The 57,671-nt window shown below is 51.9% G+C and carries 40 protein-coding genes and 7 pseudogenes (1 of these 47 running past the window's edge); 45 read left to right on the top strand and 2 right to left on the bottom strand.

Annotated features, from left to right (window positions below; genetic code table 11):
• The 33 genes and pseudogenes from COMA2_RS06250 to COMA2_RS19720 all read left to right on the top strand — a co-directional run.
• Positions 1 to 648, top strand: the 3' portion of a protein-coding gene (locus COMA2_RS06250; protein WP_090895632.1) for a phytanoyl-CoA dioxygenase family protein. Its footprint begins 285 nt before the window's first position; only the last 648 of its 933 coding nucleotides appear in the window; its start codon lies off the left edge, out of view; the stop codon is at positions 646 to 648.
• A 29-nt stretch (positions 649 to 677) separates the two neighbouring features.
• Positions 678 to 1,496 (top strand): glycosyltransferase family protein, encoded by an 819-nt coding sequence (locus COMA2_RS06245; protein ID WP_139077129.1) that lies wholly within the window; start codon positions 678 to 680, stop codon positions 1,494 to 1,496.
• Between the two features lie 35 nt (positions 1,497 to 1,531).
• On the top strand, positions 1,532 to 2,839 hold the full coding sequence (locus COMA2_RS06240) for a glutamate-1-semialdehyde 2,1-aminomutase (RefSeq protein WP_090895730.1): 1,308 nt from the start codon (positions 1,532 to 1,534) through the stop codon (positions 2,837 to 2,839).
• 50 nt (positions 2,840 to 2,889) lie between these two features.
• The gene (locus tag COMA2_RS06235; RefSeq protein WP_090895628.1) at positions 2,890 to 3,609 is read left to right on the top strand and encodes a polysaccharide biosynthesis/export family protein; all 720 of its coding nucleotides are present in this window, start codon (positions 2,890 to 2,892) and stop codon (positions 3,607 to 3,609) included.
• A 69-nt stretch (positions 3,610 to 3,678) separates the two neighbouring features.
• Positions 3,679 to 4,281, top strand: a complete 603-nt coding sequence (locus tag COMA2_RS06230) for a polysaccharide biosynthesis/export family protein (RefSeq protein ID WP_139077127.1) — start codon at positions 3,679 to 3,681, stop codon at positions 4,279 to 4,281.
• Positions 4,282 to 4,636: 355 nt separating this feature from the next.
• Entirely contained in the window at positions 4,637 to 5,701 is a 1,065-nt protein-coding gene (locus tag COMA2_RS06225; protein ID WP_139077125.1) for an outer membrane beta-barrel protein, read from the top strand.
• Between the two features lie 27 nt (positions 5,702 to 5,728).
• Positions 5,729 to 6,580, top strand: a complete 852-nt coding sequence (locus COMA2_RS06220) for an ABC transporter permease (RefSeq protein WP_090895728.1) — start codon at positions 5,729 to 5,731, stop codon at positions 6,578 to 6,580.
• A gap of 97 nt (positions 6,581 to 6,677) precedes the next feature.
• The gene (locus COMA2_RS06215) at positions 6,678 to 7,991 is read left to right on the top strand and encodes an ABC transporter ATP-binding protein (protein WP_090895623.1); all 1,314 of its coding nucleotides are present in this window, start codon (positions 6,678 to 6,680) and stop codon (positions 7,989 to 7,991) included.
• Between the two features lie 220 nt (positions 7,992 to 8,211).
• Positions 8,212 to 8,706 (top strand): acyltransferase, encoded by a 495-nt coding sequence (locus COMA2_RS20895; RefSeq protein WP_281176432.1) that lies wholly within the window; start codon positions 8,212 to 8,214, stop codon positions 8,704 to 8,706.
• 376 nt (positions 8,707 to 9,082) lie between these two features.
• On the top strand, positions 9,083 to 10,603 hold the full coding sequence (locus tag COMA2_RS06205; protein WP_139077123.1) for a class II glutamine amidotransferase domain-containing protein: 1,521 nt from the start codon (positions 9,083 to 9,085) through the stop codon (positions 10,601 to 10,603).
• Between the two features lie 412 nt (positions 10,604 to 11,015).
• A pseudogene (locus tag COMA2_RS06200) lies at positions 11,016 to 12,084 on the top strand (IS3 family transposase).
• Between the two features lie 36 nt (positions 12,085 to 12,120).
• Positions 12,121 to 13,998 (top strand): asparagine synthase (glutamine-hydrolyzing), encoded by a 1,878-nt coding sequence (gene asnB / locus COMA2_RS06195; protein ID WP_090895619.1) that lies wholly within the window; start codon positions 12,121 to 12,123, stop codon positions 13,996 to 13,998.
• A 39-nt stretch (positions 13,999 to 14,037) separates the two neighbouring features.
• The gene (locus COMA2_RS06190) at positions 14,038 to 14,979 is read left to right on the top strand and encodes a glycosyltransferase family 2 protein (RefSeq protein ID WP_090895617.1); all 942 of its coding nucleotides are present in this window, start codon (positions 14,038 to 14,040) and stop codon (positions 14,977 to 14,979) included.
• Between the two features lie 174 nt (positions 14,980 to 15,153).
• Positions 15,154 to 16,386, top strand: a complete 1,233-nt coding sequence (locus tag COMA2_RS06185) for a glycosyltransferase (protein WP_090895615.1) — start codon at positions 15,154 to 15,156, stop codon at positions 16,384 to 16,386.
• A gap of 153 nt (positions 16,387 to 16,539) precedes the next feature.
• Positions 16,540 to 17,778, top strand: a complete 1,239-nt coding sequence (locus COMA2_RS06180; protein WP_175304426.1) for a glycosyltransferase — start codon at positions 16,540 to 16,542, stop codon at positions 17,776 to 17,778.
• Positions 17,779 to 17,871: 93 nt separating this feature from the next.
• Positions 17,872 to 19,212: a glycosyltransferase gene (locus COMA2_RS06175; protein ID WP_281176434.1), complete on the top strand. Its 1,341-nt coding sequence runs from the start codon at positions 17,872 to 17,874 to the stop codon at positions 19,210 to 19,212.
• 102 nt (positions 19,213 to 19,314) lie between these two features.
• Positions 19,315 to 20,574 (top strand): O-antigen ligase family protein, encoded by a 1,260-nt coding sequence (locus COMA2_RS06170; RefSeq protein ID WP_139077119.1) that lies wholly within the window; start codon positions 19,315 to 19,317, stop codon positions 20,572 to 20,574.
• A 375-nt stretch (positions 20,575 to 20,949) separates the two neighbouring features.
• Entirely contained in the window at positions 20,950 to 22,095 is a 1,146-nt protein-coding gene (locus tag COMA2_RS06165; protein ID WP_090895609.1) for a glycosyltransferase family 4 protein, read from the top strand.
• 324 nt (positions 22,096 to 22,419) lie between these two features.
• The gene (locus tag COMA2_RS06160; protein ID WP_139077117.1) at positions 22,420 to 23,661 is read left to right on the top strand and encodes a phenylacetate--CoA ligase family protein; all 1,242 of its coding nucleotides are present in this window, start codon (positions 22,420 to 22,422) and stop codon (positions 23,659 to 23,661) included.
• A 592-nt stretch (positions 23,662 to 24,253) separates the two neighbouring features.
• Positions 24,254 to 25,417, top strand: a complete 1,164-nt coding sequence (locus COMA2_RS06155) for a class I SAM-dependent methyltransferase (RefSeq protein WP_090895606.1) — start codon at positions 24,254 to 24,256, stop codon at positions 25,415 to 25,417.
• 16 nt (positions 25,418 to 25,433) lie between these two features.
• Positions 25,434 to 27,293 carry an asparagine synthase (glutamine-hydrolyzing) gene (gene asnB / locus COMA2_RS06150; protein WP_090895605.1) on the top strand — a complete coding sequence of 620 codons (1,860 nt, stop codon included), beginning with the start codon at positions 25,434 to 25,436 and terminating at the stop codon, positions 27,291 to 27,293.
• Between the two features lie 27 nt (positions 27,294 to 27,320).
• On the top strand, positions 27,321 to 28,343 hold the full coding sequence (locus COMA2_RS06145) for a glycosyltransferase (protein WP_090895604.1): 1,023 nt from the start codon (positions 27,321 to 27,323) through the stop codon (positions 28,341 to 28,343).
• A 142-nt stretch (positions 28,344 to 28,485) separates the two neighbouring features.
• The gene (locus tag COMA2_RS06140; protein WP_139077115.1) at positions 28,486 to 29,544 is read left to right on the top strand and encodes an ATP-grasp domain-containing protein; all 1,059 of its coding nucleotides are present in this window, start codon (positions 28,486 to 28,488) and stop codon (positions 29,542 to 29,544) included.
• Positions 29,545 to 29,757: 213 nt separating this feature from the next.
• Positions 29,758 to 31,017, top strand: a complete 1,260-nt coding sequence (locus tag COMA2_RS06135) for a right-handed parallel beta-helix repeat-containing protein (protein WP_175304423.1) — start codon at positions 29,758 to 29,760, stop codon at positions 31,015 to 31,017.
• 75 nt (positions 31,018 to 31,092) lie between these two features.
• A complete protein-coding gene (locus tag COMA2_RS06130) occupies positions 31,093 to 32,145 on the top strand; it encodes a sugar-transfer associated ATP-grasp domain-containing protein (protein ID WP_090895599.1) in 1,053 nt (350 codons plus the stop codon).
• 138 nt (positions 32,146 to 32,283) lie between these two features.
• Positions 32,284 to 32,542 (top strand): annotated as a pseudogene (locus tag COMA2_RS20690) (integrase core domain-containing protein); the annotation flags it as partial.
• A 171-nt stretch (positions 32,543 to 32,713) separates the two neighbouring features.
• Positions 32,714 to 33,037, top strand: a complete 324-nt coding sequence (locus tag COMA2_RS06125) for a transposase (RefSeq protein ID WP_090895597.1) — start codon at positions 32,714 to 32,716, stop codon at positions 33,035 to 33,037.
• A gap of 206 nt (positions 33,038 to 33,243) precedes the next feature.
• Positions 33,244 to 33,480: a hypothetical protein gene (locus COMA2_RS06120; RefSeq protein ID WP_090895596.1), complete on the top strand. Its 237-nt coding sequence runs from the start codon at positions 33,244 to 33,246 to the stop codon at positions 33,478 to 33,480.
• A pseudogene (locus COMA2_RS06115) lies at positions 33,443 to 33,832 on the top strand (transposase). Before COMA2_RS06120 ends, COMA2_RS06115 begins: the two are co-directional and overlap by 38 nt.
• Before the next feature lie 120 nt (positions 33,833 to 33,952).
• Positions 33,953 to 34,960: a polysaccharide deacetylase family protein gene (locus tag COMA2_RS06105; RefSeq protein WP_139077111.1), complete on the top strand. Its 1,008-nt coding sequence runs from the start codon at positions 33,953 to 33,955 to the stop codon at positions 34,958 to 34,960.
• A 372-nt stretch (positions 34,961 to 35,332) separates the two neighbouring features.
• Positions 35,333 to 35,960: pseudogene (locus COMA2_RS06100) on the top strand (IS5 family transposase); the annotation flags it as partial.
• 87 nt (positions 35,961 to 36,047) lie between these two features.
• Positions 36,048 to 37,067 (top strand): annotated as a pseudogene (locus tag COMA2_RS06095) (IS3 family transposase).
• Positions 37,068 to 37,107: 40 nt separating this feature from the next.
• Positions 37,108 to 37,242 (top strand): annotated as a pseudogene (locus tag COMA2_RS19720) (IS5-like element ISCARN85 family transposase); the annotation flags it as partial.
• 357 nt (positions 37,243 to 37,599) lie between these two features.
• Here COMA2_RS19720 and COMA2_RS20080 read toward each other — a convergent pair.
• Positions 37,600 to 37,752, bottom strand: coding sequence for a hypothetical protein (locus tag COMA2_RS20080; RefSeq protein ID WP_175304422.1), 153 nt, complete (start codon positions 37,750 to 37,752; stop codon positions 37,600 to 37,602).
• A gap of 331 nt (positions 37,753 to 38,083) precedes the next feature.
• On the opposite strand from COMA2_RS20080, the gene COMA2_RS06090 reads away from it, so the two are divergent.
• The gene (locus tag COMA2_RS06090; RefSeq protein WP_090895591.1) at positions 38,084 to 39,355 is read left to right on the top strand and encodes a right-handed parallel beta-helix repeat-containing protein; all 1,272 of its coding nucleotides are present in this window, start codon (positions 38,084 to 38,086) and stop codon (positions 39,353 to 39,355) included.
• A gap of 505 nt (positions 39,356 to 39,860) precedes the next feature.
• On the opposite strand, the gene COMA2_RS06085 is transcribed toward COMA2_RS06090, so the two are convergent.
• Positions 39,861 to 41,105, bottom strand: coding sequence for a right-handed parallel beta-helix repeat-containing protein (locus COMA2_RS06085; RefSeq protein WP_090895590.1), 1,245 nt, complete (start codon positions 41,103 to 41,105; stop codon positions 39,861 to 39,863).
• A gap of 687 nt (positions 41,106 to 41,792) precedes the next feature.
• Between COMA2_RS06085 and COMA2_RS06080 the strand changes: the two genes are divergently transcribed.
• From COMA2_RS06080 to COMA2_RS06030, 11 genes and pseudogenes are all read left to right on the top strand, one after another.
• Entirely contained in the window at positions 41,793 to 42,491 is a 699-nt protein-coding gene (locus COMA2_RS06080; protein ID WP_175304421.1) for a class I SAM-dependent methyltransferase, read from the top strand.
• Positions 42,492 to 42,735: 244 nt separating this feature from the next.
• A pseudogene (locus COMA2_RS06075) lies at positions 42,736 to 43,214 on the top strand (IS30 family transposase); the annotation flags it as partial.
• Between the two features lie 101 nt (positions 43,215 to 43,315).
• Complete coding sequence (locus tag COMA2_RS06070; RefSeq protein ID WP_090895584.1) at positions 43,316 to 44,344, top strand: glycosyltransferase family 2 protein; 1,029 nt, start codon at positions 43,316 to 43,318, stop codon at positions 44,342 to 44,344.
• An 85-nt stretch (positions 44,345 to 44,429) separates the two neighbouring features.
• The gene (locus COMA2_RS20890; RefSeq protein WP_090895582.1) at positions 44,430 to 46,028 is read left to right on the top strand and encodes a Gfo/Idh/MocA family oxidoreductase; all 1,599 of its coding nucleotides are present in this window, start codon (positions 44,430 to 44,432) and stop codon (positions 46,026 to 46,028) included.
• A 14-nt stretch (positions 46,029 to 46,042) separates the two neighbouring features.
• Positions 46,043 to 47,179, top strand: coding sequence for a DegT/DnrJ/EryC1/StrS family aminotransferase (locus COMA2_RS06060; protein ID WP_090895580.1), 1,137 nt, complete (start codon positions 46,043 to 46,045; stop codon positions 47,177 to 47,179).
• Positions 47,180 to 47,743: 564 nt separating this feature from the next.
• Positions 47,744 to 48,232 (top strand): hypothetical protein, encoded by a 489-nt coding sequence (locus tag COMA2_RS19715; protein WP_139077109.1) that lies wholly within the window; start codon positions 47,744 to 47,746, stop codon positions 48,230 to 48,232.
• Positions 48,233 to 48,858: 626 nt separating this feature from the next.
• The gene (locus tag COMA2_RS06050; protein WP_090895577.1) at positions 48,859 to 50,016 is read left to right on the top strand and encodes a DegT/DnrJ/EryC1/StrS family aminotransferase; all 1,158 of its coding nucleotides are present in this window, start codon (positions 48,859 to 48,861) and stop codon (positions 50,014 to 50,016) included.
• Complete coding sequence (locus tag COMA2_RS06045) at positions 50,016 to 52,547, top strand: polysaccharide biosynthesis protein (protein WP_090895575.1); 2,532 nt, start codon at positions 50,016 to 50,018, stop codon at positions 52,545 to 52,547. The genes COMA2_RS06050 and COMA2_RS06045 overlap by 1 nt, the downstream gene beginning before the upstream one ends.
• Before the next feature lie 92 nt (positions 52,548 to 52,639).
• Positions 52,640 to 54,958 carry a GumC family protein gene (locus COMA2_RS06040; protein WP_090895573.1) on the top strand — a complete coding sequence of 773 codons (2,319 nt, stop codon included), beginning with the start codon at positions 52,640 to 52,642 and terminating at the stop codon, positions 54,956 to 54,958.
• Between the two features lie 1,164 nt (positions 54,959 to 56,122).
• Positions 56,123 to 57,193, top strand: a complete 1,071-nt coding sequence (locus COMA2_RS06035) for an ABC transporter transmembrane domain-containing protein (RefSeq protein WP_090895572.1) — start codon at positions 56,123 to 56,125, stop codon at positions 57,191 to 57,193.
• Positions 57,190 to 57,671 (top strand): ATP-binding cassette domain-containing protein (locus COMA2_RS06030; RefSeq protein ID WP_139077107.1); only part of this gene is annotated, 482 nt, incomplete at its 3' end. The genes COMA2_RS06035 and COMA2_RS06030, both read left to right, overlap by 4 nt.

Below are 57,671 nucleotides of genomic sequence, written 5' to 3'. Positions count from 1 at the left end.
GATCTTGACAAGACATATTTTGATGTGCCGAAGATGCGAAGCTCTACCAGCGATAATTATCTCACGACGGGAATTGCTTATGCCTGGCATCCACATCGAGATACGTGGTATTCCGCGCCTCCTTGTCAGATCAATTGGTGGATCCCGATCTATGATATTCAGTCGAACAATGCCATGGCTTTTCATCCCCAGTATTGGAACGCTCCGGTAAAAAATAGCTCCAAGGGGTATAATTACTATGTTTGGAATCAGCAAAATCGCGGAACACATGTCGCCAAGTTCCTCAAAGAAGACCCCAGGCCGCTACCGAAGCCGACTGAATCGCTGGTGCTTGATCCTCAGATCCGCCTCATTGTGCCGGCTGGAGGCATCATTTTGTTTTCGGCAGCCCAAATGCACTCGAGTGTGCCCAATACTTCCGGGAAAACTCGGTTCAGCATCGATTTTCGTGTGGTGAACCTTGATGATGTGGCAGGCAGGAAAGGCGCTCCTCGGATAGATGAAGAGTGCACCGGAACTACCATGAGGGATTATTTGAGAGCGAGCGATCTCTCCCATATCCCCGATGATCTTGTGTCACTCTATGATGACGAAACTGCCGATGCCGGTGTGCTTACCTATCAACATACAGCAGAACACGGCGCATGATGTCTGTGAAGTTTGATTGCAGATGATCAATGAGAGGTAGGATCGCTCAGCAAAAGGAAGTGGTGGCGGTGCTTCCAGCGGCCGGCAGATCTCTTCGATTGGCTCCGCTTCCCTGCAGCAAGGAAGTCTTTCCTGTCGGCTTTGGTTCTATCCCCGGGCTCCAGGGGACGCGTCCCAAGGTGGTGAGTCACTATCTGTTGGAATGCCTCAGGAAATCAGGGGTTCGGAAGGGCTATGTCGTCATTCGGCAAGGGAAATGGGATATTCCGGCATACTGGGGAGATGGGGGAATGCTCGGGATGGACCTTGCCTATGTGGTCATTGAAGGGTCGAGTGGCCCACCTGATACGATCGATCGGGCGTACCCCTTTATCAAGGATAAGGTCGTGGCGTTTGGGTTTCCGGACATTATTTTTCATCCGCACGATGTATTTGCCAAATTACTGACCCGACTCGATCGACCTGGGGTTGATGTCGTGTTAGCGCTGTTTCCGGCACATGATCCCAAGGCGATGGATATGGTCGAGGTTGATGAAGATCTCCGCGTCCGCGCGATTCATCTCAAGCCGAAGACGACACGACTGCGGTATGCCTGGTTATGTGCGGTGTGGACGCCGGTGTTTACGGAATTTTTGCACCAGTTTCTGTCCGGAGTGAAGAGAGGGCACGGCGCAGGAGTCATCGGGAATCGCAAGATTGACCCTCAAGGAGACATTCCCGTGGGCCTTGTGCTGAAGAAAGCGGTGCAGGCCAAACTCACTATTGAAGGCGAGATGTTCCCATTAGGGTCGTACATCGATGTCGGGATCCCTCAGCACCTGGTCAGAGCCGTGAAAACCCACTCATGACTCTGGTGAGGACTGCAGCGCATGAAGGTGAAACGATGAATTTTAAGAAGTCAAAGGCATTGCAACCGCGCGCGCATGCCCTTATCCCAGGCGGTTGCCATACCTATGCTAAAGGTGACGACCAATACCCGGACCAAGCTCCTGGGTTCCTCGTTAAAGGGCGTGGATGCCATGTCTGGGACATCGATGGAAATGAGTTCATTGAATACAACATGGGGCTTCGCTCCGTGACCCTGGGCTATGCGGAGGAACGGATACTCAACGTCGCCCACAAGCATATGTTGGAGGGCAATCATTTCACCAGGCCTTCGCCGATTGAGGTTGAATGCGCGGAGGAAATGCTCAGCATCATTGAGGGCGCTGAAATGGTGAAATTCGGAAAGAATGGGTCCGACGTGACGAGCGCGGCGATTCGACTCTCTCGTGCATACACGGGGCGAGACCTCGTCGCCGTGTGTGCGGACCACCCATTCTTTTCCGTAGACGATTGGTTTATTGGAGCCACGGCGATGCCCGCAGGTATCCCCAAGGCTGTTCAAGAGTTAACGCTCAAGTTCAATTATAATTCCATAGAAAGCATTCAGGCGTTGTTTCGGCAGTATCCGGGCCAGATTGCCTGTCTCATCATGGAACCTGAAAAAGAGACGGCACCGGTCGATGACTTTCTGCATGCAGCTCAGGATCTCTGTAGAGACAACGGCACGGTTTTTATCCTTGACGAAATGATTTGCGGGTTTCGGTGGCACCTTGGCGGCGGGCAACGCTATCATCGGATCGTTCCGGACTTATCGACGTTCGGCAAGGCTCTAGGGAACAGTTTTGCTGTTTCTGCGCTTGTGGGCAAACGAGAGCTTATGAAACGAGGAGGGTTGGACCACGAGGCGGAGCGAGTCTTCTTATTGTCGCTTACGCATGGGGGGGAGACTTTTGCGCTGGCGGCCGCGAAGGAAGTCATTCAGATCTATAAACGGGAACCTGTGATTGAAAGAATGTGGAGTGCGGGCAGGCGTCTGGAGCAAGGACTTCAAAAGTCCATCGACGAGCATCATCTGGGAGAATACTTCAAGGTTGTGGGGAAGCCATGCGCGCTCGTGTACGCAACCTTGGATGCTGAAAAGAGACCATCCCAATCCTTCAGAACGCTCTTTCTCCAGGAGACGATCAAACGAGGGATACTTGCGCCATCATTCGTCGTGAGCTATTGTCATACGGATGCGGATATCGACAGAACAGTCGACGCGGTTCATGATGCGTTACGGATTTATCGCCGAGCCTTAAATGAAGGTATAGACAAGTATCTCATCGGTCGTTCCGTGAAGCCGGCATTCCGACGCTATGCCTAGGTTATAGAAGCAGGATTCGTGGCCGACTTCTCGAGGAAGGAATCAAGGTTATGCAATACATCTTGCGGTTTCTGATCATCTCGCTGGTGTTGGTGGTAAGCTCGGGCTCCGGGTTCTGTGATTCGGGGGTGGTTAAGCCGGATGCCGGTAAATTGCCGGCAGATATTCCCCCTCCATTGCCTGCCACGACAACGCAGACCGAGAAAGCAATCAGTCAAGCGATGATGGATAAGCTATCGAATGCGGTCAGCAGTGAATATGTGATCGGCGCCGAAGATGTACTGGACATTACCGTCTGGAGGAATCCGGATCTGTCAAGACAAGTGCAAGTACGTCCCGATGGACGATTTTCAATGCCGATCATTCGCGACGTGATGGCCGTCGGGAAAACGCCCAATAAATTGGCCGAAGAAATGACGAACAAGCTCAAGGAATATGTCCAAAACCCGGTTGTGGCTGTGACCTTGAAGGAAGTCAATAGTTCCAATATCTTCCTGCTCGGTGAAGTCGCTCATCCCGGCAAGTATCCGCTCAAGAGCAAAACGACGCTGTTGCAAGCGATTACGATTGCAGGCGGATTCAAGGATACTGCGGCAAGAAATCAGATCGTCATTTTTCGGTTTACGGATACGGCCCCCGGCTTGAAGCGGTTCACTGCGAGCTACGACGATATCGTGCTTCGCAGTGGAATCACGGATAATTTCGAACTGAAGCCCGGTGATACCCTTGTAGTGCCAAGTGAGTCAATGGTGGTTTTCCCTGGTCGGTAGGGAAGGCCGGAAAGGATTGCTGTGGACGACTACACGCCATGGACAAGGATACCCGGACGGAATCCTCTTGTGTCAAGGACCCTGTCGATCGGCCTCGTGTTGTGCTCCATTGTGGCTCAAATCGGCTGCCATGGGCCGGTGACATCCAGGGAATACAGGGCATCCGATGTGCCGACAGAGTTTCTGCTCGGCTCTGAGGACCAGATCGAGATCAATGTCTGGAAAAATCCGGATTTGTCCAGGATCACGTTGATACGGCCGGATGGCTATGTCTCTATGCCGATCATAGGCGACGTGCAAGCAGCCGGCCTCACGGCAGAGGCGCTCGCCGCGCAGATTACTGAGCGTCTCAAGGGTTACATCCAGAACCCTTCGGTATCGGTGAACGTCAAGGAACTCAACAGTTATGCCGTGTTTGTGTTGGGTGAGGTTACCAAGCCGGGAAAGTATCAGCTCAAGTCCTACGTAACTGTGCTACAAGCTATTTCGATGGCCGGCGGCTTTACCAACTATGCCAGCAAGAACCGACTACAAGTCGTGCGGGTAATTGAAAGCCCTGGTCACAAACGTCAGGAAATCCACATTCCGCTACGTTATGATGATCTCGTCAGCGGGCGTGGTGAACCAGGCAACATTGTGTTGGCCTCCGGGGACACGCTTGTCGTGCCGTGACGGAATCATGCAGGGTGTCCGACACACTATTGGCTCTGTTTCTTCAAAATCCACACATGTGGTATAAGGCGGGTGGATCGGTTACCGGCTGATCTTCATCCGTTTGTAGCTACTTCTGAAAAGGAGTGTGGTGACTCTATTGTGGTGTTGTAGACGGCTCAAGATCAGACCATTGCTTAGGTTCGCAGTTGCGGCTGTGCTTATCTGGGGGGCGTTGCCCTCAGTGTCAGTTTATGCGGAGACTAAGATCGTTCCCTGGGGTTCGGTGAGGGAACGATATGATAGCAATGTATGGCGCAGACCAAAGGACCTCCTAAGGGACGCCCAGGGGAATGCCCCGCAGCTCCATGATTTTGTGACGACTGTGAACGGTGGGCTAGCCCTGCGGCACGAGAGTCGTGACATTGAAGCTGACCTGCAGGTGGGGGGGAACTATAATAAGTTTGTGACCAATACGGACTTGGACTTTTTTGGCGCGAATCTCAACGGCACTGTTGGCTTGGATCGATGGGTTGATCAGTATGTCAGAGGAGCGCGGTTGGGCGTCACGCAGAACTTGATATATACGCCCGAGCAATCTTTTGGGAGATCGGCGGCGGTTGATGACTTCGAGGGGGGTCTCCTAACCTTTCGGCGGAGCAGGCTTCTGAACACAACAGCCTTCAATGGGAGCTACCCTCTGTCCCGAGATGCTTCTTTGGAAGGTGGGTACACATTCGGCCTTCGGAGGGTGACTCGTGGCACCGACGGCGGGGTTGAAGCCATCGCCACCTTCTTTAACACGATGACTCACACCTGGTTTGGAGGACCCCGATATAACCTCACGCGAAACGACAGCGTGGCCGCCTTGTATCGACAGACCTTTTTTACCCAAGAACGGTCTGAAGGCGGCAGGACATTCAGTGGCAATATCATCACGCTCGAAGGTGACTATACGAAGGTATTCCCGGAGTGGACGTTCACTGTCCGCGGAGGCGTCACCTTTGTTGAACCAGTTGGGCGGACGTTCCCGTCTGGTTCTATCCACGTCACAACCAAACCGGAGCGGGATACTGTCCTCGATCTGACGCTTTCACGGGACGCCAAACCGTCATTCTTTTTACAGGGAGGATCGCGGATCAACAATCGTGCGCAGGCGAGCATCAGACATCGAATTTATGAGCGACTCAGTGTCAGCGGGAGTGGTGGGTATGCCCTTAGTCAATTTTTCCCCAATACAGATGCTCAATTTCAGATTGTCACTGGAGCATCGAGGCTTGAGTATAAGTTGACGAGGAACATCAGCGGAGAGCTCTTTTATATGTTCAACCACGTTTCTACCGAGGGAACGGCACTTGAGTACCAGGTCTCACGCCATCAAGTAGGATTTATGCTGTCGGTAATGTTGGAATCGTTAGGAGAATCGCTCGGATTCGACTAGGTGATGGGAGTTAAGCCACGGATGCATATGGCTCAATCAAAATCGATCATAAATTCACCCACGCAGAAGTTGATTATCGAGAAGCGAAGCGGGCTATTGAGGATCGATTGGGCTGAACTCTGGGAGTACCGGGAGTTGCTGTATACATTGGTTGAACGGGAAATCAAGGTTCGGTATAAGCAAACGGCTATCGGGGTAAGCTGGGTCCTTCTACAGCCCTTAATTGCGATGCTGATTTTTACCGCGATATTCGGACGGATGGCCAAGATGCCGTCCGATGGCATCTGGTATCCTGCGTTCATACTGACCGCTCTGCTTCCTTGGGCGTATTTTTCCCAAGCCATTACTCGCTCAGGGACGAGTCTTGTCACTAGTGCGAATTTGGTCACCAAGGTCTATTTCCCCAGGATGCTGCTGCCTCTTTCAGCGGTTGTTTCACCGTTGATCGACTTTCTGTTGGCGATGGGGTTGTTGTTTGGACTGCTCATGTATGCAGGAATTCCTCTCACCTGGAAAGTCCTCACACTGCCGGCATTCGTCCTGATCGCCATGCTGACGGCCACGGGGGTCGGCCTGTTTGTTTCCGCAACCAACGTCAAGTATCGAGATGTAGGTCATGCCATTCCCTTTGTAGTTCAGATCTGGATGTTTGTCTCACCGATTGTCTATCCTGTCAGCCTCGTGCCGGAGCGCTGGAAGTTGCTCTATGGTCTCAATCCGATGGCTGGGGTCATTGAAGGTTTTCGTTGGGCATTGTTGGGGAAAAGCGCTCCGGATCCATTGATGATGGGGGCAAGTATTATCATGGTAATCGTCGTGCTGATCGGGGGAGTTGTCTATTTTCGACAGATGGAACGAGAATTTGCCGATATCATTTAATGGCCCGCGGTTTTGCGTCTATTCCGGCGATTGTATTGGTTGCGATTCCTCAAGTCATGCTGGGGTAGACCGTCAGAAAAAGTTTGGGAATACTTGAATGAGTGAAATTGCCGTGCAAGTAGACAGCCTCTCCAAGCGCTACATCATCGGAGCGCGGCGAGAGAAGTATGCCACATTGCGCGATCGCCTTGTGTCGGGCGCGAGTCGCTTATTCGGTCGTGGCACAGAGGCGGAAACCGATGCCACCAATGCCATGTGGGCGTTGAAGGACGTCTCCTTTAGTGTCAAACAGGGTGAGGTGGTGGGGATTATCGGCCGCAACGGTGCTGGGAAAAGCACGCTTCTCAAGCTGCTGTCGAGGATCACCTCACCGACTCATGGGCGTATTGAGATCACGGGTCGTGTCTCTTCACTCTTGGAAGTAGGGACTGGCTTTCACGCGGAACTGACTGGGCGCGAGAATGTGTATCTCAACGGAACGATCTTGGGAATGAAGCGCGCCGAGGTCACCCAAAAGTTCGACGAGATCGTGGCGTTTGCCGGAGTGGAACAGTTCATCGATACGCCTGTCAAACGGTATTCCAGCGGGATGTATCTGCGGTTGGCGTTTGCTGTCGCGGCCCACTTGCAACCGGAAATTTTAATCGTCGATGAGGTGCTGGCGGTCGGGGATGCAGACTTTCAGAAGAAGTGCTTAGGCAAAATGGAAGGAGTGGCCGATCAAGGACGGACGATTTTCTTCGTCAGCCACAACATGCAGGCCATTACACGGCTGTGCAAACGGGTGATCTATTTGGAAGATGGGCAACTGCGTCTTGACGGATCCCCACATGACGTCGTGAAAACATACCTCCATTCAGGCCTTGGCACGATGGCGGTGCGAGAATGGTCGGACCCGGTGAAGGCGCCCAGCAGTCGCACCGCCCGGTTATGGGCGGTGCGCGTGCGAAACGAAGAGGGGCAGTACACCGATCAGATCGATATTCGGAAACCTGTCGGAATTGAGATCGAGTATGAGGTTCTCCAACCTGGTCGTAAGTTCAGGGGAGCGATAGATGTCTATAATGAGGAGGCGGTGTTGTTGTTTGTGGCTCATGAAGCGGATCCTGCGTGGAGAGGACGTATTCGACCACCCGGCCGTTACCGGAGTATCGCTTGGATTCCAGGAAATTACCTTGCTGAAGGAACCATGATTGTCAATGTGAGCCTTGACGCGGTAGAGCCGCTCGACTACCTCTTTAAAGTACGTCAGGCTGTCGCCTTTCATGTAGTGGATACGACTGATGGTGACTCGGCACGTGGCAACTATGCAGGGCCATTTCCAGGCTTGGTAAGGCCGCTGTTGAAGTGGAGCAATGAGCAAGATCTCAGTACTACTCAAGGGAAGCAGTCGGTGAGCGGCGTCACTTGAGCGCCCTGTTCCTCTCCATATGCTCAAGGAAAAGTTAAGATGGTATTGGCCGCGTTTGTGGATGAGATTGTCCGGCTTTCCATGTATTGGTCGAATCGTAACTCGCCTTGCTCTGATAGGAATGCCGCCATTCCTCAAACGGACTGCTCTGGCAGGGATGACCCCAAGGGGGTTTATTTCCCCCAGCGCTAGGGTACATGGTTCCACAATCAAATGGGGGATGCATGTATTCATCGATGATCGCGTGCTTATTTACCAAGAACCGGGTTGTGGACCAGTGGAGCTTGGCGATCGCGTGAAGGTGTTTGAAGATACCCATATTATGGTGGGGCCGGAAGGAGGTGTCTCCATCGGCTCCGGCACCAGTATTCACCGGGGATGTCAGATTGATTCCTACAAGGCGCCGATATGGGTCGGCTGCGGAGTAGAAATCGCAGCGCGCTGCGATTTCCAATCCTTCGATCACGGGATCACCCCAAACGTACCAATTGCAAAGCAACCGCTCACAACTAAAGGGCCGATCATTATTGAAGATGGTGCTTGGCTTGGATACGGAGTTATTGTCCTATCTGGTGTTCGTATTGGGAAAGGCGCCGTTATTGGAGCCGGTTCAGTCGTAACGAAGGATGTGCCTGCAGGTTCCGTGGCAGTTGGCGTACCGGCGCGCGTGGTTCGGATGCGCTCAGATACTGAGGAGAGTATAGATGCCGAGTGATTTTCAAGAGCACGGAATGAAGATATGTGCGGATAGCCGGAGAACAAAGATTTGGGGCAAATAACCATGCATGCGGGCTGAGGCACAGTTAGGGAACGTTTGATTTATTCTTCCTACGCTATAGTCAAGGCTGACGCGGCGCAGCAACAAATGTTTGCGGAAGTCACGTTTGAACGGTATCGTAAGTCCACCCGCCGCGAGCGATTCCTCGATGAGAGAAATCGCGTCGTGTCATGGCGAATTGGTCGCCGCAATTGCGCCGTTCTATCTCAAGGCCGGATCGGACTGGACGTCCTCACGCAATTTGAGAGCCTACTGCTGAGTGTCAGAGGGACAAGCATGCGTACATTATCGCTGGAACGGGGTGGAGGGGCAGGTGAATAAGTCTGGGAGAGTCGAGGGAGAAATTCTGCACCCATTGGGGAACGCGCTCTATCGCAATCAGTTCGTACTCGGCCCCTATTTTATCGATGAGTTTCCATACTGGGGGAAAACGAAAATCAGGAATTCGATGTGCCTAACGACGCATCCAGATTTGAATGTGTATCAAGCAACTCATGAGAATAGGACGATAACATTGATAGGGTATATCCTCGATCCGGATAATCCAAGGGCCTATGATAGAGATATAGTCAATGGCTTGATGAGTGAAGTTTCAAATTTCGATAGGTTCCTCGATCGAAGTGATAAATTCGGCGGTCGGTGGATATTGATCGTGGATGATCGAACGCACATAAGACTTTTTCATGATGCGGTTGGACTGCGTCAAGTGTTTTATACAGATGCAGACCACGCTTCAGATCTGTGGTGTGCGTCACAACCAGGAATGATTGCGGAACGATTAAAGTTGGAAATGGATCCGAGCGCGAGTAACTTCATCAACTCATTCAAACAAAGGAACCGAGAGTATTGGTGGCCTGGGGATAGTTGCCCGTATAAAGAAATACGGCATTTGCCGCCCAATCATTATTTGAACCTCGAAACTGGTTCAAGCTGTAGATATTGGCCTAATAGGCCACTAGAAAAGTTGCCGCTTGAAGAGGTTGCAGAGAAAACCGCCAAAACCTTACGAGGATTAATGGAAAGTGCCTCGACTCGATATGAGTTGGCGGTTTCGCTTACGGCTGGATGGGATACTAGAATGCTATTAGCGGCCTCTAAGGATATTCGCGATAAAGTTTCTTATGTCACTGTAAGACAAGTAGGGATGCCTGGCAACCATGCAGATATTATAGTTTCTTCCATCCTTGTATCTAAATTTGGATTGAGGCATGACATTGTGGAGGCTCCTGCCGCGATGGATGCGGAATTCGCCCAGACTTTTAAGAAACATGCGTCTTTTGCCCATGAAAAATGGGGACCGGATGCACAGGCCATTATGAAATATAACTCACAGGGTAGAGTCGCAGTGGGGGGAAGCGCATCAGAAGTTGCAAGATGTTTTTACCGGCCAATATCTGATGGACAGATAACTCCTCAGGTACTCTCATCTCTTGTGATGGGTAATGATGTATTTGCAGTGAGATCTTTTGAAAAATGGTTGAATGGAACCAGTGATATATTCAACTACAACATGTTCGATCTATTTTACTGGGAACAAAGATGTGGTAACTGGCTTGCTATGTCCCAATTGGAATTTGATATCGCGTGGAAAGACATTTTTACCCCTTTTAATTGCAGAGAGTTGTTAGTCAATATGCTAGCCACAGAGGAAAAATATAGGAAGCCACCTAAATATGAGTTATATCGGGAAGTCATGGCACGGCTATGGCCGGAAGTTCTAAGTGTTCCGATCAATCCTCACAAGAGAAAGAGTCTGGGCGGCTTGCTCAAGTCATTTTTGAAGACTCAATTGCGGCGCTATACCCCAGATTTCGTTAAGAGGGCGCTAAGTTAGTCGGAGGTTCTCACCCAGTAAAAGCAGGGGTGCGCGTATCCGGCTCCACTTATATTGAGACTACCTCTAAGACATGGGATCCTCGTTTCGAGAAACGAAGCCAACTACTTGCTCACCCATGTCGACTAGAAGCTCCAATTCTATGGGCAGTTAACTTGTCACGGCTTTAAAGCTGTGACAGAGTCGAGTCACGAATTTAGTGTTCTGATGATTTCTGTTCTAATTTATTCAACTTAGATTATGTAGAGCTGTAGGCAACGATGGATATTAATACTGACCTTCCCCCGGAAAACTAGGCCATTGGCTTGGAGGTTTGCCTGTGCTGAGATGGGCCTCACAGGAGGGGGCCATGACACGGAAACGGCACACGGAGGAACAGATCATCGCGGTGCTCAAGGACGCCTAAGCGGGCATTGGGGTCCCAGAGCTCTGTCGCAAGCACGGTATTTCGGACGCCACGTTTTACAAGTGGCGGACGAAATATGCTGGGCTCGATGTCAGTGATGTGAAAAAGCTCCGCCAGCTGGAAGATGAAAACCGGCGGCTAAAACAGATGGTGGCGGAGCAAGCGTTCGACATCCAAGCGCTGAAAGCGATCAACGCAAAAAACTGGTAGCGCCCAAGGCGAAGCGAGCCGCGGCAGAGTGGATGGCGGCGCGCTTTGGGCTAAGTCAGTGACGCGTGTGCCGGCTCCGGGCCGTAGCTCGCCAGACGCTCCGGTATCGGAGTCGTCGTCACGAGGATGAGGCGCTGCGGACCCGGATTCGGGAGATCGCCGAGCACAAACGGCGGTATGGCTGTCCTCGAATTTATGTGCGCCTACGACGCGAAGGCTGGCACGTGAACCATAAGAAAGTGGAGCGGATTTATTATCGGGACGAAGGGCTGTCGTTACGACGTCGGCGGCGAAAGAAGCTGGCAGCCGTCCCCCGCGTCGCGCTGCCGCGTCCCACGCAGCCAGGGCGCTGGTACGCCTTGGATTTTGTGCATGACCGATTGGTGACCGGGCGGCGGTACAAGTATTTGACGATGACCGATCCGTGTTCCAAGGAGGTGCCGGTGATTGAGGTGGACGTGTCCATTGGCGGGGAACGGGTGTGCCGGATCCTCGATCGGTTGTTTCTGACTCGCCCGCTGCCCGAGACACTGATCCTCTGGATAACGGCCCCGAATTCGCCGGGACGGCGCTGGATGCGTGGGCGGCTCAGCACGGCGTCTCTCCGCATTTCATCCAGCCGGGGAAGCCGGTGCAGAACGCCTTTATCGAGAGCTTCAACGGCAAGTTCCGAGATGAGTGTTTAAACGAGCACTGGTTTGTCACGCTGCAGGAAGCCCAGCTCGTGATTGAAGCGTGGCGGCGTGAATACAGCGAAGAACGGACCCACAGCGCGATTGGGGATGTGACACCCCAGGAGTTCATTACTCACTATCAAACCAGGGCCCAGCCGACACAGGAGTTAACTTCCTCAGCTTTGGGTTAATAAACGGGGGAAGGTCAATGGGTATGGATTAGGTATATGTGCGGAATAGCTGGAGAATTAAGATTCAGGGAGAAAGAGCCCGTAGGTGCCGATTGGGACAGAATTAGTTCCATGATGTCCCGCCGGGGACCGGATGACAGCGGATTCTGGTCTGAGGATGGGGTTTGCACGTTGGCGTTTCGCAGGCTGTCCATTATTGATTTGAGTTCCGGAGGCCATCAGCCCATGACTGCCGGTAAAGGCCGGTATGTCCTCGTGTTTAACGGCGAAGTCTATAACTTTGTAGAGCTCAGGGAGCAATTGCGGCAGCGCGGGGTGGAATTCCGTTCAACGAGCGATAGCGAGGTCGTATTGCATGCCTTAATAGAATGGAATGTTGCGGCACTGGATAAGTTTAACGGGATGTTCGCATTAGCCTTCTATGACAGCGTTGAGAAGAAGCTGATTTTGGCGCGCGATCATGCCGGCATGAAACCACTCTATTATTTGACGTCCGATCGGGGGATTGTATTCGGTTCACAGTATGATCAATTACTGGCGCATCCATGGAGTTATGGCCTCGGGGTGTCAGGGGAAGCGCTAGGGCTGTATTTGCGGTTGGCGCATATTCCGGCTCCTTTTGCCATGATAGAGAACACCCACATGCTTGAACCGGGTACGTGGATGGAAATCACAGCCAATGGACAAAGCCGACAGGATCGCTTCTTTATTTTGCCCCAGTATGCCGAGCCTTCGTTGAGAGGGGAGGCAGCTTTAGAGGCGGTGGATGAAGCGATCACACGAGCTGTGAGACGGCATTTGGTCAGCGACGTTCCTGTGGGAGCATTTTTATCGGGCGGCATCGACTCGCCTTTGGTCGTGGCGAAGATGCGGTCTGTCAGCGCAAACCCTATCCGGACATTTACGATCGGCACCGGTGAGAAGAAAACCGATGAATCTCTGGATGCGCAAGCCTATGCGAAAGAGATCGGGGTCGAGCATAAGATCGAATATGTCCGAACGGAGCAGGTGCTGGACCTCGTTGCAGACGTTATCGACGCCTGTGGGGAGCCGTTTGGCGACTACTCGATATTCCCTACCTTGCTGGCTGCAAGATTGGCCAGCCGCGACCATAAAGTCGTGCTGTCGGGAGACGGCGGTGACGAATTGTTTTGGGGCTATCCCAGTCGTTTTTCCACGCTGATCAGGCTTGCGGTGGATTTCAGGATGCCGCTCTGGCTGAGAAGGGTGCGATGGGGAGTCAAACGCGCTTCCTTAAGAGGCAATGATAGGTGTTTGCTCATGGACTCAGTGGGTGACTCCCATCGTGCGATGCATACCCGCTTCCCTGAAGCATTGCTGCAAGAAATATTTCCTTCATTGCCGGTCTGGCCGCCGGGATGCAATGTATATGCATACGACGGCCGTGATCCCGATCAGATCGCCCAGGTGTCGCGATGGAATGAATTTGTGTACCACTTGACTATGGTATTGCTGAAGGTAGACCGGGCCAGTATGTACAATTCCCTAGAGGTTCGTGTTCCGTTTCTCGATCGAGAGGTGATTGACGTGGCGTCGAAGGTCGACTGGAAAGACTGTTTGCAGGTCGGTCCTCAAATCGGGAAAATCCCCTTGAGACGCGCCTTGGCGAAACAGGTCACGTATCAGACTCATGCGAAACGAGGGTTTGAGGCTCCGATGGCGACCTGGCTCAGAACCTCCATGAGGGAAATGTTCGAGGAGTATGTCCTGAACCGAACTGACATCCTTGGTCTTGAAATCGATCGAGAGGCGGTTCGTAGGGTCTTTGACCAGCATGTTCATAGAGAACGTAACCATGCAAAGGGACTTTGGCCATTGCTGAGTTTGGCATTATGGACAAGAAAATATCGCTCGCATTCACCGGTGAGTAACAGCAATATGCTGTCTCGGTAGAATGGCTGATATCGATTGTCTGAAATAGGCGCTAATCAAATGATGAATCATACGCTACCCCTTGTCTCAATAGGTATTCCGACATACAACAGAGCCAGCAGTTACCTGAAAGCGGCGCTGCGAAGTGCGGTAAGTCAAACATATAAGAACATAGAGATCATTGTTTCCGACAACTGTTCCTCGGACCATACAGAATCAGTCGTCAAAGAATTCGATGATTCACGAATACGATACTTCAGACAGAAGCACAATATAGGCGCGACCAAAAATTGTAATTTTTGCCTGGATCAAGCTCAGGGAAAATACTTCCTGATGCTCTTTGATGATGATGTGATCGATGATGATTTCATATCGACATGTTTGGGGGCCGCCGCGTCACAAGGCGAACCAGGCGTAATTTTAACCGGAGCGCGGCAAATTGATTCCGCCGGGAATATCCTGTTTGCTACCCATAATAAGGCAAGCGGATGCTCCACGACCGATTTTATTTTTGGCTGGTTTGACGGAAAAGTGCCGTTATATTTATGCAGCACTTTATTCAATACTCAGAGGCTGAAGCAACAAGGAGGATTTTATTCAAAAACCCATAGATATGAGGATGTTGTTGCCTATGTTCAGCTTGCCGCAAAATATGGAAGAGTCGACGTTTTTGATATAAAGGCGAGTTTTCGCAGGCATGACAGTAATATGGGAAGCGCCACCCATTATTATGAATGGTGCGAAGACAGCCGGTATCTTCTGGATGTCATGTGCAATGCCGTGCCTGAACACGCTGATGTGATTAGAAAGAGGGGTATGACCTATTTTTGTGTGAGGAATTACAGACATGCTGCGGGGATAAAGTCTCCGTTGGGGCGACTCAATGCGTACTTTACCGTGTACCGGATGTTTGACTACAGCTATTCCCCATGGAAGTTCATGTTTGGGAAAAATCTCTCTCGCATCGTCAGCCTTATGAAGGGAAAGATCGGAAAGTCATAGTGAGGATTATGAAAGTGTTGTCGAATTGTTGAAGAGTTGTATGGAAGACCGGCCTATGGTGAGTACGCCCATCTGCGGGTGGTTTTGTGTCGACTCCGATCGGAGGCTGGACAGTCTCGGGAGTGGTCGGTTCGTTACTAGGGAAGCCTTGGTCTTTTCTAATGAACTATCAGCATGAAGATCGCATTTCTTGTCAGCGAGTTTCCCTCCGTATCCCAGACATTTGTCCTCAATCAGATTGTGGGATTAATGGATTTAGGACATGAGGTCCATATCTTTGCGGACAAATCAGGTAATACGGCCGTCACTCATGGCAACTATGACAAGTATGACCTGTCAAAACACACTCACTACTACCGGATTCCCGAGAACTGGCTGGTCAGAATAATAAAAGCTGTTGCTTTCATTATCCGATATGCGCCACGTAATTATGATGTCATTTGCAGATCCTTAAATGTTTTTCGACATGGGAAGCAAGCATGGTCTCTGAGACTTCTTTTTAGAAGCATTCCGTTGCTTGAAAGGGAGAGACCTTTTGATATCATCCATTGTCAGTTCGGTTCCCTCGGACGGAGAGCCGTATCGTTAATGCCAATCCGCACTCGGAATCACAAAGTCGTGACATCCATCCGGGGTGCTGATGTCACCGCTGTTCTGAAAAAACATCCTGGCATCTATCATGACTTGTTCAGGGAGGGGCATTTGTTTTTGCCGGTGTGCGAGTTTCTTAAGGAACGACTGATCCAGGAAGGCTGTGCGGAAAACAAAATTGTGGTTCATTATTCTGGTATCGATTGTTCTAAATTCGAGTATCTTCAACGGCGCCGAGAACCCGGAGAGCCGGCGAAGGTCTTGACGGTTGCGAGACTGATGGAGAAAAAAGGAGTCGCCTTCGCCATCGAGGCCGTCGCGGCCCTTCTGACAAAAGGTGAACAGCTGGAATATCGGGTAGTCGGCGATGGTCCGCTGCGTGGGGTTCTGGAGCAGATGATACAGCGTATGGGTATCGAGCGACAGGTCGAATTGCTCGGTTGGAAAACCCACGAAGACGTGAAACGGCTCTTAGAAGAATCGCACGTGTTAGTCGCTCCGAGCTTGACCTCTGACGGCGGCGATCAAGAAGGAATACCGAATGCCATAAAAGAAGCTATGGCGACCGGACTACCTGTGATCAGTACGTTTCACAGTGGAATACCGGAGCTGGTGACGGATGGCGTAACTGGTTGCTTGGTACCGGAAGGAGATGCTGCTTCCATTTCCGATTCGCTTGAATATCTGATTAAGCACCCTGAGATTTGTAGTGAGATGGGGCTGGCGGGTAGGAGACAGGTGGAGCAACGGTTTGATACACACCGCTTGAATAAGGAATTGGAAGAATTATATCTGAGCGTGATGTGTGGATTATAGTTCGCGGCTGTAATGTGTGCTTCCCGGATTCATCGGCAGTTCAAATGGTGAAGCTTTTTACAAGACTACTCCTAGCTCGAAGGATGTTGTGCGGCGGCCAATACCCGGAGTGATGCGATATCTGGCGGAAACTGAATGAGAAGTGACACCGATATGAAGAATCCTGGAACCGGTCATACACCAATCGGTTCAGCCAGACCGCTCTTTCCGGAGGTCGGGGTGGTTGCCTTCGTTCCGGAGGAATGGGGCGGCGCCTGGCTGTCTCGGCATCAGGTGCTGACTCGGCTGGCGGAGTATTTTCGTGTCGTCTGGGCCGAACCTGCCAGAAGCTGGAGAGAGCTAGTGCTCGGCGGTGGGAAGCCGGTCAACCGCTCTCATCGTTCTGAAACATTTCCGGAAGGGTTTTCTCTCTATCAGCCGGAAAGATGGTTTCCACAGTTCGACCGGCCGGCTTGGCTGGCGTCCTGGACTGCGGTGGAAAGAGCTCGTCGTGCGGAAGCCTTGCTTCGTCGACGTGGGTGCAAGATCGTTATCTATTATCTCTGGCGGCCCTCTTTCGACCATGTCTTGGAGAGCGGTTCCTATGATCTCAGTTGTTATCACATCGTTGATGAATATTCATTTTCCGCAACCGAGCTCCCGCTGACAGATCGAGAGATCCAGCTGATCAAGGGAGTAGATCAAGTGTTCATCCATTCTCCGGCATTGATGGAACGAAAAGGACATTTCAATCCCCATACGCTCTTTGTCCCCAATGGCGTGGACTATCGGGCATTTGCGACCCATCAGGAAGAGCCGGCTGACTTAAGGGCGATCTCTCATCCGAGAATCGGCTACATTGGCGTCATCAAATCGCAGCTGGACTTGAGACTTTTGCTCGAGTTGGCGACACGTCATGTGGAATGGTCGTTTGTTTTTGTCGGGCCCAAAAACAGTCTGGGAACGGAAGCGCCGTTAGTGAAAGAATTATCTCAATTGTCAAACGTGCATTTTCTGGGACACAAGCCCATAGAGATCGCCTGTACATATCCACAGCATATGGACGTGTGCTTGCTGCCGTACAAAACGAACGACTACACGAAATACATTTATCCGCTCAAGCTACACGAATATTTGGCGGGCGGGAAGCCGATTGTGGGGACTCCCATCCGATCGCTTTTGGATTTTTCCCATGTCATTAAGCTGGCAAATACGCCAGAGGAATGGTCGCGAGCAATCAGCGAGTCCCTCGCGCTCAATGGAGCGTCGAGTGACCAAATCCACATGCGTCGCAACATCGCCAAACAGGTCGATTGGGGAACTTTGGTTCACGGAATTGCGAGCTCCATATGCGAGCGTCTTGGACCAACCTACACAGAGCAGTTCGCGGCGATTCAACTCGAGGCGTTATAAAGATCTAGCGTAATCGATTCGATAAACTCTCATTGATCTGTATTATGAGAGAGTCGATTGCATAGAAGAGAAGTGGAAGTGAACAGCACGGAGATGGGTAACCCAGCGAATATAGCCGACAACCTTCCCGGCGATCCCGTACCGCCGCGAGGGCGACCGAAGCTGCTCTTTCTGGCATATCCATTTCCACCAGCTAAGGCACCGGGCTGTGTCAGGACCTGGAACATTGCGATGTACCTGACTCGACTCGGGTGGGATGTGACGGTAGTCACACCTGATCCGTCAATACTACGGAATATTGAAGATAACGGAGCCGCATCGAGGGAATTCGACGATGTGGGTATCAAGCGGATTCTGACTGGTCACGGATGGCGATGCCTGGCGCCCAACAATCTGAAATGCTGGAATAAGAACCTCGGCTGGTTTGTCGGAAAAATTTTTCGAACCGGTGCAAGAAAACTAGGGATTGACCCCCATGTCGGTTGGATCAAGGCGGCAGAGCAGGCCTGCTCTGCTTTGACTGCGAAGGACGTAGATGTAATTCTTGCGACCGGCTCGCCGTTTGCAGCTTTCAGCTTGGCCAAGCGTCTCTCTGACCTGCTTGGACGGCCATATGTTCTGGATTATCGGGATCCATGGACCGGGAATCCCCACGCAGGTCATCACTTACCACGGTGTGCCACCCAAAAAGAGGCTGGCGTGCTCAAGGGCTGTGCAGCAGTTACCATAGTATCACCTTCTTGGGGCTGTGCCTTAGATCGACGTTTTGGTGTTGGGCCGAAACTTCATGTTGTAACGAATGGCTTTGATCCGACCGAGATGGAGGCCGTAAAACCATACGACTTTGGACATTGTGCGTTTGTTTATACCGGGATCTTTTATCCCCCTAAACGCAGCATCTCGCCATTCCTGGCCGCGCTCAAGCTCCTGAGGAAATCCTCTCAGGGAAACGCAAAAGAATGGTATTTTCATTACTATGGTCCAGACGAGCGCTATATTCGTGAGGAGGCAGGTCGATTTGGGCTCACCGATCGCATTGTCTTCCACGGAAGAGTGCCGAGACGGGAGGCATTGTCAGCGGTCAAGGGAGCAAACCTTGCGGTGGTGATCACGTCGGTGAATGAAGAAGAGACGCTGGAAGACAAGGGAATCGTCACGGGAAAAATATTTGAAGCTATCGGGCTGGTAACACCGGTACTTCTTATTGCTCCTGAGGGCAGTGACGCCAGCGCGATAGCCAAACCAACTGGTTTGGTCACAAGTTTTTCGGGCACCCAGCTTCAGGATATGGTATTGTTTCTCAAAGATATAGTCTGTGGGCAAGCTCCTCAGCCCAAAAATATCGAGATTTGTTCGTGGTCGACCATTTCTAAAAAGCTCGATACCTTGCTTCGAGCGTGCATGTCCTTTACACGCACCACCACGAACGCTTAATAAACAGCGCACGTAAGTGTTTTTCGTATTATGATGGACCGGCCCATAAGATTAGACCAGGAAGTGCCGCTAGGTGCAGCCCAAGCCGCGGATAGACGTGTCTTGCCTCAAAACAGTACCAGCCGTACCGAACGGTTGTTGATTTTTACTGCGATTGTGATTTTGCCACTGCAAAATCATTTCCCCGCGGTGGCTGGGATGAGCATCCTGTTTCTCGTCTTTGGAGCACTTGCCGCGTATGTAATTCTGAGTCGTCCCCGTTCTTTGCAGAAAACTTGGTGCCATCCCGTTTTCATCGCAGCTTATGCCTTTATCGGTGTTAGCACCCTCCTTGAATATTCAAGTCCGCTACCCAGGTATGATGAGATTTTTCGCTTTGGGCAAATGCTCGTGGGCATGGTTTGTGTCGCGACTCTATGCCGAGATCGATCAGCGTTGGAGGCTGGCCTGTACGGATATATTGTGGCTGCCTTATGGCTGGCTGTTTATCTTTTCATGACTTCGTATGGAGTGATACAGGGAATGGGAGAAGCAAGCACTTTCAATCAGGCTAGCAAGGTTCGCGCTGCAGCATTCGCGGATCAGGCCTTGCAGGCTAACATAAATGGAGTGGCCTTTATATGCACTCAGGGTGGAGTGACCGCATTTGCCTTGGCTTTATCAAGTAGGTCGAGCTATCACCGTGTTCTATTGTTGGGGATAGCAACCTTCTGTCTCGTGGCCTCGTTCTTGCCGATGTCGAGAGGTGCCGCTGTTGGCGGCCTCGTGTCCGTCGGAGCTGTTCTCTATGCGATGGAAGTCAAGCACGGGAGAGCATTGATCTTTGTTATGATCTTTGGTCTGGGCATGTATATGCTGGTTCCTGACGCTGTCTGGTCCCGGATGACCTACTCGACTGAGACGCGAAACGGTAAGTTGGAGGGCCGTGCATGGATCTATACCACGGCACTCAACCGCCTTCCGGAATACATCCTGGCCGGTGTCGGCGCCGGAAATTATAATCAAAAGTGGGGATTCGAGAAGGGGTTTGGCAAGAGTCATGGCGGCGTTCTGGTTGTGTATGGTGCACACAACGCATTTCTACAGATCTTAATGTTCTGGGGAATGCTCGGCCTCTTGTCATTTCTCTGGATCCTATGGTGTGTCTATCGTTCAATTCCATTACAATGCGCACGTGATGAGCTTTCACTTGCCCTGCTAGGGATCATTGTCTCGCTCGGCGTATATTTGTTTCTGACACACGGTTTTTATGAGAAATCATTTGCGTTGGGTGTAGGCGTGTTGGTTGGTGCTCGGCAATGGATCTGGCCGACTGGAATCGTGTCAGCTATTGAGGTAAATCGTGGACCATCGGGTGCTTAAATTTAGGTTTAGATACATCAGAGTCATTCAATCTATTCATTCATCAGGGTTCATTCCAACGAAACAATAAAGGTTTCCGACTTGTCTCAAGCTTATTCGAGGCACAGCTGGAAACGGAAAGTTACGGTGAAACCACCTCTTTTGGGCTATCCCTGCGGTACGCACATCTGCCATTGAGGAGGGGCGTAAACCATCAACTAGGAGCCTGTCCGACATTAGGAAACACGAAAATTTCGACGCACACATTGGCTCATGATCAACGATCTCGAGTCAGTCAATATAATAACATCCCCCCCAATCGGTCATTTTCGTCAATGTCGGACAGACTCCTGGATTGCATCCTGTAATCGCTAAAGCCAGAAAGAAAGCAGTTCGATGGCTATTCACTCATCGGTAGACCAAAATAATACCCGCTTACAGATCCCAATGCACTGTCGATTGCTGTATGTCGTGGGACAACTTGGGCTTGGGGGATTAGAGCGGCAACTCTACTATCTTCTTGCCAATCTCGATCATGCCCGATATTGTCCCGGCGTTGTCGTATTGAGTCTTAATCCGGACGACAAGTACTATCGTGATATCAAAAAACTAAAAGTTCCAATCTATGGATTTCCAGCTAATGAGCCTTCTCTATCTAGATTGAAGGCCTTAAGAGTAATTGCACGACAGATTGCGCCGGAAGTCATCCATTCGTACGGGTTTCATACAAACTTTGCCGCATACTATGCGGCATGGGGGACCGGATCGCTGGCGATCGGCTCTCTGCGCGCCGAGTATAAGGCACACAAGCGAAGCAATGGATTAATCCGAGGGGTGCTGAATGCAAGATATCCTGCCTATCACATCTCAAACAATACTCCATCGGCTGATGCTGCAAATCATGCCTCTAGTTTCTTCGCGCCGAAACATGTTTTCGTGGTCCGTAATGCAATCGACCTTAACTTGTTCAATTGTGCCAGTGAGGCTTCTCGTAAAAGGTATTATGTGGCTGCAGTCGGATCGTTGTTACCGGTCAAGCGTTGGGATCGGCTGCTAAGAATAGTTAAAAGGCTAAGCTCTGTTGCGGGTGAGAATATATGCTTCCAGATTGCGGGTGATGGCCCTTTGCGTCGCGCCCTCGAAAAACTTGCAGATGAGCTAGGTATTTCTAATATCGTAGAGTTTCGAGGGGCAGTTCATGATATACCAGACTTTTTGAGCCGCGCCAAGTTTCAGGTTCATACTTCGGAAAGAGAAGGATGTCCCAATGCTGTGATGGAGGCCGCGTCCTGTGGGCTTCCCGTCGTCGCGATGAAAACGGGCGAGATCCCATATCTCGTGGAAGAGGGTAAGACAGGGTTTGTAGTGCCTCAGGGTGATGAAACGATGTTTGTAGAGCGTGTAGCTCTCTTGCTTGGCGATGATGAACTTTGCACTCGCATGGGCTTAGCTGCTCGGGCGAAAGCAGAGAGAGAATTTAGACTGGAACGCCTTGTGTCGGAAACCTTAGCAGCGTATAAATGCGCAGGCTGGAAAGGTTAAGGGCTATCCCGTCCGTTTTAGATTGCTGCATTATAGCGGTACTTTAGATCCATTTGATGGTCTGTGAGTTATCACGGAGAAAGGGTAATGCCGACCTGAAAGTGGAACCAGTTGTGGGGTTTTAAGGTTAATTGCAGAGTCTTTCAGGAACCTACAGCTGCTTAAGTTTTCGAATGAGGGCATGGCTTGGATAATGAGGAGAGGGGCTGGATGCTAAGGCGCTGGTTGTTGAGATCGGGGATACCCCTCAGTGCCTACCTGGGGGTCCCCCTTGGAAGGGCTGCGAAGCTACTTCGCGATTCCCAAAAATGGACTTCCAAAGAGATGAAATTCCATCAGGAGAGGTCACTAAGCGTTTTGATGCGTCACTGCTACGATCATGTTCCCTATTATCGAGACCTGATGGGAGCAAGGGATTTACGGCCAGAGGATTTTCGATCGATTAACGATCTGGCTAAACTGCCGTATCTCACTCGCGAAACGATGCGTGAACAGGGGGCACGGCTACGTGCAGATAACTACCCTGATAAGATCTGTCAATTTCGACGCAGCGGGGGAACAACGGGTGAGCCTATCAAGATTGCCGTGGATGATCGGGGACGTGCATTTGAGGTTGCGGCCTATCTGAGGGGATTCGAATGGATGAATTATCAGTTAGGGAATCCCATGGTTGGTCTCTTCGGAGGATCACTCAGGAAAAAAGGCAAGCCAAATCTGAGAGACAAGATAAGGGACCTATTGCTCAATGAACGCTTCCTTCCAGCATTCGAATTAAATCAGGAAAATGTGAACTTTTATGTCGATACGATTCGAGACGCAAGAGGTGGTGTATTAGTGGGATATGCATCAGCCATGATGAATCTTGTCGAATACATGTCCAGGAGTGGATTGCAAGGAAGTCCACTGAAAAGCGTGATCTGCACTGCGGACCAGTTGCCTGACGAATGGCGTAAGCGCATTAGCCAAGTGCTAGATGCTCCAGTGTTTTGCTACTATGGGTGTGGAGAGGTGAACAGTATCGCGTATGAATGTTCGAATGTTAATGGGTACATTGTCTCAGAAGAGTTTGTGATTTTGGAAGTTGCTATGGCTGAGGGCTCGACCAAATTCCAAGATCAGGGGCGAGGTCCAGCTTGTGTCACCACGCTATTTAACTATGCCATGCCATTGATTCGGTATCTTAACGGCGATGTTCTCGAGTTAGCCAGATCGCACTGTGAGAGCAGACGCTTAAAGATTTCCAAACTAGAGGGTCGAGTTCCAGATCAGTTAATAGCGACAGATGGGCATACGGTCACTGGAATAGTAGCTTCGGGTAATGTGTTTGCAACTGAAGTGCCGATCTGGAAATATCAGTTGGTACAAGTTGAAAGAGACAAGATTATTTTCCATTATTTATTGTCTGGTGACAACATCCTTACACCTCTGATGAGGGACACACTTACAACGGTCCTCAGAAGATATCTTGGGGAAGACATGAAAATATACTTTGAGTTAGGAAACTTTGAAGTGCCCCCCTCTGGTAAACACCGCCTTGTCATTAACAGAAGCCAAAGCAAAGGATAGTGACTCACCTTGGGGCCTTGCCATAGAGTCTGTGGTAAGGATAGCCCGTTTCAAGTGAGTATAGTATCTCAGAGAGGGTTCCGGCAATTTTGACAGTATGGTAAGTGGGAGCCTGGCTTCACCGACCTGTCGGCAAAAGGAGGTGCGGTAGTGCAGTGACAGAGAAGGTCCCTTCGTTTGGCTTACTCGAATAGGGAAGTTACATAGTTGTCACTGCAGCACTTCCTCTCAAAACGTAGACGCTAGATCAGTGGTAACGTAAACTGCGGAGAAGACCAAGTGGCACATGGGCTGGGTCAGTGAGGTCAGGCAGAGAGAGTGTTTGGAGAGCGTGAGTGGGGCTATGAAAAGTAGTTCATCAATAGCTAATAGCTGAACATTGGTGTAGATGATCCAAACTTTAGCTTTTGGGTCCGTTAGTGCCTTAGCTTATTATCATGAGCGAAGCGGAGTGCAAATGACCGGGACTGAGCTGGCTAGTTGTGTGCGCTACGGCCAAGCTCCGATCGTCATTATGCAATCTCCACCAGCACGTTTTAGATATTAGAAATAGTGATTAAGAGGAGCGCGAGGCGCGCACAGGAGATTGCCAATGAAACCACGGGCCCTTGAATTTCTAGTATGCCCCATTGATAGAACACAGCTTGAGCTGGTGGAATGGGAGGCAACACCCTCTAAGCTTTCAGTTGAAGAAATCGGTCGCGTGGAACGTCTAGGACTTGATTTGGCACTATTCTCTAGGGAGATCGTGACGGGTGTTCTGCTCAACCGCAACAGGAAGGTATTCTACCCTATCTATAAAGGGGTCCCGCGTCTGCTGACATTTCCCACCGGAGTCGCAGATAACTTTGCGAAACAGTATGCTGAACGAATCGGCCGCGAGCTACTTGGTTTTACAACACCTCGCCAAGCAGCAACGCCTGGCGAGGAAACAGTGCTTCGCACGTTCTCCAGCGAATGGGTCAACTACGATTGGGACGGGCGGTCTTACTGGAATCTTAACGCGGCTGAACTCTATGATTGCATGCATTTTCTGCTTGATCTCTCCCGCAGGCCCGTGAAGGACAAACTGGTCTTGGAGGTTGGTATCGGTATAGGCGGCATCGCTGACTATATGGCAGGCAAGGAGGAGTGTGAATTAATCGGGATGGACTTGGGGCACGCAGTAGATCCAGCTTACAGGCATTTTGGCATGAATGCCTTTCTCCACATCGTCCAAGCTTCGGTCTTCACACCACCGTTCCGGGAAAGCACTTTCGACTTAGCTTACAGTCAGGGGGTCATTCATCATACATTTTCAACCAAGACCGCTTTTGATCGGCTTTGCAAGCTTCCTAAACCCGGTGGACGCCTGTACATCTGGGTCTACAATCCTGCTAGCGAACAGCGCACGGTAATCCGCCGTATTATCATGCTCATGGAGAGGATGTTCCGCCCAGTTTGCTGGCGCCTACCAGAGAGATTACAGACCGTCGCCTTGCTCCCAATCATTCCTCTATATCTCATCCACCAGAATCTATATGCAAGGCGGAGTGTAACAGGATCGATTAAATACGGCTGGCGTGAAGCTTTGCACGCCGCTCGAGATCGGTTCACTCCACGGTTTGCCCATAGGCACACGGAAGAGGAGGTCTGTGGCTGGTTCCGCGAGGCTGGATATGTGCAGCTTCGGTGTGCGAGTAAACGTGAATATCAGGAGCTTACTGGGCTTTCGATATTGGCCAATGAAACGGCTGTCGATGGAGTTCGGACATAGTTTCTAAGATGACATTATGTGTGGCATAGCTGGATTGGTATATCAGGGAGTTTCCCCTCAATCCGCCGAGTTAGCAGTGCGGCGAATGATTTCCTCGCAACGGCATCGAGGGCCTGACGGAGAAGGATTCTACGACGGTAATGGTGCTTCGCTTGGTCATTGCAGGTTGTCGGTCATTGATCTGACTGAAGCGGGACACCAGCCAATGGCTGATCGCGAAGGCCGCTATTGGATCACGTACAACGGAGAAATCTATAATTACTTAGAGTTGGGGACGGAATTACGCAACCTTGGATTCCGCTTCAAAGGGCGGTCCGATACCGAGGTACTCTTGGCCGCATACTGTCAGTGGGGAGAGAAATGTTTAGACCGTCTCAGGGGTATGTTTGCGTTTGCCATCTGGGACGAACGGACCGGATGTCTTTTTGCCGCTCGGGACCGTCTTGGAATCAAGCCTTTTCATTACTGCGTGGATGAAGACACGAAATTTGCCTTTGCATCTGAGCTTAAAGCACTTCTAGAATTTCTGCCGCAGCGCAGCGCCAACCTACAGTTGGCCACGGAATTTCTAGCCTGGAATCTTCTCGACCACGAGGCCGCGGACACGATGGTGACAGGAATCAAGCGGTTGCCGCCGGGGCATGCGATGACGTGGCAAAAGGGTGCTGGTTTGCGACTGTGGCGGTACTGGCAGGTCTCAATCAGTGAGGATCTAGAAACTGCGCCCGAACGAAAGACGAAGTTGATTGATGAATTCCGTCTCCGATTTGAGGAGACTGTGGCCCTACATCTTCGATCTGATGTGCCGGTTGGCACTTGCCTGAGTGGTGGTCTGGATTCCTCGGCAATCGCCTGTGTGGTCAACGCAGAACTACATCGTCGAGGAGTTTCAGGAGAAAACCTTCAACATACTTTTAGTGCATGTTTTGACGATCCCCGCCTTGATGAACGACGGTACATCGAATCGGTTGCTACGGCTACCTGCTGCAAGACTCACTTTGTTTTTCCAACCGGCGAACGGATGCTGGAAGATATCGATCGGTGGCTATGGCATCAAGAGGAGCCTGTTGGAAGTTCCAGCGCGTATGCACAATATTGCGTTGCCCGCCTAGCAAGAGAACAAGGGGTCAAGGTGTTGCTAGATGGTCAGGGAGCCGATGAGCAGCTTGCTGGATACCGAAAATACATTCTTGCCTATATTGGACAGCTCCTCAAATCAAGGCGATTCGGTCTAGCTATAAGAGAAACCATTGCCTTCTTTGGGAGCCCTGAAATTTTGCGCACGAGTCGTCTGGCCGATGGCCGCCGCTATTTATTCGGTTCGGTACCGGAGTTTGATCAACTTCGGCACAATAAGGTTCAAATGCTTCGTCCAGCAACGTTGGGAATTGGAAATTCGTTAGGGCGCCGACTAGGGGCGGACTTGACGAGATATAGTCTGCCAATTCTGCTTAGACAGGAAGACCGCAATACGATGGCGTTTGGAATCGAATCACGTGTGCCGTTTGTAGATCATATTTTCGTTGAATGGTTGGCAACTCTTCCGGCCGATATGCGTCTCTCCGCCGGGTGGACCAAGTGCATACTCCGAGATGGACTTGCTGGTGTGCTTCCCGACTTGGTGCGTCACCGTAAGAGCAAATTGGGCTTTGAGACTCCTGAAACGGCATGGCTAAAAGGACCTTTGGCGGACTGGCTGAGAGATACCTTACATGCCCCCCGTTTTCTTGCCGATCTTGTTGATTTAGAGGGCGTCCGTCGGCTACTCAATCAACGCGACGGAGGAGATCCGTTTCTTTCTCGGCAAAATTTATTGTTCCGCTTGGCAATTTACGAATCTTGGGCTCGCCAATTCCTTCAACCCATATCGAAGTGAATTTAAGTGACTGGTAGTAAGTAAGGTATGCGGGAACCCGGTACGCTAGACCTCAAAAACAATATGGAATCGCTCCATGTGATGATAGTCTCCAACCACTTTGAGGCAAAGAAACATTCACCTTTCATGGGAATCTTTGTTGATCGTCAAAATGCTTCTCTGAAACGAGCAGGGGTGCGAATAACGACGTTTGATATCGGCACCAGTCACTCACCTATCCATATTCTCTCTAAGTGGTTAAAGTTACGTCGCCAGGTCCGTGAAGTTGCTCCCGATCTTGTTCATGGCCAATATGGAACGATTGTTGGTATTCTGACTGTGCTTGCAGGGAAACCGGCTGTCATTTCGTTTTGTGGAGGGGACTTGCAATCTGGCCACTCTGTCTCTTCACTGCGCTTGCTAATTGGCTTCCTGCTTTCAAACGTCGCCGCGCTTCGTGCTGACGCTTTAATCTGTAAGAGTGAACTACTCCGTCAGGCATTATGGTGGCGAAAAAGCCGAGCGGTTGTCATTCCAAGCGGAGTTGATCTTGAGCTGTTTGTACCGGGATCGCAGGATGAAGCCCGAAAACAGTTGGGATGGAATCATGAGAACCCTGTTGCTATTGTTAATCCCGGAGATGATCCGAGAGGTAAAGGGATCGATTTGGCTCAGGCAGCTATGAAGTTTGTCCGAGAACACCTTCCCAAGGCTGAATTGCACGTGCTTTCAAAGGTAGAACCACGGCAAATGCCCCTGTACTATAGGGCAGCCGATGTATTGTTGTGTGCCAGTGTAGCAGAAGGTTCACCAAATGTAGTCAAGGAAGCTCTCGCCTGCAACTTGCCTGTTGTCTCCACATCGGTTGGTGATGTTCCGGAAAGGCTTACCGGCGTATCACCCTCCTGCATAGCGTCGCGAGATCCGCAGGAGTTTGGAGAGGCCATAGTGAATATTTTATTATCCAGACAAAGGAGTAACGGGCGAGAACGGATTGTGCCCCTTGGTCTCGATCAGGTCGCCAGTCGGATTCTAACCGTTTACCGGTCAGTTCTTCTGGGAAGGCACTAACTCATGAGGTAGGAATTGGCCGCAACGTTGGCCTGGGAAAAGTGCGGAACCTTTTGCTCGGTACGGCTATTCATTTACCGTCTATCGCCAGGGACCGTGATCCCATCAGGACCAAAGATCCAGAAACTATCGGAGAATTGGTATGACCGCACAGTTGGCTATTCACCATCGATCAAAAAGTTGGTCTGATCGTTGGATTGCATATTGCGACATGCATGCTATTCCGTACAAACTGGTCAACTGCCTCGATTCAGACATTCTTAGGCAATTGACCACTTGTGATGGTTTGCTCTGGCATTGGAGCCATGGTGATGCACGGGAGCAGCTAGTGGCGCGTCATGCCATCAGAGCGGCTGAGATGATGGGTGTCAAAGTTTTCCCAAGCACCTCCACCTGCTGGCATTTCGACGATAAAATCGCTCAGAAATATCTGCTGGAAGCAATCGGTGCTCCATTGGTTCCGACCCACGTATTTTATGATCTCAAGGATGCGTTTTGCTGGATTGGTCAAGCTTCGTTTCCGAAGGTTTTTAAGTTGCGCAGGGGGGCCGGCTCTAAGAATGTCAGACTAGTTTACAGTGCCACCGAAGCGCGTGCGTTAGCAGAGCGTGCGTTTTCTTCAGGATTTTCACCTATACCACACTATGGGCAGGATGCTTTGAAGCGCTACCAGACCGCACGGGAGCGAGGTGAGCTGCTAAACGTAGTTCGGCGGATTCCGCAAGTCTTGGCAAAGATCAGTGTTGCCAGAAGGATGATGGGGAACGAGAAGGGATATGTGTACTTCCAAGACTTCATTCCCGGCAACAATTTTGATACACGTGTGGTCGTCATTGGCGACCGGGCGTTCGCTTTTACGAGAAACGTTCCCCTAGGTGATTTTCGAGCCTCTGGGAGTGGTGAAAACGTGTATGATCCCCACAGAGTCAACCAAAAATGTGTAGAGATCGCGTTCGATGTAGCGAATAAAATCGGGTCTCAAAGTCTGGCCTATGACTTTGTAATAGGCGAAAGCCAGCAACCATTCATTCTTGAAGTGAGTTACGCATTTGGGGCAAGCAAGTATATCGACGTTGGGCACGCAGTTCATTCTTGTCCGGGACATTGGGATGCCAAGTTGAATTGGCATCAAGGGCATATGTGGCCTCAGGACGCGATTCTCATCGATCTGCTTCATGAGATTGACCGATCCATGAAGTAGTTGAATTATACTAAGAAATGGTTGTCAGTGAGTGCTGATTTGCAGGAGAATGAACGCGAGACCTCGTCCGTACAGATGCAGCTCGCTCCATTCTTTAATACGTCAGCAGCTAGATGCCAGGCTGGTAAGATTGGAATGTTCCGACACCCGAATCTCCAATTTCGAGTCAAGCGAGCATTCAGTGCTTGCATGCTTGCATGTATCAGTGCCTGCATGTTCACATGTACTGGTGAGTTTGCTGGTGCCCCCCTGCCGACCATTGCTGCTCCTGCAGCGACCTACTATGTCGCCATGACCGGCAGTGACAGCAATCCTGGCACAGAAACACAACCGTGGCGGACGGTCGCCTATGCGGTCGCTATCATGGTCGCAGGGGATACGACCTATGTCCGGGGTGGAACCTACAAAGAAGAGATCATCCGCTTCGGAAAGTCTGGTACCCAGTTGGCGCCCATTAAGCTTCGCAATGCTCCGGGCGAATCGCCAATCATCGATTGTATTGACGCGTCAAAACTTCATAGGATTCTTATAGAACATCCGTCTGGTCCTTTAAATCCCATGGGCTGGATCACAGTTGAGGGGTTTGAGATCCGGAATTGCTACGAGGGGATCAAGATCATCAGCGGTCATGACCTCACCATTCAGCGAAATTGGATTCACCACAGTAAACCTGGAAGCGGAATTCTTGGGAATGGTACCAGGGTGCTGTTTGATCGGAACATCATCAACCACAATGCCAATATTGAGGGGTGTGAGGCTGGCACATCTCCCTGTCGGCCGGGAGGCCATGGCATCTATTTCCATGGGACAGCCGTCACAGTCACGAATAACATCATTTACGATAACCTGACTTTCGGCATTCAACTCAATGGGTCCACGGCAAGCTCAACGTACAACCCTACCACTGACCCAGGGCCGGAATACGCAGTATCAGAGAATTGGCTGATTGCCAACAACACACTCGCCTACAACCGCAGAGGGGCTGGCCTGGTTGTGTGGGGCTTTTCCTGTAACAACGCACGGATTGAGAACAACATTTTCTATGAGAATGCAGCCACAAATTCGGATGCGACACAAGGAGTGCACTTCACTTCCACCACTTGTACTGGAGCCAGAATTAGGAACAACATCTTTTATGCGAGTGGATCTGGTGGCGTGCTTGCGTTTGGAAAGGGAGCTCTTGAGTGGGTTCATTACACACAATCCGGTAACATCATAAATACAATGAACCCACGATTCGTCAATGCTCCAGCCACACTTCCGGCCTGGCCAAATTTTTCCTTAACTGCTGGAAGCCCGGCTATTGACGCAGGTCTGTCCCTTGCCATAACGAAAAAAGCATTCGACGGTATTCTCCGACCCCAAGGATGCGCTTTTGATATTGGCGCCTACGAATACACAGGGGGAGATGATGCGCGACCGCCTGATGGCCAACGGCATCCTGAGAAGTCTTGTCACAAGCTGGATAAATAGAATCTTGAAGATCCAGCGCTCTAAACACGGCTACTCACTCGCCACCCCTAACAGATTTGTAGTGAGTGTATTCTGATGCCAATCAACCTTGAGTCTTTGGTTGGATTTGCCGTGAGGTCACTATTAAGTTATCGCTATCATCACGATCATCTGACGGCAGCTAATAGAATACTGAAGAGCGTGGAGGGCGTAAAAGGCCCCTTATCTCGATATATTGTTAAGCATTGCGATGAGTATGCGATAGATGTCCTTGGGCACCGTCGCTTTGCAGCATGGCTGTATGTTTATTCTGCTATTGCAGGACGTTTTAAGGAGGGGTGGATACCGGACAACTATTATGGTTCTGTTGTAGTCCCCAAGCTGAAAGGCGATTACGGAAAAGTATCGAATCTAAAGCCGTTGAACTCTATGATCTTCGCGAGTCACAGCTTTCCTGACATCCTTTCGTACTCTAACGGTGTGTTCTTTGATACCGAATATAGGGTACTTCCTCCTGATTCTCTTAAAGATAAGCTTTTTGCCAATCAAAATAGAATCGTATTTAAATCCAATAACTCGTCACGAGGGAGAGCGATCTTCTTTTTCGATAGGGAGTCTTTTGACCCGAGTAGGATCTATAAACTCGGTAATGGATTGTTTCAGAGTTTTATTAATCAACACGAGGTTTTTCAGGAGTTCACGAAGGAGTCTGTCGCTACACTGAGGATGACGACTATTATTGAGGACGACGGAACCACTTCGCTTAGAGCTTGTTACCTTAGATTGGGTAGCGGCACTGATACTCATGTTCAATCTAAGAGTCATATAAGAATACCGATTGACATAAAAAGTGGAGCCTTTAATAATGTTGGGTTCACGACAAATTGGTTAGAGATTGATGCTCATCCTACAAGCAAGGTGAAGTTTCAGGGAAAGTTCATTCCCGCTTACAATAATTGTCTTAAGCTCGTTACTGCTCTCCATAAGAGGGTTCCGTACACGCGATGTATCGGGTGGGATGTTACTCTTGATGATAAGCAGAGGGTGAGGATTATGGAGTGGAACGCGGAACATAATGACATTAAGTTCAGCGAGGCTACACAAGGTCCTTGTTTTTCTGATTTACATTGGGAACGACTCAGGGGGTGATCGATTATACTGCCCCATCTAAGACACAGGTCGTGTGAGCTGAGTAGACTGTGGCTGATTCCACCAAGGAGGGATTAGCCATGAAGTGATGGAAGTGGTGCGGTGTGCGCTTATGAAGGCCATCGCCACCAGATGTCAGCACCGGGGTTCATTCATCATTCCGATGACAGGTCTCCATATGTGCCCATGGCTATCCTGCGAAGCTGAGGCAGTTGGGGCTGACCCCGTCCATGAGTCGAAAGGGCAACTGCTATGACAACGCGCCGATGAAGAGCTTCTGGGGGGACGCTCAAGAATGAGTTGGTGCATCATCAACGAAACTCGTGAGTAGGCTCGGCGCGAGATCTCGGAGTGCATCGAGATCATCTATAACCATCTGCGGTGGTACTCTCGGCTCTGGAATCGTCCGCTCGCCGCGTTGCCCAACAGGTGCCCGTCAATAGCCGGCGGCGTGAGACTGCCATTCAAGGCGTCCACTACTGATGATCTAGGTCAGGAACTTCGAGTGGTATCCTGCTCCCCTTGAAATTGAGACCACCTTCACTGGGCGGACCGAGGAGGTGACGAGATGGTAGACGCAATCGAACCGATTGAACGATGGACGGCCAAACGTCGGGTAGCGCTGGTCGTCAGGATCCTGAAAGGCGAGACCTCGGTGGCCGAAGCGGCTCGGCAACATGGCCTGACCGTGGCGGAGATCGAAGACTGGCGGGAGAAGTTTCTCGTGGGGGCCGAGAACGCGCTTCGGACTCGGCCACGGGACGAAGAGGCGCTCAAAGACGAGCAGATCAAGAAGTTAAAACAGAAGATCGGCGATCTGGTCCTCGACAACGACATCGTACGGGAGGCGTGGAAACCCTACCCTGTGGACCGGAAGACGTTCGACGCGTGAGAGCCAGCGTGTCGGGCGTCTCTGAGCGACGGAGCTGCCAGGTGCTCCGTGTGAACCGAGCCCGCTTGCACCGAGCCACCGGCACAGGACGATGTCGAGGCCGCACGAAGCCGCCGTGGCTGGCGCGGCTGCGGGAGTGGATGCAGCAATATCCGACGTTTGGCTATCGTCGGTTGTGAGTGCAGTGGCGATTCCGAGATGGCATCATGATCAATCGGAAGGCGGTCTATCGTGGACTGAAGCAGCAGGGGTGGTGGGTGCCTCCACGCATCGGCACCCCACGCCCTCGCGTGCAAGGCTGGACCAGTCGGGCGAGTCGCAGCAACGAACGATGGGCGATGGATGTGACGCACATCCCCTGTGGACAGGATGGCGGGGCGTATCTCACGGCGGTGATCGACTGTCATGATCAGTCGAGCGAAGGAGGCGGAACGGGCGGTTGAAGCCGTCGGTCTGCAGCGCTTCGGCACCCTCCGGCCTGCGAACGCGCCGGTCCTCCGCAGCGACAATGGGCTCATCTTTCAGAGTCGGCGCTTTCGGCAAGCCTGTCGCGACTATCGATTGGAGCAGGAATTTATCACGCCCGATACACCGGAACAGAATGGGCTCATCGAGCGGTTCTTTTGCAGTCTCAAGGAGGAGTGTGTCTGGCAACATATCTTTCAGACATTCGAGGAGGCGCGACAGGTTATTTGACAGTGGCTCCAGTGGTACAACCAGGAGCGGCCACATCAAGCGCTCGGGTACCGGAGTCCCGTCCAATTCCGCGCGCAACAGTCAACCCAGGTGGCTTGATTTTAGGGGAGCACTACAGTGGATTTGTGAGCCTGGAGATTCTTACGAATGCCTGTGCGAATGAGAAAATTTGTTACCTAATCGTATCCCGATGTGGGACCCCGTCATTTGGAGGGCTGTGTGAGTTTGAAAGAGTTGAGTCGGATGGGATTGAGTCAGGTCATTGTGGGCATGGGAGTAGCTAGGTTAAGTCGAAAGTTCTGTCCGAAAAATGGTGCCATGATCCTTTATGGACATCGGGTGGCAGACGACGAGGAAGGATGTCTTCCGGGGTTAAGGCCTTCCTGGCTAACCGAGCATCTTGATTACCTCAGTCGGCACTATCATTTCCTTCCTCTTAGTCAACTTCTTGATTGTTACGAACGACACCAATCAATTCCATCTAATTCTGTTGTCATTACTTTCGATGATGGATTCCGTGATAATTTCACGAATGCATACCCCATTCTTCAGCAGTACCATGTTCCAGCGACCGTGTTTCTGGCGACTGGTTGTGTGTCTAGTGGTAACTTGCCTTGGCCTCAAACGGTTGGCTACCTGTTTCAAGAAACAAAAGTTGACAGTCTGTGTCACCGAACCACCAGGGAAATACCTGTTACACTAAAATCACCAATGGACCGAAATACCGCAAGAATCACTGTCAGGAAAGCTCTTGGGCCTATGCCTCGTGTTGAGCGAGAGCAGAGCATTGCGGAACTGTCTCGATTACTTCAGGTAGAAATCCCGCGGGAGCGAATGTTGTCCTGGGATCAGGTCGAGACGATGCAAAAAGGAGGAATTGAATTCGGAGCGCATTCGTTTTCACATCCCTGGATGGCCCTGCTATCTCCAGAAGAAGCCCGATGGGAGATGGAAACCTCTCTTCACGAAATCCAACATCGTTGTGGAATTGCACGTCCCCCCTTTGTTTTCCCGGCTGGCTCATATACCCCTGACCTTGTGAAGATGGCAGTCTCTGTGGGATTTCGGTGTGTCTTCCAATCTCACCATAGTTTGCGCGTCAATCAAATTGGAGTGAACGATCAGTTCTCATTATCCAGGATCGGACTTCCCAATGCGCCAGGAGTCATATTGGAGGCAGAATTGGATGGCCCCTTCCATGCTCTGCGTGGACTCTATCGCTCCTAGGATCCTGTCCCCGACATTGACCTGAGCGCAGCAGTGGCTTCTGGCAAATCTCATATCCGCCCCTCTACACATAAGCTCCCTCTCAAGGAGACAGTTCAAAGGATAACTTCGAGCTTCTCGACGTTGCCCCCGTTTCGGGACAGCTCTTAATCGAGCAAAGGGCTTCTTCTGCGTTCTGTTTCCCTGACGTTGACCGACGAACTCGCTCAGAGTCTGGTGTCCGGGTGAGCTTGGGGACGACGAGTATTGTAGTCCACGCGCATTTTTCAATAATCGTCTGCGCTCCGCCAAATGAGACGAACTGATGCACGTTCAAACATTCTTCCTAGGGCCTGTTAACACTACTGACTCTGTTTATTCAATACTGCGCCTATGGAACTTACCGAGGTACAGCATCGTCACATCAAGCGATGCTTGCCGACTCCACGCGGCAACGTCACGCTCGACAATCTGCAGGTCCTAAACGCGATCTTGTACGTCGCTGAGCAAGGTTGCAAATGACGTGGCCTCCCCAAGCAGTTTGGGAACTGGCACACGATCTATACACGCATGAACCGGTGGGCAAAGAGCGGCGTGCTGGATCGGGTCTTTACCCAGTTGCAACAGGCGCAGATCATTCGTGTGAAGATCGAGGCCGTCGCGTTGGACAGTACGATCGTCAAGGTCCATCCAGATGGGACGGGGGTGTTAAAAAAAACGGCCCGCAAGCCCTTGGCCGATCCCGCGGCGGATGGACCACCAAGATTCATCTGGTTGCCGCGAATGTTCGCACGGCCCTGACATTTCCCCTGTCCCCAGGCCAGGCCCACGATATCCCTGAGGGGCGCAAGCTGCTGCATCGCTTCAGGAAACGGCCGCGCCCGATCCCCTTGTTAATGGATCGAGCGTATGAAGGCGATGAGACACGACAGCTGGCCGTGGAACTTGGATATGTCCCGGTGGTGCCTCCTAAAGACAACCGCCCAGGTCATGGGACTACGATCGCACCCTGTATAGAGAGGGGGATCTTGAAAATCGGACAGTATGCTAAGTGGTAGCCTGGCTTCACAAACGCCACCGCGCGGTGGCGTACCAAAGGAGCGAGGCGATGAAGCGAACGAGACGGAATCACGGAGCGACCTTCAAGGCGCAGGGGGCCTTGGCAGCCGTCAAAGGTGATAAGACGCTGGCTGAATTGGCTGAACAATTCAGCGTCCACCCCACTCAGATCACCGAATGGAAGCAGCAGTTGTTGGCGCGAGCCGCAGACGTGTTCGGCGGAACGAAGGCTCCCTCAGAGACGCCGGATCTCAAGACCCTGCATGCGAAGATCGGCCAACTGGCGTTGGAGAATGATCGTTTAGAAGGGGCGCTCACCAAGGCCGGCTTGCTGAGCGCAAAGCGATGATCGATCGCACGCATCTCTTGCCAGTCGTGCGGCAAGGCCAACTCCTGAAGCTGGCCCGCTCGACCACGAGCTCCTCAGGCAAGAGGGCCGCGCCATTGGTCGACGCCAGGTGGCCACTCTGATGCGCCGCATGGGGATTGAGGCCCTGTATCAAAAACCACATCTCAGTCAGCGACATCCGGCCCAGCAGGTTTCTCCCTATCTCTTGCGCGACCGCACGCCCCAATCAGGTCTGGGCCGCCGATAGCACCTATATTCCGATGCGCCGGGGCTTTGTGTATCTCTTCGCAGTGCTCGACTGGGCGACTCGCCCAGTTGCTGACCACGGAGTTCTGCCTCGATGCCGTGCGGGAAGCGATCACGCAGTATGGCTGCCCCGAGATTTTCAACACCGACCAAGGGTGTCAGTTCACCCGCCAGGAATTCACGGGACTATTGAAAGACTAGGGGATTCAGATCAGCATGGACGGCAAAGGCTGCTGGCGGGATAACGTCTTTGTGGAACGGTTGTGGAGAAGCATTAAATACGAGGAGGTCTACCTGCACGCGTATGAGACCGTCAGCACGGCACATCAAGGGCTGGAGCGCTATCTGCTGTTCTACAACCGGACCCGACCGCATCAGGCGCTTGATGGCCAGACGCCTGACCAGGGGCATTATGACAATCGGACGACACGGCAGACCCGCTGCGTCGTCAGCATTCCGCCAGGCACCACTTAAGAACTGGCAGAAGCTGTCCAACCAACCGGAGCCACCTCTTAGACGCCGCAATGAGATCGAACGGGTGTTCCGCCGGCTCAAAGGATTTCGGCGCCTCTTCTCGCGGTTTGACAAACTCGATGTCATGTTCGTCGCGTTCATCACCTTCGCCTTGATCGTGGATGGCGTACGGTAGTGTGAACAGGCCCTAGTCAGATGAAGTCGAGCTGCACGCCACGGCGATAGGGCCCGTCTCCAAAAGCACAGGATTAGAATTCTGTCCTATCCGTTTGTAGCCAAACGGGGGCGGACCTGCTCGAGATTGCGGATGCGGAACCGAAGGGCCGTCTGATCTTTGTCCCGACTCTTCCGATACCATGACGTCCGACGATCTGTTTTTCAGAGAATCAAGCGGGGATCGAGGAAGCAGTCTTTCGTCGAGGACCGTCGAAGCCGGTATCGTACTCTAGTTTTGATTTGACGCCGTTGTCAGGGGGAGACGTCACATCCTTGAGTGCCGCATTATCCAGCGACAGATCCGCATACATCCACTTCAGACGCCGTTCTCATTTTCCACTTCCTTCAGCCGCTTCACATCGGATGCCTCCTGCTCCCGTACTTGGCTCTCCACTTGTACGTGGAGATGATACCGTATTGCCGCCGGATCTTGTTGACGGGCCGGTCGGCATCGGTCTCTCGTCAACACAATCTCCGCCTCGGTGAACTTTGACTGGAGTATGGAAATCTCCTCGGTAGGGTGTCAGAACGTTCTCCTTATCACTGTCCTAATCTAGGGGAGCTTATAGCCGCGTCACTACCGAAAACTTACATTTCTGACCCATAACACCCATAGCCTGTGAACAGTTTTGAACCAGTTTGAACTCATTGTTGAGATTGTTTCTTTATTCTCAAGCCACTAGCGAACGGTCTCTTTGGCACAATGGTTGCCTTAACCTATGCTATTGACATAGTTCTGGAAATACTCACGACATACGGTCCCCTCAGCCTGTTGCGGACTATTCCAGAGGAGCCTCGATATGGATCGATTCAACCAAGCAATAATCGGTGTCTGCATTTTTAGCAGTATCCTCTTGCAAGACGTGGGGGCTCCTGCAGCGACCTACTATGTCGCCACGACCGGCAGTGACGGCAATCCTGGCACAGAAACACAACCGTGGCGGACGGTCGCCTATGCGGTCGCCATCATGGTCGCAGGGGATACGACCTATGTCCGGGGTGGAACCTACAAAGAAGAGATCATCCGCTTCGGAAAGTCTGGTACCCAGTTGGCGCCCATTAAGCTTCGCAATGCTCCGGGCGAATCGCCAATCATCGATTGTATTGACGCGTCAAAACTTCATAGGATTCTTATTCAACATCCGTCTGGTCCTTTGAATCCCATGGGCTGGATCACAGTTGAGGGGTTTGAGATCCGGAATTGCTACAATGGGATCAAGATCATCAGCGGTCATGACCTCACCATTCAGCGAAATTGGATTCACCACAATAAACCTGGAAGCGGAATTCTTGGGAATGGTACCAGGGTGCTGTTTGATCGGAACATCATCAACCACAATGCCAATATTGAGGGGTGTGAGGCTGGCACATCTCCCTGTCGGCCGGGAGGCCATGGCATCTATTTCCATGGGACAGCCGTCACAGTCACGAATAACATCATTTACGATAACCTGACTTTCGGCATTCAACTCAATGGGTCCACGGCAAGCTCAACGTACAACCCTACCACTGACCCAGGGCCGGAATACGCAGTATCAGAGAATTGGCTGATTGCCAACAACACACTCGCCTACAACCGCAGAGGGGCTGGCCTGGTTGTGTGGGGCTTTTCCTGTAACAACGCACGGATTGAGAACAACATTTTCTATGAGAATGCAGCCACAAATTCGGATGCGACACAAGGAGTGCACTTCACTTCCACCACTTGTACTGGGGTAGTGGTTAGGAATAATCTCTTCTACGCCAGCGGTAGCGGGGGTACGGCGGCCTTTGGATCTGGTGCGACTGAAGGCGTGCACTACATTCAAGCTAATAATATCATCAACGTCAGTGCACCAGCATTCGTTAATGCTCCAGCCACACTTCCGGCGTCGCCGAACTTCGCCCTGACCCAACGAAGCCCGGCCATTGATGCGGGGTTGCTCCTTGCTGCGATCAGAACATCGTTCGATGGGACTCCTCGACCTCGAGGACACACCTACGATATCGGCGCCTATGAATTTAGTGCCGATGGTAACAGGCAAGAGCCCTCTGCACCGACGGCATTACAATTCAGTGATCCTCGGCGATGAACAACTCTTCGCTCGATTCGAGTTCCCGCTTCTTGAATGCTCCAAAACGCAGATGCAAGATCTTGCCAGAAAGCACGGATTTATTGAGGTCCTCGAAAAATTATGGTTCTGTCACCAGCCGAAACACGGCGTTCCCTGCGGAACGTGCAGTTCTTTCGCCGTCTGTGTGCCGGGGACGCCGGTTCAAGAATGTGCCGAGGAAAGTCAGTTTCAGCGGTCATTGCGAAAGGGGGGAACGGTATGGGTTCGGTTTAGGAAGAGCAGGATTGTCCGTATTCTCCGGCGAGTTAAGTTTTTCCAGCCAATTAGGTCTGCTGTTGAAAGCGCTTTTTGTTGAGAAGACCGGGAGATATAGCACAGGGAGTATTCGATCTTGGTGTGGGTCCCTGCGTTCCTCAGTCAAAAAGGCAGGGGAACGCAGGGACGGTACTTGAATGAGAGAGTTATCCCTCATCCACTCACAGGCCAGATGCCTGGAACGCCTTATTGAGGACGGAACGGATCTTCAGTTACTTTGGGCCGAAGTTGGCGCTGTAAGAAATGATTGAGTGGCGTTTGAACTGTATTCATAAGCACCAACATCATGAGTGCTGCCTTTAGGCCGAGTCGTGCCGGGATACGATATTTTGGTCGGGGCGAGGGCCAGGGGCAGGCCCCTGTCGATGGCTGGGCTCCCTGAGGCCAGGGAGAAATTCGGCGACGACGGAAGTGTGGCCGGGGCGTTGACGAATCTTGGATTGATCGTATTCACGATGTTGCCGGACTGCGTGTAGTGGGTTCCTTCCCTTGCTGCAGTCCCGAGGAACTTCACACCGCCGGACCCACTCGCATAGGCAAGGTTGTTTCTGATTGTAATCCCTGTACAGGTTGTCGATATAAAATTAATCCCCTGTGAAGAGGTCGACAGACCGTTGACCGCGTTCTCGTAGAAAACATTGTTCTCAATCCGTGCCCTGTTGCATGTGGAGCCCCACACGACCATGCCGGCCGAATTCTTATTGTACGCAATAGTATTATTAGCGACGATCCAGTTAGCCGATACTGCAAACTCAGGACTTGGGTGATATGTGGATCTATAGAGCGAGCTAGTGGAGCCATTCTGTTGGATGCCGTAGGTCCAGTTATCGTAAATGAGGTTGTTGGTAATTGTGAAGGCTGTGCCGTTTGCGTATATGCCATGACCTCCTGGGTTGGAACCGGTTCCGTACGCATTGTGGTTGATCCGGTTACGATCAATCAGGACTCTTACGCCATTGCCCAAAATCCCACTATTACGACTGTCGTGAATCCAATTGCGCCGGATTGTGAGATCTTGGCCGTTATGCATCTTGATCCCATTATAACCATTCTTTATCTCAAACCCCTCGATCGTGATCCAACCCATCGGGTACCTAGTACCAGAAAAGTTCTGAAAAAGTATCATCTTGCTGGATGCCTTGTCAGTAAAGTCAATAATAGGGAACTCACCGGGAGCACTGAGAAGCTTAATTGGAGCTGAGGAAGTGCCGGATCTCCCGAATTGGATCAGCTTTTCTTTGTATGTTCCCTTCCGGACATAGGTCGTATCGCCCGCAGTCATTTGTTTCACCGCATGGGCGATGGTCTGCCAGGGCTTAGTGCTAGTGCCGGGGTTACCGTTGCTCCCGTTTGTGGCGACATAGTACGTTGCCGCTTGGCCGGTGACGGGCAGCAAAAGGGTAGTGACAACAACAAGGGTGGCACAGATTGTTTGTTTGAGAGCGATCTGCATAATATCGGACTCCTTAGTTGTCCGCAAACGGTTAAGACGTGCTCGTGATCTATCGTTCCTCAAGTCAGGTATGGTGTATTCCTACAAGCAAATAGCGGGCCGTGGCGATGGCTGTCTTATTGTATAGAAGTCGTTGAAAAAATAAAGAAGGATTTCAAAGATGAATTTCACGCGCTGTTGGGAACAGCTCGTAATTGTAGCCAATGTATGCTGAGGAAGACACCCGGCCAGCTTTCTTGCCACCGCGATAGGTCAGATGAGTGGGATCTTCTTATAGGATAGGCTCCCCATAGGTCGAGACGGACCAAAAGAGAACGTTCTGGCAGCCCAAAGTTCTCCCTTGGCAGTGTCTACTTGACTGGGGAGCTTACAGTATTGCCAGCAACCATCTTAAACACCGCATAGGTGATGGTCTGCTATGGCCGAGAGATTGTGCCAGGATTACTCAGGATTACTATTGCTCCCGTTCGTGGCGACATAGTACGTTGCAGCGTGTGCCGCAACGGTTTGTACAAGGGATACCTGGCAAGAAAGCAGGTAAAGGGGGCCTCGGAAATCGGGCAGTGTGGTAAGTGAGAGCCTGGCTTCACCGACGCCACTGAGCGATGGCGAATCAAAGGAGCGTTAGGTGGATTCCTGGAATGTGTAACGCATGACAGTATGCAGATACGTTGGTTGAGGAAGGCTATGCTGGAAGAAGAAAGTCGAATTCAGGATGTGTACGAGAGACGGCGGCGAGAAAAAGGTCGGCTTTATTCCTTGTGGAATAGCGGACAGCTATTCTGGGTTCAGGAGCTGGAACGCGCACTTCTTGACCTGTTAAAAGAAAACGGCATTGATTCCCTTGAAGAAAAGGGTATTCTTGATATCGGGTGCGGTTCTGGTTATTGGATTCGAGAGTTTCTAGAGCTCGGTGCGATGCCGGAGAATCTGGCGGGTATAGATCTCCTGGATTGGCGCATTGATGCTGCTAGACAAGCGTGTCCAGCAAAAGTCCGATTTGAACGTGGCAATGCCGAGCAACTTGGATTTTCCGATCAGTCTTTCGATGTGATTATGCAATTCACTGTGTTTTCATCTATCCTTGATCCAAACATAAAACGGAAGGTTGCTTCTGAAATGTTACGTGTTCTTAGGGATGATGGCTTTATCATCTGGCATGATTTCTTCTTTCGAGATCCTCGAAATAGCGACGTCAGAGGTGTCACCAGAAAGGAGATCTGCCAGCTGTTCCCCCGGTGTCAGGTTGAGCTTCGACGGATTAATCTGGCATTGCCCGTAGCCCGTGCTGTTGCTCCGTATTCCTGGCTGCTATGTTGTCTGCTCGAAAGACTCAAGGTGTTTAATACTCACTATTTGGGGCTCATCCGTAAAGAGCCTCTTTGAATTGAGGTAATTCTGTCAAACGGCTGGGGTGCTTGCTAAGGTGTTCCATAAAGTTTTCCATTTACCCTTCTGCAAGGGTAGTACAGTACGAGAACTTTTGGATTAGACGTAGTTTCTGTAGTCCGATGCCTTCTCCGGTTCTGAGCTGCTGCCGGTTTCAAAGACACCGAGTTAGGTGTATGAGTGAAACCGGAGGTAGGTCATGGAGCGACGCAAGTTTACACGAGAGTTTAAGCGGGAGGTCGTAGAAGACCGCGCGATTCCCGGTCATTGGGAAGGGGATCTGATCGCTGGGGCTCAGAATACGCACCTGGTTACCCTGGTGGAACGGCGGTCACGCTTCACGATGCTGGTGAAGGTGCCCTGAAAAGACACGGTTAGCGTCGTGACGGCGTTGTGCGCACAGATCCGACACCTGCCCGCCGTATTGTGTTGGTCGCTCACCTGGGATCGCGGGATGGAATTGGTCCAGCACAAACAATTGACACTTGCGACCAAGGTGGACGTCTATTTTGTGATCCGCAAAGTCCGTGGCAGCGCGGCACCAACGAAAACACGAACCGCTTGCTCCGTCAGTATTTCCCGAAAGGCACCACCCTGTCACAGTACTCCCAGGTAGACTTAGACCGGATTGCCTTACGATTGAATCAGCGTCCGCGAAAGACGTTGGGATTTCAAACCCCAGCGGCTATATTGGAGACCAGCGTTGCGCGCACCGCTTGAACCTACCACGGTCAGCGCCCCTGTTATTGTCTTAGATATCGCAGGATCTTTGGCACTATTCTCCCAATCTCTAGAATTGAGGGGGCGACAAAGAGGTTCCTATGCTTTCCGTGATCATTCCCTGTCGAAACGAATCTCGACACATTGAGACCTGCGTACGCTCAATCCTTGCTCAGGAGCGTCCTTCAGGGGGCATGGAAGTTCTTGTCGCAGATGGCCTGTCGGACGACGGCACCCGAGAGATTTTGCAGCGGCTTGCCAAAGAGCATCCTGAGTTGCGGGTGGTGGATAATCCCCGCCGTGTCACTCCCTGTGCGATGAATGCCGGCATTCGTGAGGCGCGTGGAAAATACATCGCCATCTTGGGGGCACACTGCGAGTATGCCGCCGATTACTTACGGACCTGCGTTGAACTGCTCGATGAACACCCTGAGGTCTCTTGTGCTGGGGGACCGATTCATAGCGCCGGCCGAAGCGTGTTTGGTCGAGCTGTTGCTGCCGCGATGTCTCATCCCGTGGGGATAGGCAATGCCAAGCATCGGCATCCTAACTATGAAGGCTATGCCGAAGGGGCCTGTTATCCGGTGTTTCGCAAGGAAGTCTTTGAAACGATCGGGCTCTACGATGAAATGTTGGTGCGTAATCAGGATGATGAGCTCAATTATCGTCTCACAAAACAAGGCGGGAAGGTTTTTCTTTCTCCACGCGCCCGTTCAACGTACTTCGTGAGAGAGACGATTTCATCGCTGTTTCGCCAATATTTCGAGTATGGATATTGGCGGGTTGCCGTCATTAAGAAACATCGGATGCCTGCGTCGTTTCGCCATCTCGTCCCGCTCATATTTCTGATCGGTCTGGTCGTTTCGTTCGCACTCGCCGTGATTGTTCCGGAAGGCTGGCGCCTTCTCATGCTGGCGGGTCCCTGTGTCTACGTACTTATACTTTGTGGCGTCGGGCTTCATCTGTCTCGTCGGGCAGGGTGGAAGGTCGGTTTTCTGTTTCCTGTGGCAGCCGCCACGCTGCACATTGCCTACGCGATTGGTTTTCTGTGGGGTTTCCTGCAAGGTGCGCAGGCGTCTAATGTGAACCATGCGCCAACCAAAAGCGCAACGGGTGCCGAGTCTCGTTGAAATTCGCCGACCGAGTCTTTAGGAAGCCGGACAGCGTTTGAGTGGTCTAAGACGGTTTATGCGTTGGGAGAGGGGGGGAGATGTGATGAGTAATGAATCTGATCAACGTGAACATCGCAAGGTTCACGTGGCTGTCGTGGGAGCCGGCTATTGGGGGAAGAACCTGGTGCGTAACTTTGCCGGCTTGGGAGCGCTCGCTGCCATCTGTGACAATGATGCCGAACGGTTAGCGTCGTTTGGCACGCAGCATCCAGGTGTGAAGCTGGTCCGAGCCTATTCGGAGGTGCTGTGTGATGAGACGATAGAGGCCGTGGCAATTGCCACACCAGCCGAGGGACACGCAGATTCGGTACGGGAGGCCTTGCTGGCCGGTAAAGACGTCTTTGTAGAGAAGCCGCTCTGTCTGTCAGTCCACGAGGGCGCCGAGCTCGTTGCCTTGGCTAAGAAGAATAATCGCATTCTCATGGTCGGACATCTCCTCTGGTATCACCCTGCCGTGCTGAAACTGAAGGAATTGATCCGGACGGGAGAATTGGGCCACATTCAGTACATCTATTCAAACCGATTGAATCTGGGTAAGATCCGCCGGGAAGAGAATATTCTCTGGAGCTTTGCGCCCCACGATATCTCCGTCATCCTGGGGCTGCTCAATGAAACTCCCGATGGAGTCCTCGCCCAAGGTGGGAACTACCTCCATCAGCATATCGCCGACGTGACTATCAGTCTGCTGTCGTTCCCAAGTGGAGTGAAGGCCCATATCTTCGTTTCCTGGCTGCATCCCTTCAAGGAACAGAAACTGATCGTGGTAGGCGACCGAAAGATGGCGGTGTTCGACGATCTGGAGAAAAAGGACAAGCTGTTTCTCTATCCTCATTCCATCGACTGGAAGGACAATCTCCCAATCGCGAACAAAGCGGACGCCCAGACTGTTGAACTGGAACAGGGAGAGCCCCTGCGAGCTGAATGCCTGCATTTCCTGGACTGTGTGGCAACGCGCACCAAGCCGAGAACGGACGGGGAGGAAGGGTTGCGGGTACTGTCCGTGTTGCAGCGATGCCAAGAGGCGCTGGAACAGAAGTCCGGTCAGCCCAGGACAACAGCTGCCTCGAAGCCAGATAGACATTACTTTGCCCATGAATCGGCCTTCGTTGACGAAGCGGTGGAAATAGGCGAGGGAACGAGTATTTGGCACACGTCTCATATCCTCAAAGGATCGCGTATCGGGAAGAACTGCAAAATCGGGCAGAATGTTGTCGTCGGTCCCCGTGTTACCGTGGGCCATGGAGTCAAAATTCAAAATAACGTGTCCGTATATGAAGGCGTCACACTTGAAGACCATGTCTTCTGCGGGCCATCAATGGTATTTACAAACGTGTTTAATCCTCGAAGCGAGATTCCTCGTATGAACGAGCTGCGGCAGACGCTTGTAAAACGAGGAACCACACTGGGGGCCAATTCAACCATTTTGTGCGGGATTACAATCGGGCGATATGCATTCGTCGGTGCAGGAACGGTGGTGACCAAGGACGTGCCGGATCACGCACTCGTAGTAGGCAATCCCGGACGGGTGACAGGTTGGATGTGTCTGTGCGGGGTGAAACTCCGCGTCAAGGGTAAGAAAGCCGCCTGTCCGACCTGTGGGCAACAATACCGCGTCGAACGTACCGGAATGACGGCAGTTTAGGAAAGGAGATCTTCATGGGTGTTCCATTACTTGATTTGAAAGCGCATCACGAACCGCTCCAGCAGGAAATCATGGCGGCGTTGGAGCGGACGTTCCGGAGCCAAGCCTTTATTCTCGGTCCGGATGTCGGTAAGTTGGAGGAACGAGTCGCTGTCTATTGCCAGACGACGTATGGTATCGGCGTGAGCTCCGGGACCGACGCCCTGCTGGTCGCCCTCATGGCTCTCGGTATCGGCCCCGGTGATGAGGTCCTCACCACGCCGTATTCCTTCTTTGCCACGGCCGGAGCAGTCGTGCGACTGGGCGCTAAACCGGTGCTTGTAGACATTGATCCCGTCACCTATAACCTCGATCCTGCAAAAATTAAGTCGGCGCTGACGGCCAACAGCAAGGCGATTATTCCGGTCCATCTTTACGGACAATGCGCCGATATGGCCCCGATTATGGATGTGGCCAAGCAGCACAGTCTGAGCGTCATCGAGGATGCGGCCCAAGCCATTGGTTCGGAATATGGCGACGGGCGACGAGCCTGCAGCATTGGAACCATCGGCTGCCTGTCGTTTTTTCCGAGCAAGAATCTTGGATGCTTGGGCGATGGCGGAATGGTCGTGACCAACGATCCTGATCTCGCCGAGCGGATGCGAGTCCTGCGAGTCCATGGCAGCAAGCCCAAGTATTATCACAAGCGAATTGGAGGGAACTTCCGTCTCGATACGATTCAGGCCGCAGTTCTAAACGTCAAGCTCAACTACCTTGATGGGTGGACCAAAAGACGGCAGGAGAACGCCAGTCGGTACGAGAGCTTGTTTAAGCAGAGCGGCCTCATGCAGAAGGGGAAAGTGAAATTGCCAGAGCCTGTCTATCGCAACTCGGGCGCGAAGCACTACCACATTTATAACCAATTTGTGCTCAGAGTTGAGCAGCGAGATGCCCTCATGACCCATTTGAAGCAGAAAGGAATCGGGGCGGAAATTTACTATCCGGTCCCGTTCCATCTGCAAGAATGTTTTTCCTACTTAGGTTACCGGGAGGGAGACTTTCCTGAGTCGGAGCGCGCAGCCAAGGAGACTGTCGCGGTTCCCATCTATCCCGAGCTGACTGGCGAACAACAGACCGAGGTGGTGGAGGCGATAACAGCGTTCTACAGGTAGCCATGAGCAATTGTCTCCGAAATAGAATGTTCTGAAGTGCAGATTTGTCGGTGTCGAGCATCTCTCTCCATGCGCTACTTCTTTCATCGCGAGTAACCAGGTGGATGCATGATCCAAAAGATTGATTGGCCAGAGGGAAAAGATTTTGCGTTTACTATCTTCGACGATCCTGATGGGGATTCGGTTGAGACGTTGGAGGTTGTGTATTCTTTTCTTCGTGATCTCGGTCTCCGCACGACGAAGGCGGTCTGGCCTATCCGAGGAGACGACATACCTAAGGTGGGTGGGACCACGTGTGAAGACGAGCGCTATCTTAAGTCGGTCCTTGGTCTAAAGGAGCAGGGATTCGAAATCGGGTTTCATAACGCTACATATCATACGTCCACTCGAGAGCAGACCTCTCGTGGGCTCGAGAGATTTCGGCAGCTGTTCGGGCATGATCCCTATTCGGTAGCGAATCATACTGGTTGCCGAGAAAATATTTATTGGGGTAGCGCCCGTGTTTCTGGTGTTCGCCGGCTTATCTATAATACGTTGAATCTGAAGAGGAGCGGGAATAACAACGTGTCCCAAGGCCACATTGAAGGAAGTCCGCTGTTCTGGGGCGATCTCTGCCGAGAGAAAACCAAGTATGTCAGGAATTTTGTATTTGGAGACGTGAATACGTTCAAGGCTTGCCCGGTAATGCCTTATCATGATGCTGCGCGCCCATTCGTCAATTACTGGTTTGCCTCCTCGGAAGGGGCGAATGTCGACTCGTTCAATGTGACAGTAAGCGAGGCAAGTCAGGACAGATTGGCGATGGAAGGTGGGGCGTGCATTATGTACACCCATTTTGCCTCCAGATTTCTTGAAAACGGCAGGCTCAATGAGCGTTTTAAGATGCTCATGGAACGATTGAGCAAAATGAACGGATGGTTTGTTCCGGTCAACACTCTATTGGATTACATTCTGCGCGCGCGTGGTCATTACGTTATTACTCAGAAGGAGCGGAGTGCTCTTGAAGCTCGATGGATATGGCACAAGATTGCCAATACTCGTGGGCGCAGTTGATCATGGACGCAACGTGTTTGATGAAGTGGAAACGATAAGGCTGTGCGCACGATCATTTGTATAGGTCAAGATGTCACCCTGCACCTTAGCGCCCCTCATGCGGCCGCTGCTGATTGTACTCCGCCAGCTAGGCATCGAGATCGGTCTGCATCTCCTTCCAGCCTCCATGGATTTCTTGCAGAACACTACGCAATGCCACCAGTTCAGCCCGGATTGCCTATTTACAAGAAAGCACGTCGAAATACTGCAATCTAGCTGAATAAAACCCCGTAAGCTTTCTCATGTAAATATATGTTTTAAATAGAGAATCTTCTGGCAATCGACGGCAGTCCCATGGCGATACAATTTGTAATCAGGGCAGAGAAACTCTATGGTGATCTGTTCTTCCTGAAGGTGGCTCCGCTTAGCCACATCAACCCTTAGAGATTATAAAACTCTAATTCAATATTCCTCAATAGCCTTGAGCCTTCTAATGTTGTAGGATTGATCTCATTTGATCCTTGGGGTATTTTTCTTCAACAGATACAGCTTCATGGCCCCTCCAAAGGTGGGTTGTGCTTTTCCGGAATTATGGGAAAGTAGAGCTCTGGGCGGGCATGTTTGTTAGCCGAAGAGGAGATCTGTGAATGAAAGAATTTTTGCCTTTTCATAGGTCTGATGTTGGCGAAGAAGAAGTATCAGAAGTAGTGGAGGTACTTCGCTCTGGTTGGTTGACAACGGGGCCCAAGGTGCGGGAATTTGAGCGGGAATTTGCCGCAATGGTTGGAGCTGAGCACGCTGTCGCAGTTAATTCCTGTACGGCCGCCCTCCATCTTGCCCTTGAAGCAGCTGGTGTGAGCGAGGGGGATGAAGTGCTGGTCCCGACAATGACCTTTGCCGCAACGGCTGAGGTGGTGACCTACTTCAAAGCTCGACCAGTTCTGATCGATTGCATGCCGGACACGCTGAATCTAAACACGGATTGTATCCAACAGGCCATCACAGATAAAACGAAAGCGATCATTCCTGTCCATTTTGCTGGGCATCCGTGCGACCTGAAACCCATTCACACGATCGCACAGAATCATAATCTATACGTGATCGAAGATGCCGCCCATGCTTTGCCGGCTCGATATCATGGCAAAATGATCGGCGGGATCTCTGATGCCACGTGTTTTTCATTCTACGCGACGAAGAATATCACCACAGGCGAAGGCGGAATGGTTACCACGAATAACGCCGAATGGGCGGCTCGCATGCGGATGATGAGTTTGCATGGTCTCAGTCGAGATGCGTGGAATCGCTACTCTGCGCAAGGTTCGTGGTATTACGAAATACTCTCGCCTGGTTTTAAGTACAATCTGACGGATATCGCCGCGGCGCTTGGTTTGGCTCAATTGAAGAAGTGTGAACGTTTTTGGAAAGGACGCGAACACTATACCACTCTGTATCAGGAAGGTTTTCACGATCTCCCCGAGATAATGTGTCCTCCAGCCGCGTCCCATGTACAGCATGCATGGCATCTGTACGTCATTCAGTTGAATCTGGATCGTTTGCAGATCGGTCGCGATGAATTCATCCGGCAACTGCAACAAGCCGGTATCGGCTGCAGCGTGCACTTTATTCCCCTCCATTTGCATCCCTATCATCGGGACAGGGGAGGCTACCGACCTGAGGATTTCCCCGTTGCTAGCAGAGCATTCGAACGGATCGTTTCATTGCCGTTGTACTCGAAGATGACGGAGGGCGAGGTCAATCGTGTGATTGAGACCGTTCGTGAGCTTATCAAGAGGAACCGCCGGTGATGAAACGCACATTTGACGTCTGCATGGCCGCCCTGGGGTTGGTGTTTACGGCGCCACTGCTGGCGATCATTTCCGTATTGATCAAGCTGGATTCTCAGGGCCCGGTGATCTTTCGTCAGATTCGAGTAGGACAGGGGTTTCGTCCCTTCGCCATACAGAAATTCAGAACCATGGCTGTGGATGCTCCTGGTTCCGGCTTGCCTCTTACAGTAGGACAAGATTCTCGCATTACGAGAATCGGTCGAATACTACGGAAATGCAAGCTCGATGAACTGCCCCAGCTATGGAATGTTCTCGTCGGTGATATGAGCTTTGTCGGCCCAAGGCCGGAAGTCCCGCGTTATGTTGAACGCCTACGTTCTGAGTTTTCTGAAGTGCTCACGGTCCGTCCTGGGATTACAGACTTGGCCTCGTTGAGATATATCGATGAGGCGTCGATCCTCGCGTATTCATCAAATCCCGAAGAAGAATATCAGCTTAAAGTTCTTCCGGAAAAGCTTCGATTGGCAAAGTTCTATATCCGGCATATGTCTTTGCGCCTCGATCTCGCCATTATCATACAAACATTGCTGCATATTGCTGGGCTTCCGGTAGTAGTTTTCACACATCCTGAACTAAAGGCCGCTGTCGAGCCTTCCCTGGCCTCTCCTTGGACGAGTCTGTCGTCCTTTATTATGAGGTGGCGAAAACCAATTGTTGTCGTTCTTGATGTGGGTTTGATCCTTCTGGCAAACTACTTTGCATTCGCCCTGAGATATGATGGGAGCATCCCCGATGGGGAGCTTCACACCTTCGAGCAAACAGTACTCGCGCTGGTGGCCATTCGAGGAGTAGCGTTTGCCTTGTTTGGCCTGAACGAAGGTTTGTGGAGGTATACGAGTCTGTGGGATCTCCAAAATATTATAGGGGGGGTCTTAACAAGTACGGTCGTATTTTATGGCTGGGTTCATTGGGTGATGGGGATTTATAGTTACCCGCGTTCTATATTTGCCATAGATGCCATCCTGCTCATCGGCCTTCTGGCCGGAGTGAGATTGCCCGCTCGCGTTCTTCGTGATAAACCGATTTTTCAGAAAAAGCGGAGAGTTTTGGTCGTCGGCGCTGGAGACTCAGGCGAACGCGTCGTTCGGGAGATGAAAACTCGAACGATATTCAACTGTCAGCCGATCGGATTTGTCGACGATAACGCTGGTCTTCTTAATCAGCGCATCCATGGAGTCAGAGTGTTGGGCACAGTGCGGGATCTTCCCAAGCTTGTAGAAGGGCTCAAACCGGAAGTAGTGGTGGTTGCGGAACCGAATGCGACTCCTGAGTTTCTGCGAGACCTCGTTATCACATTGGAGCCGTATAACATATCAATCAAAACCTTGCCCGCCAAGGAGGAACTTCTCACGGACCAAAGTGCCGTCAGTCAGATCCGCAATGTTTCGATCCCGGACCTTTTGTCAAGAGCTCCCATTGATCTTGACAAGGAAGCGACGAGACAGATGGTTAGGGGCAAGTGTGTGCTGATTACCGGTGCCGGCGGGTCGATTGGGTCGGAATTGGCTCGTCAAATTGCCTTGTTCGAGCCCAAAGTGCTCTTGCTCTATGAGCGACATGAGAACAGTTTGTACAACATTCATAAAGAATTAGATGATCGAAGACTTGTTTTCCCCGTTGTCCCGTTGATTGGTGATGTGACCGATGCCCAGCGGCTCTGTTCGGTGCTGGAAGAGTATAAACCACAGATCTTGTTTCATGCGGCAGCGCACAAGCATGTGCCTCTCGTGGAGCTGAATCCCATGGAGGCCGTGAAGAATAACTGCATCGGCACACGTGTAACGGCTGAAGCCGCGAGCCTCTACGGGGTCGAGCAATTCGTGCATATTTCGACTGATAAAGCGGTCAATCCATCAAGCGTGATGGGAGCTACCAAACGAGTAGCTGAACTTGTTATCCAGGATATTGCAAGGACTAGTCGGACTCGCTTCCTTCTGGTACGCTTTGGCAATGTTCTTGGGAGCAGTGGCAGTGTGTTGCTGCGATTCCAGGAACAAATCAGGGCCGGTGGACCCGTCACTGTTACACACCCGGAGATCCGACGATACTTTATGCTGATCCCTGAAGCAGTTCAGTTGGTGCTTCAGGCGGCAACCATCGGCGAGCAAGGCCACATTTATATCCTGGATATGGGAGAGCAAATCAAAGTCCTTGATATTGCTCGGAGTCTGATACGATTGTCCGGGCTCAATCCGGGGAAGGATATTCCTATTCGATTCGTCGGACTCCGTCCTGGGGAAAAGCTGTATGAGGAATTAGTCGGTGAGGGAGAGGTTGCCGTGCGATCATCCTTGGAGAAAATCTTGCAGATCCGGACAGTAAGCCAACTCAACTTCGAAGAGTTTCGAGAAAAGCTGTCTGGTTTGGAGGCTGCAAGTTATGGCGATGCGGCCGGTGTATTACTCGAACGACTCAAAGAGATCGTTCCGATGTTCCAAACCTGCGTCTCAGATCCGGAGTCTTCGGCATTGCCGGTTAGTACCTTGTAAGTCTAGAGATGTGTCGTCGATTCTGCGGTGCGTCTTCTATCTGAGTCTCGCTAGACTGTAATACCGTAACGGAAGCTGTTCGGAGGGTATGCATGCAATATCCTGAGTCAACCGCCTCAGTAGAACAAACAGGGATGGCTTCCGTTCGCGAGTATGCACTCATCGCATCACGCAACAAGTGGGTTATTGCGGGTGCGATAGCTTTTTCTTTGACCTTGGCCATCGGGTATTTGCTGATTGCTCCTCAATACTATCAATCACAGACGCTGATCGTGGTGGAAGAACGCAAGGGGATCGATCAAGTTATCAATAAGGGAGAAAGAGCGGATGAACATTTCGAGAGGCAGCTCTTTCTTATTCAGAAACAAATTATCAGTCAAGATTTCTTGGAGGTGATAGCAAAGGAACTCAGTCTGCGCCGGGATGGATCTAATGGCCAAGGTGAGGTAGCGAGTTGGATTGAGTTGGCAGGCATGACGAAGGTTGAGCGGGCCATGATCGACCCAGCCGGCGGAAAAGGTTTGCAGAACTTGGTTGATGGCTTTGTGGTCTCCTTTCTGGATCGGGACCCACAAGCGGCCAGGCAGGTGACTGCCCGAATCGCAGACAAATTCATTGAGGAGAATAACAGTGAGCGTGAGAAAGAGATCGAGGGCACGGGCGAGTTTCTCGAAGAAGAACTTCGATTGATGAAACGCGAGCTGGAGAAGAGAGAGGAAAACATCAGTAACTTCAAGAAGTCTCATCTCGGTAACCTTCCTCAGCAGACGGACACAAACCTTCGGGCCTTGGATCGAGTAGAAGCAGAGATCGCCGCCACGAACGAGAGTCTTCAGCGTCACTCCGACAAACTTGGCACGCTGAATCAAGAGGTTCACCTGTATCGTACGACCGGACAGTCGAATTTTAGGAGTGGAACCACACGCTCGATGGAACCCGATCCACTATTTCGGCACCTAAAGGAACTCCGAGAGAAGCTCGTCAAACTCAGAGCTGAATTTTGGGATGGATATCCCGAGATCATCTTAACGAAGGAGGAAATTCGGCAAACTGAAGAGGAGTTGACGAATGTATATGGTCCGGATGCGCTTCGGGTGGACAAAACGACGCCGCTGGACCCGGTCCTTCAGGATCTGTTGAAACAGCAGAGCGAAGAGCGAACCGAGATAGCTCTTCTCCGCCAACGTCTAGACCAACTGCGCACTACCAAGAGAGATCTTGAAAGACGTCTCGATAGGTCGCCTGCCGTTGAACAGGAGTTGCTCGTTCTCGAACGAGACTACAACAATTTGAAGAGCAATTACGCGATGCTCCTTGATAAGCGGTTGCATACACGGGTTGAAGAAAACATCGGAAAACGGCAGAAGGGCGGAAAGTATCGCATACTGGATCGCGCCACTTTGCCGCGGGAGCCGGTTATTCCAAACAAGCCAAGGGTTTTAGTACTGGGGTTCCTATTCGGGTGTGTTTTAGGGACAGGGTTGTCTCTCTTGCGTGAACACCTCACTCCTCAGTTCCGAAGCGCAGAAGATGTAGAATTTCTGCTCGCAGGCCCTCGACTGCTGGCAGCCATCCCTGATTTTTCATCGCTGTGGCGTACGGCCAGCACCTCGGGGTATTTCCAGGCACCTGCTCTGCCAAGACCTTCATTGGGACTGACCATGAGGTCTCAGTCGGAGATCGCACCGAACAACCAACCGCTAGCCGAACGGTCGAGTTCGCACGAGATCGACCGGAGATTTGTTGCGAAGCTGTTCCCTCGCTCTATGGCTGCTGAACAGTATCGTGTGGCTGCGGCGAGATTGCAGTTGCTCAATGCGACCGGGGGATCGATGGTTGTTGCTGTGACGAGTGCCATCAAAGGCGAAGGGAAAACCACGACCGTCATTAATCTCGGGTATACTCTGTCGCGAGATTTTGGTAGGCGTGTACTCGTGCTGGATTGTGACTTTGTCTATCCGGAATTGAGGGCCTTCCTAGAATCACCGGTACGATATGGGCTTATTGATTGTCTCCGAAGTGACATTCCGGTGCAGCAGGCCATGAGTGCTTTCACTGATGTCCCATGCTGGATTATGCCGGCCGGCGAAGCTGTAGCTGACTCGAACGACCTATTACGGGCTGGTCAACTCAATCGTGTCTTGTCACAATTGCGAGAGGAATTTGACTATGTCCTCATAAATGCCCCGCCAATTCTTCCGGTAGCTACGATGAATGTGCTGGAAAGTCATTGCGATTTTCTCCTTCTTGTCGTAAGAGCCAACCTGACTTCCAAGCAAGCCGTCAAACAGGCGATAGGATCACTGCGCGCAGACAGACCCATCCATGTGATTCTCAATGGCGTGGCATCAAATTCTCTCCCAAGCTATATGTTGGATTACGCTGTCAGCGAGGGGCGAGTAGCAGTTTAACTTGTGATATTCCCGTAGCTTGCTGCGGGACAATCGTCTCTGGTGCTCTGAGAATATGATATGGAGGGTCCGAGGAACGAAGCTGTTTGAGTGCGTACTGTGCGTGGCGAATCCACTGTCACATTGTCTTTCCGCGAAATATCGAAGGGCGCTGCTTGCCCCTCCCTGACGGTTACAGAAGATCTCGCTGTACTCCGACATATCTCGCCGAGCCTTCTCACGAGTTTCGTCGTGCCGATGATGCACCAGCTCGTTCTTGAACATCCTCCAGAAAGTCTACATCGGCGCGTTGTCCTGGGGAAGGTTGATTGATTCACCTGTACGTTGAGAAATATATTCCTGGGTTGATCCCCATGGGTAATCAGATGGGAATCTGCTGATCCGGGAGCGTCTTTCTCGGGGGGGTGCCCACTGTCGGACTACCAATTTCCCCTGCTCATACACCTACCCACGCGCTTCCCGCCGCCAGCCGCCGTCGCGCCAAATACAGAGTCACTATGCCGCAGCTCCACTCACGGCACGACGCGATTCACCTCGTCGAGGAATCGCTTCCCCCGGCGGGTGGGCTTGTGATACTGATCAAACGTGAGCTCGCGGCGACCGTCTGTTTATGCGGGGTCCGTCTCCTTATCAGTGCTGCGCCACCCTTGAGCACGTCGCGACAGAGAATAAATCAGATTCCCCCTAGGTCGTAGCCAGATTTATCCCTTCACTCATTCGGCGAATTATCGTGAGTGATTACGATCGTATCGTCATCGATCTTCTGTGTATGAGACATGGATAGCTCGATCGAGCGTCATTCTGTAAGCGAGGTCCATGCATTGTCGTCTGAGGCTTCTCCCCTTCGGTTATGCCCATTCAAAGTCATCATTGATTGGACGAGGGGATTCACTAGGACTAGACCGACGGTATTCTCAATAGAATAGGAGGCCATAACGGGTTCTTGATTGCGATGCACAGGTCGCAATAGCGGCGTGAATTTCTGCTCTCACGCGAGAAGAAGTTTGTGATGACGATCAAGTCCTGTTGTATTTATCACTCTGACCGAGTTGAACTGTCCTTGCCGTGGCCGAGCTGAACGGGGCGGGCGGCGGCTCTCGCGGACCGGCGGGCCGGGGTCAGTCTTTAACGTCACTCAGGGTCACGTTGAATGGAGACGGAGGCATGGGGCTTCCCCTGACACGACTGCGGCAGCTCTTGACCACCCGGGACCAACGGCGCGCGGCGCTGCTGCTCGGGGCGATGGTGCTGGCCGGCTTCATCGACGTCGCGGGCGTGACCTCGATCTTGCCGTTCATGGCCGTGGTGGCCAACCCGGCCGTGATCGAGACGAATCGCTGGTTGCACGCGCTGTTTACCGGGCTGGCATTCGACTCCCCCCAGCGCTTTCTGATCGGTTTGGGGCTGGGGGCGTTGGGGCTCCTGCTCCTCAGTAACGCCGTGTCGCTCGCCACCGCGGCGGCCATCTTGCGGTTTGCGAGCCGGCTGGGGCACCACCTGTCCCGGCGGATCCTCACGAGCTATTTGCGGCAACCCTACGCCTATTTTTTGGACCACAATACCTCACACCTGGTGGTGTCCTGCACGGAGGATGTGGTCCGCGTCACCAACGGCATCGTCGCGCCGACCCTCCAGGCGCTGGCCAAAGGGGTCATCGTCCTCAGCCTCCTGCTGCTGGTGCTGTGGGTCGATCCCTGGTTGGCGCTCTCAGTCGGGCTGGTGCTTGGGACCCTCTACACCGGCGTGTTTCTCGGGGTGCGGCACTTCGTGACCCGCCTGGGCGCGGCCAGTAAACACGCCCACCGCGAACGGGTGCGCCTGGCCACCGAGATGTTGCATGGGATCAAGGAGCTCAAGATTCTGGGCCAAGATCAAGCCTATCCCCAACGGTTTGCGCACTGGTCGGCGGTGTATGCCAGGAATCAGTGGCTCAGCGCCACTGTGACGCTGGTGCCGCGCTACGCGATCGAAAGCCTCGCGTTTGGCTCGATGATCGGGGTGGTGCTCTATCTGCTGGCGACGCACCGAGCGTTCACCGACGCGATGCCGGTGCTGGTCCTCTATGCCTTCACGGCCTACCGGTTGCTGCCGGCCTTTCAGCAGCTCTTCAGTAGCGCCACGCAGATCCGGTTCAATCTGAGCTCCTTGGAGGCGCTGGAAGCGCAGCTGACAGGGTCGGCGCGCGTCCCCGTCCGCGAGGCCCCGCCGCGGGGGCCCGAGCGCGGCGCCGCGTGACCTTTGAGCGGGAGATTGTCCTCCGGAACATTCGCTTCGCCTACTCCCCGGGGCGCGCGCCGGTGCTCGATCAGTTCACGCTGACGATCCCGCGGAATGCGACGATCGCGTTGGTCGGGAGCACGGGGGCCGGGAAGACCACGATCGTGGATCTCATTCTGGGGCTGATTGCCCCGCAACACGGCTCCCTGCTCGTGGACGGCCTGCCGATCACGGCGGCGAATGTGACGGCCTGGCAGCAACAACTGGGGTATGTGCCGCAGCACATCTATGTCGCCGACGACAGCCTCGCGGCGAATATTGCCTTTGGCGTGCTCCCCGACCAGATCGACATGGAGCGGGTGCGGGAGGCCGCGCGCATCGCCAATCTGGACGAGTTTGTGCGGGAGGAGTTGCCGGACGGGTATGCCACCCGGGTGGGGGAGCGGGGGGTGGCCCTCAGCGGGGGGCAGCGGCAACGCATCGGCATCGCGCGGGC

Source organism: Candidatus Nitrospira nitrificans, assembly GCF_001458775.1.
In the GTDB taxonomy this organism is placed as follows: domain Bacteria; phylum Nitrospirota; class Nitrospiria; order Nitrospirales; family Nitrospiraceae; genus Nitrospira_D; species Nitrospira_D nitrificans.
Note: the sequence above shows the minus strand (reverse complement) of the source record. Positions and strands in the feature narration are given on the sequence as shown.

Excerpts from the sequence above, each read along its gene's own strand:
- COMA2_RS06090 (WP_090895591.1), top strand. The coding sequence starts at position 38,084 with ATGGATCGATTCAACCAAGCAATAATCGGTGTCTGCATTTTTAGCAGT.
- COMA2_RS06215 (WP_090895623.1), top strand. The coding sequence starts at position 6,678 with ATGAGTGAAATTGCCGTGCAAGTAGACAGCCTCTCCAAGCGCTACATC.
- COMA2_RS06175 (WP_281176434.1), top strand. The coding sequence starts at position 17,872 with ATGGGTAACCCAGCGAATATAGCCGACAACCTTCCCGGCGATCCCGTA.
- COMA2_RS06160 (WP_139077117.1), top strand. The coding sequence starts at position 22,420 with ATGAAATTCCATCAGGAGAGGTCACTAAGCGTTTTGATGCGTCACTGC.
- COMA2_RS06220 (WP_090895728.1), top strand. The coding sequence starts at position 5,729 with ATGGCTCAATCAAAATCGATCATAAATTCACCCACGCAGAAGTTGATT.
- COMA2_RS06080 (WP_175304421.1), top strand. The coding sequence starts at position 41,793 with ATGCTGGAAGAAGAAAGTCGAATTCAGGATGTGTACGAGAGACGGCGG.
- COMA2_RS06235 (WP_090895628.1), top strand. The coding sequence starts at position 2,890 with ATGCAATACATCTTGCGGTTTCTGATCATCTCGCTGGTGTTGGTGGTA.
- COMA2_RS06165 (WP_090895609.1), top strand. The coding sequence starts at position 20,950 with ATGGCTATTCACTCATCGGTAGACCAAAATAATACCCGCTTACAGATC.
- COMA2_RS06240 (WP_090895730.1), top strand. The coding sequence starts at position 1,532 with ATGAATTTTAAGAAGTCAAAGGCATTGCAACCGCGCGCGCATGCCCTT.
- COMA2_RS06185 (WP_090895615.1), top strand. The coding sequence starts at position 15,154 with ATGAAGATCGCATTTCTTGTCAGCGAGTTTCCCTCCGTATCCCAGACA.
- COMA2_RS06130 (WP_090895599.1), top strand. The coding sequence starts at position 31,093 with ATGCCAATCAACCTTGAGTCTTTGGTTGGATTTGCCGTGAGGTCACTA.
- COMA2_RS06140 (WP_139077115.1), top strand. The coding sequence starts at position 28,486 with ATGACCGCACAGTTGGCTATTCACCATCGATCAAAAAGTTGGTCTGAT.
- COMA2_RS20890 (WP_090895582.1), top strand. The coding sequence starts at position 44,430 with ATGAGTAATGAATCTGATCAACGTGAACATCGCAAGGTTCACGTGGCT.
- COMA2_RS06125 (WP_090895597.1), top strand. The coding sequence starts at position 32,714 with ATGGTAGACGCAATCGAACCGATTGAACGATGGACGGCCAAACGTCGG.
- COMA2_RS06035 (WP_090895572.1), top strand. The coding sequence starts at position 56,123 with ATGGGGCTTCCCCTGACACGACTGCGGCAGCTCTTGACCACCCGGGAC.
- COMA2_RS20895 (WP_281176432.1), top strand. The coding sequence starts at position 8,212 with ATGCATGTATTCATCGATGATCGCGTGCTTATTTACCAAGAACCGGGT.
- COMA2_RS06180 (WP_175304426.1), top strand. The coding sequence starts at position 16,540 with ATGAAGAATCCTGGAACCGGTCATACACCAATCGGTTCAGCCAGACCG.
- COMA2_RS06040 (WP_090895573.1), top strand. The coding sequence starts at position 52,640 with ATGCAATATCCTGAGTCAACCGCCTCAGTAGAACAAACAGGGATGGCT.
- COMA2_RS06135 (WP_175304423.1), top strand. The coding sequence starts at position 29,758 with ATGTTCACATGTACTGGTGAGTTTGCTGGTGCCCCCCTGCCGACCATT.
- COMA2_RS06060 (WP_090895580.1), top strand. The coding sequence starts at position 46,043 with ATGGGTGTTCCATTACTTGATTTGAAAGCGCATCACGAACCGCTCCAG.
- COMA2_RS06145 (WP_090895604.1), top strand. The coding sequence starts at position 27,321 with ATGCGGGAACCCGGTACGCTAGACCTCAAAAACAATATGGAATCGCTC.
- asnB (WP_090895619.1), top strand. The coding sequence starts at position 12,121 with ATGTGCGGAATAGCTGGAGAATTAAGATTCAGGGAGAAAGAGCCCGTA.
- COMA2_RS06155 (WP_090895606.1), top strand. The coding sequence starts at position 24,254 with ATGAAACCACGGGCCCTTGAATTTCTAGTATGCCCCATTGATAGAACA.
- COMA2_RS06070 (WP_090895584.1), top strand. The coding sequence starts at position 43,316 with ATGCTTTCCGTGATCATTCCCTGTCGAAACGAATCTCGACACATTGAG.
- COMA2_RS06190 (WP_090895617.1), top strand. The coding sequence starts at position 14,038 with ATGATGAATCATACGCTACCCCTTGTCTCAATAGGTATTCCGACATAC.
- COMA2_RS06245 (WP_139077129.1), top strand. The coding sequence starts at position 678 with ATGAGAGGTAGGATCGCTCAGCAAAAGGAAGTGGTGGCGGTGCTTCCA.
- COMA2_RS06045 (WP_090895575.1), top strand. The coding sequence starts at position 50,016 with ATGAAACGCACATTTGACGTCTGCATGGCCGCCCTGGGGTTGGTGTTT.
- asnB (WP_090895605.1), top strand. The coding sequence starts at position 25,434 with ATGTGTGGCATAGCTGGATTGGTATATCAGGGAGTTTCCCCTCAATCC.
- COMA2_RS06120 (WP_090895596.1), top strand. The coding sequence starts at position 33,244 with ATGATCAATCGGAAGGCGGTCTATCGTGGACTGAAGCAGCAGGGGTGG.
- COMA2_RS06085 (WP_090895590.1), bottom strand. The coding sequence starts at position 41,105 with ATGCAGATCGCTCTCAAACAAACAATCTGTGCCACCCTTGTTGTTGTC.
- COMA2_RS06050 (WP_090895577.1), top strand. The coding sequence starts at position 48,859 with ATGAAAGAATTTTTGCCTTTTCATAGGTCTGATGTTGGCGAAGAAGAA.